The following is a 57,671-nucleotide window of genomic DNA, read 5'->3' as shown; positions in this document are numbered from 1 at the left end:
CCTCGGCATGGTGCTTCAGGGGCATGACAGCACGGTTCCAGTCACCATGCAGGACATGATTTATCATACTCGCTGCGTGGCCCGCGCCAATACGACGAGCCTTGTCATGGCAGATATCCCCTTCATGGCACACGCTACTACCGAGGATTTGCTGCACCACAGTGCACAACTGATGCAGGCAGGGGCACATATGGTCAAGGTAGAAGGAGAAGGCTGGCTCGCCGACGGAATTCAGGCCCTGACACAACGAGGCATACCTGTTTGCGCCCATATGGGCCTGACGCCGCAAAGCGTCAATGCCTTTGGCGGTTACAGGGTTCAGGGACGCAGTGATGAAGCAGCCCACCGAATGATCAGCGATGCCAGACACCTGGTATCGGCCGGAGCAGCCGTCATTTTGCTGGAGTGCGTGCCTCGCCAGGTGGCACTGGCGCTACGCGAGGAAGTCAACGTACCGGTTATCGGCATCGGTGCCGGCCCGGACGTCGATGGGCAGATACTGGTCATGCACGATATGCTGGGCGCCACTACCGGCCGCATGCCACGTTTCGTCAAGAACTTCATGACCGAGGCATCATCCATTCAGGAAGCATTCGAAGCCTATCATCTTGCCGTCACCGAGCGTCGATTTCCCGCCGAGGAGCATTGTTTCTAATGCAACAATTCAATGACATCGCCAGCCTGCGTGAAACGCTTCAACATGCACGACGCCAGGGTCGGCGAATTGCCTTGGTACCGACCATGGGTAATCTGCATGAAGGCCATCTGACCCTGATAGCCGCAGCACGTGCAGAAGCAGACCTGGTGGTTGCTTCCATCTTTGTCAATCCGACACAGTTTGGTCCGGGCGAAGATTTCGATCGCTATCCACGAACCCTTGAAGAAGACTGCCTGAAACTGATGAGTGCCGGTTGTGATGTGGTATTTTCGCCCACGCCTGCCACCATGTATCCCCATGGAACAAAGCATTTGAGCCACGTTCATGTTCCGGCGGTTTCGGAGGGCCTTTGCGGCGCGAGACGTCCCGGCCACTTTGACGGCGTATCCACCGTGGTCAGCCTGCTGCTTCATATCGTACAACCGGATATTGCCTGCTTCGGTGAAAAGGATTACCAACAACTGGCCGTCATTCGAAAAATGGTCATGGACCTTCATATGCCAGTCACGATTGTTGGAGTCCCCATCGTGCGTGAACCCAGTGGACTCGCGTTGTCCTCCCGCAACCAGTATCTGACCGCAGATGAAAGGAAGGTTGCGCCAGGCCTTGCCGCCGTACTACGTGATGTCAAAAGAACACTGGAAAATGGGGGCGACATCTCAACGGCCATCGATCAGGGACAGCAAGCGCTGGTTACCAGAGGATTCCGACCGGACTACCTCGAACTTCGTGAGGCCATCACACTCACACCTGTAACCGACTCAACTCACAACGCCGTACTGCTGGTTGCCGCCTACCTGGGGCAGACACGACTTCTGGATAATACAGCCGTTACCCTGTCCTGAGATTCTCCGTCCTCCGAAGTGGTTTGATTGGAAAATCAAACTATGCTCATAAAAGCGCCGGCAGTCGCCGGCTTTCATGACGCATTACCGTGAGGAGCCTTCCTATGCAAGACGTGGTGATTGTTGCCGCCAAACGAACCGCCGTCGGCGCATTCAATGGGTCGTTGGCTGGCGTATCCGCTGTCGATCTCGGTGCACGAGTCATTCAACAGTTACTGCAGGATACCGGTGTGTCTCCCGAAGCAGTCAGCGAAGTACTGATGGGGCAGGTACTTACAGCCGGCTGTGGCCAGAACCCGGCCAGGCAGGCTGCCATCAAGGGTGGTCTGCCTGTTTCCGTGCCCGCCATGACCATCAACAAGGTATGCGGATCGGGCCTCAAGGCACTTCATCTGGCAACACAGGCCATCCGCTGCGGGGATGCTGACCTTGTGATTGCAGGGGGGCAGGAAAACATGTCCCTTTCTCCGCATATCCTTCCTCATTCGCGCACCGGGCAGCGCATGGGACACTGGTCCGCCATCGATACCATGATTCAGGACGGTCTATGGGATGCCTTCAACGATATTCACATGGGCATCACCGCTGAAAATCTGGCCGAAAAATATGGCATCAGCCGTGAAGACCAGGACGCCTTTGCCTTCGCATCGCAGGAGAAGGCCAAAGAGGCCATCGCCAGTGGCGCTTTCAAGAATGAAATAGTCCCGTTCGAGATCCCTCAACGCAAGGGTGATCCGCTTGTCTTTGACACCGATGAAAACCCCAGAGCAGTAACCCTTGAAAAGCTGGCCGGCATGCGCCCTGCCTTTAAAAAGGACGGCACGGTAACGGCCGGTAACGCATCCGCACTCAATGATGGCGCGGCGGCTGTCATGCTGTGTTCTGAAAGCAAGGCTCGGGAGCTGGGCCTTGAGCCTCTGGCACGCATTGCCGGTTATGCCAACTCAGGGGTGGATCCTGCAACCATGGGCTTTGGACCAGTCCCGGCGACGCAAAAGTGTCTTGAAAAGGCCGGCTGGAATATTGGCGAGCTTGATCTGATCGAGGCCAATGAAGCATTTGCCGCACAAGCCATCAGCGTAAATCGGGCACTTGAGTGGGATACCGGAAAGGTAAACGTTAATGGTGGCGCAATTGCATTGGGCCATCCGATCGGTGCTTCCGGCTGCCGCATTTTCGTGACATTGCTTCACGCCATGCTGAAACGCGACGCCAAAAAGGGGTTGGCAACACTATGCATCGGTGGCGGGCAAGGGGTCGCTCTGGCAATCGAGCGTTGATCTACTTTAACCCTGTCTATGGCTTCAGACATGAAAAAACCCCGCCGAAGCGGGGTTTTTTTAACAGTAAAAGCAATTAGAGAGACGCTTCAAAAGCAGCCTTTTCTTCTGCTTCTACTTCCTTGATGGACAGTTTTACACGTCCACGGTTATCGATATCAAGCACCTTGACGGTAACCTCATCCCCTTCGTTCAGGAAGTCACGCACATCGTTGACGCGCTCCTGTACGATCTGGGAGATATGTACAAGGCCATCCGTGCCCGGCATGAAGTTGACGAACGCACCAAAGTCAGCGATACGAACAACCTTGCCGCGATACAGCTTGTTGATCTCTGCTTCGGCAGTGACTGCGGTTACTGAATCAACCGCCTTTTTCATACCTTCCTTGGTGTCCGCGTAGATCCGTACGGTGCCATCATCATCGATATCAATGGAAGCGCCTGTCTGATCACAGATCTGACGAATGGTCGCCCCACCCTTGCCGATGACATCACGAATCTTTTCAGGATCAATCTTGATCGTCGACATGGCCGGTGCGTTATCGGACAGTTCAGTCCGGCTCTGGGAGATGACGTTATTCATCTCGCCCAGAATATGCTGACGGGCATTGAAAGCCTGCTCAAGAGCGATCTCCATGATCTCCTCATTGATGCCTTCAATCTTGATGTCCATCTGCAGCGCGGTCACGCCCTTCGCTGAACCTGCCACCTTGAAGTCCATGTCACCCAGATGATCTTCATCACCCAGGATATCGGTCAGTACGGCAAACTTGCCATCATCATCCTTTACCAGACCCATTGCTATACCGGCCACCGGTGCCTTGAGCGGAACGCCAGCATCCATCAGAGCCAGTGAAGAACCACAGACGGATGCCATGGAGCTTGAACCATTGGACTCAGTGATCTCGGATACAACACGGATCGCATAAGGGAAGTCTTCGGCGGTCGGCAGCATGGATACCACACCACGCTTGGCCAGACGGCCATGACCGATTTCGCGACGCTTGGGTGATCCCATGAAGCCCGCTTCACCCACGCTGTAGGGAGGGAAGTTGTAATGCAACATGAACCGCTCATGCATTTCACCAGCCAATCCTTCGATCAGCTGTGAATCGCGCGTCGTCCCGAGTGTCGTCGTGACGATGGCCTGGGTTTCACCACGAGTAAAGATTGCCGAACCGTGCGTTCCCGGAAGAAGGCCAACCTGGATATCCAGCGGACGAACCGTCTTGTTGTCACGCCCATCAATACGCGGCTCGCCATCGATGACCCGGCGACGAACCAGTTTTTTCTCTAGTTTGGCAAAGGCGCCGCTGACATCTTCACTGCTGTAGCTGGTCTCGGATTCACCACTGAGTTGCTCAAGTGCACGTGCCTTGAGATCAGCCAGCGCGTCCTGACGCTGCATCTTGTCAGTGATGCGATAGGCCTTGCCAATACCATCGGCAAACCCAAGTTCGATCGCATCCTTGAGAGAATCATTTTCCTTGACCGGCTCCCAGCCCCATGAAGGCTTGCCGGCTTCCCTGGCGAGTTCGTCGATGGCCTGGATAACCGTCTGCATCTCTTCGTGTGCGAAAAGAACGCCACCCAGCATCTGGTCTTCGCTCAGCTCGGACGCCTCGGACTCCACCATCAGCACGGCATTACGCGTACCTGCAACAACCATGTCCAGATCAGATGATGCCAGGTCTTCATTGCTGGGGTTGAGGAAATACCCTTTCTCTTCGGTAAAACCAACACGAGCCGCCCCGATGGGGCCCTTGAACGGCGCACCCGAAATGCTGAGTGCGGCCGAGGTGCCGATCAGCGCTGCAATATCAGGATCGCGGTTCTTCTCGGCAGACAGAACCGTACATACGACCTGCACTTCATTCAAAAAGCCCTTGGGAAACAGCGGACGGATCGGGCGATCGATCAACCGCGATGTCAGTGTCTCCTTTTCGGTAGGACGCCCTTCACGCTTGAAGAAGCCACCCGGGATCTTGCCAACGGAATAGGTTTTTTCCTGATAATGTACGGACAGCGGGAAAAACCCCTGACCCGGCTTGGCTTCCTTCTTGGCAACGACCGTACACAGTACAACCGTTTCACCTACCGTAACGACCACACTGCCAGTGGCCTGACGCGCAATACGCCCTGTTTCCAGGGTGACTTTTGTATCGCCGTATTGAAAACTTTTAGTTACCGGATTCACCATGAATTCCTTCGATGTCGATTTAAATCGCGTTGTCTATTTTCACTTGAATGCTCATGTTCATCTTAAGAGCTAATGATGCACCTGTCACTGATATCCTCAGACAGGTAGCCATCATGTGAAGTTGCGCGATCAGGACAAGATCATGTCCATAAAAAAACAGGCAACCCCAAGGGGTTGCCTGTCTGAAACATGCGCTTCGGAACCGTCTTAACGACGCAGGCCCAAACGCTGGATCAACTGCTGATAGCGGTCAAAGTCCTTGCCTTTCACATAATCAAGCAGCTTGCGACGCTGGTTGACCATGCGAATCAGACCACGGCGGGAATGGTGATCCTGCTTGTGATCCTTGAAGTGACCCTGCAGACCGGCAATGTTGGCGGTCAGCAGCGCTACCTGTACTTCTGAAGAACCGGTGTCATTTTCAGACGCGCCGAATTCCTTGACGATTTCAGCTTTCTGTTCAGCTGTAAGAGCCATGATTACTTCCTCTAATATGCATTTTGCATAAATGTTGGAGACCACGCATATTTGCAGTCTCCCCGTACACGCAGAGCACCTTCAGGTACTTTCTGCCGTGTTTACAAGCCGCTTGGGTGCCAGACGCCCCGTGGGTTCTACCAGCGCAATCCCGAGCAGCCGATGTTCATCATACACGCGAACAGGGTCATCATCGACAACCGAAGTCCGGTTTTGAAGCATGACACCCTGGCCCTGCTGAAAGCGAGCAGACTGATCAGCATCAAGCACCACTCGAGGGAGATGCTCTATCAGCACGTCCATCGGCAGCAGGCAGGCCATTCGCTCGCTGTCAACAAGGCTTTCCAGATGTTCCAACGTAACCATGCCAGAGGCATCGAACGGTCCGGTACGAAGTCTGCGAAGCGCATTCAGGTGCGCACCACATCCGAGAACTTCGCCGATATCCATGGCCAGCGTGCGAACATAGGTACCCTTGCTGCATGTCACATCCAGCGAAAAGCCGGTCGGTCCTGCATCAAAGGGCCTGCTATGATAAACGCTAACCGAGCGGGGTGCACGCTTGATCTCGCGCCCTTCACGAGCAAGCTCATAAAGAGGCCGCCCCTGATACTTAAGGGCTGAAAACATCGGTGGAACCTGCTCGATTTCACCGGTGAATTGCGCTACTGCGGCATCAATGCTGGCCGGCTCAAGCAGGGGAACAGGCCGCTCCTGAATAACCTGCCCTTCAGCATCACCCGTATCGGTACATTGCCCCAGCCTGAGGGAGGCAATATAGCGCTTGTCTGCATCCAGCAAATAGGATGCAAACTTGGTCGCCTCACCCAGCAGGACAGGCAATAGCCCGGTAGCCATCGGATCCAGCGTTCCGGTATGGCCCGCCTTCTGCGCCCCAAACAAACCACGCGCCTTTTGCAGCGCGCGGTTTGAACTCATGCCGGAAGGCTTGTCGAGCAACAGGACACCGTCAATCGGCTTGCCCTTTCGGCGCCGAGCCATTACGGAGATTCTTCCTGTACATCATCGTCATCACGATGGCGATCACGATCAGAAGCCACTGCTTCGTTGATCAGCGATGAAAGCTGCTGACCCCGAGCGATGCTTTCATCGTAATGGAAACGAAGCTCGGGCACATGGCGCAATGACATGCGACGTGCCAGCTGAGAGCGAAGAAAGCCTGCAGCATGCTTAAGAATCTGCATGTTCTCACGAATGACCACAGGATCATCCTGCCCCAGCACCGTGACATATACTTCGGCATACGCCATGTCACGGCTGACACTTGCATTACTGACCGTCACCATGCCCAGCCGAGGGTCTTTCACCTCGCGCTGGATAAGAACAGCCAGTTCCTGCTGAATCTGCTCGGCCACCCGGTCGGTACGACTAAACTCTCGCATCGGTTACTCCCGCGCCTTACAGCGTACGTTCGACCTTGATTTGATCAAAGACCTCGATCTTGTCGCCGACCTGAACGTCGTTATAGTTCTTGACGCCAATGCCGCACTCCATACCGTTACGCACTTCGCTTGCGTCATCCTTGAAGCGGCGCAGAGACTCGAGCTCGCCTTCGTAGATAACCACGTTTTCACGTAGAACGCGGATGCGCTTGTTACGGTACACGCTACCTTCAACCACCATGCAACCGGCCACGGCGCCAATCTTCGGTGCGCGGAAGACATCACGTACTTCTGCGATGCCCACGATCTCTTCCTTCCACTCCGGCGCCAGCATGCCGCTCATGGCCTGCTTGACTTCATCGATCAACTGATAAATGACGCTGTAGTAGCGAAGGTCCAGACCATCACGCTCGACCACGACGCGTGCTGCAGCATCGGCACGGACGTTGAAGCCAACAACGATGGCATCACTGGCAACGGCCAGGTTGGCATCGGTCTCGGTAATACCACCGACACCAGAGGACACAACAGAGACCTTGACCTCATCGGTTGACAGCTCTTCGAGCGCACTGCGAATGGCTTCAAGTGAACCCTGTACGTCAGCCTTGAGAACGATATTGACCTTGGCCACTTCGTCCTGACCCATCTGACTGAACATGTTCTCAAGCTTGGCCTTCTGCTGGCGTGCCAAACGAACATCGCGGTATTTGCCCTGACGGAAGTTGGCGACTTCACGCGCTTTCTTCTCATCGGGAACCACGAGAAATTCATCACCGGCACCTGGCGTACCATCCAGACCCAGTATTTCTACCGGCATGGAAGGGCCGACCTTGTCGACCTGCTTGCCAAGCTCATTGACCAGCGCACGAACACGCCCGTAATGAAGGCCGGCCAGCACGATATCGCCCTTGGACAGGGTACCGTTTTGTACCAGCACGGTGGCTACAGGACCACGGCCACGGTCAAGGCGAGACTCGACCACGACACCCTTGGCAGGTGCATTCGGCACCGCATTGAGCTCGAGCACTTCAGAGACAAGCAGTACGGCTTCCAGCAGCGAGTCGATCCCTTCACCTGTCTTGGCAGAGACATGGACAAACTGCGTATCGCCGCCCCACTCTTCTGAAATGACACCACGCTGCGACAGCTCATTCTTGACGCGATCAGGATCAGCGCCGGGCTTGTCAATCTTGTTGACTGCCACGACCAGAGGCACTTCGGCTGCCTTGGCGTGCTCAATCGCCTCTACTGTCTGCGGCATGACACCATCATCAGCGGCCACAACCAGGATAACGACGTCCGTCGCCTTGGCACCACGTGCACGCATGGCAGTAAATGCCGCGTGTCCGGGAGTATCAAGGAATGTGATATCACCGGAATCATGCTCGACATGATAGGCGCCGATATGCTGAGTGATGCCTCCAGCCTCACCGGTAGCAACCTTGGCACGACGAATATAATCAAGCAGTGACGTCTTGCCGTGATCAACGTGCCCCATCACCGTTACAACCGGTGCGCGGGTCACGGAGTCGCCATCATAGGAAATGGTCTGAATCATTTCCGTTTCAAGCGCATCTTCCTTGACCAGTTTCGGCGTATGGCCCATTTCTTCCACAACAATCGCAGCAGTATCCTGATCGATGGTCTGGTTGATGGTAACCACTGCACCCATGGTGAACATGGTCTTGATGACTTCGTTGGCCTTGATGGCCATCTTGTCAGCCAGTTCAGCCACGCTGATGGACTCGGGAATGGCAACTTCCCTTACAATTGACTGAGTCGGACGCTGGAAGCCATGAGCATTGTCACCACGACCGCCACGGCGGGCACCACGACGCTCTGCACGCTTGACCTTCTTGCCACCGCCACGCTTGCGCTCCTGACGGTCGCCACGATCTTCTTCATCGTCACGACCACCACGACGACTGCCTGTCTTGCGGGCCGTATTATCGTTACGCTTGCGGCGGTCACCACGACCTTCCTTGGGCGGTGCATCTGCACCCCCTTCAGTCGGCGCGGGAGCCTCTTCACCCGAGGCCAGGGCTGCTTCCACATCGACTGGTGCGGAGGTGTCAGCCGGCGCCGTTACAGGCTTGGCCTGCTCGGCTGCTGGTGCTTCAGAAGCCGGTGCGGCAACCTGGGCAGCAGGCGCGGCCTGAGCGGAGGCTGCAGCCGGTGCATCCTGAGCAGGAGTTTCCTCCGGCTGCTCATCTTCGCGTTTGACGTAAGTACGCTTCTTGCGAACCTGTACTTCGATTGTCTTGTTACCACGGCCATCACCAGTACGAATCCGGCTCTTGGTCTTGCGCGTCATCGTGATGCGGTTCTTGCCGCGTCCCGGACTGCCACCGTGGTTTTTTGTCAGATGGTCAAGCAGCTTCTGTTTGTCTTCTTCAGAAACCACATCACCCTCGGATTTATGGGGAAGCCCCGCTTCACCCATCTGTTCAAGCAGACGATCGACCTCACGGCCTACCTTGCCTGCAAATTCCTTAACCGTTGTTTCCGCCATTGCGACCCTCCTGAGCCCGTGTCCTGATTACTCTTCACCTGCGAACCAGGGCGCGCGGGCCGTCATGATCAGTGCTGCTGCGCGCTCTTCGTCAATGCCTTCGATGTCCTTCAGATCATCAATGGCCTGCTCCGCCAAGTCTTCCATCGTGACGATGCCCTTGCTGGCCAGTAAATACGCCAGCGGACGTTCCATGCCTTCCATGTTCAGAAGGTCTTCAGCCGGCTCGGCGCCATCCAGTGCTTCTTCGGAGGCTATCGCCAGATTCAGCAATTCATCCTTGGCGCGAGCACGCAGTTCCTCTACCAGTTCCTGATCGAACTCCTCGATCTCGAGCATTTCCTCGAGTGGGACATAGGCCACTTCTTCAAGTGAAGTGAACCCTTCATCGACCAGAATTCGAGCCATATCCTCATCAAGATTGAGGTGGGATATGAAATATTCAACGTAACTGTCGACTTCCTGGTCACGTTTGCCCTGTGCATCTTCTTCGGTCATCACATTAAGTGACCAGCCGGTAAGTTCGGATGCCAGGCGGACGTTCTGACCGCTGCGCCCGATGGCCTGCGCCAGATTGTCTTCACTGACGGCAACATCCATGGAATGGCTGTCTTCATCAACGATAATGGATGCCACATCGGCAGGAGCCATGGCATTGATAACGAGCTGCGCGGGATTGTCATCCCAGAGAACGATATCAACACGCTCGTTGCGCAGCTCGTTGGATACGGCCTGCACACGTGAGCCACGCATGCCGACGCACGCGCCTACCGGATCAATGCGGCGGTCATTGGTCTTGACCGCAATCTTGGCACGAGAGCCCGGGTCACGCGCGGCACCCTTGATCTCGATCAACTGTTCGGCAATTTCCGGCACTTCGATCTTGAACAGTTCCGTCAGGAATTCGGGGCGGGTACGCGACAGAATAAGCTGCGCACCACGTGCCTCGGCATCCACGCGCCACAGAAGCGAGCGAACACGCTCGTTCATGCGATAGCGCTCACCGGGAATCATCTCATTACGCGGCAGGAAGGCTTCAGCATTCTCGCCAAGATCAATAACAAGACCATCCCGCGTGGTTTTCTTGACAGTGCCGCTGACAAGCTCGCCATCACGCTCGGCATACTGACGTACAATTTCTGCACGCTCGGCTTCACGCACCTTCTGCACGATGACCTGCTTGGCCGTCTGGGCAGCGATACGACCGAAGGCAACAGACTCGATCTGCTCCTCGACATATTCATCCATGTCCAGCGGCTCATCACGCTCCTGGCCGGCTGACCAGGGAATCTGTCGGGCCGAAGTAACATAATCCTCATCTGCTACCACGGTCCAGCGCCGGAACGAGTCATAATCTCCACTCTGGCGATCGATGCGAACACGAACGTCCACATCCTGACCCTCGAAGCGTTTACGGGTAGCACTGGCCAATGCGGCTTCCACAGCCTCAAAAATAACGCTGCGGGACACTCCCTTTTCATTGGAGATCGCATCAACGACCAGCAAAATCTCTTTGCTCATAAGTCTGCCTCGCCAGAAAAGCGGTTCTTAGTCATCGAACCGGGGCACTATCTGCGCCCGATCGATGGTTTCTACAGGAAAGCCGTATTCTTCATCGTCCAGCTGAAGGAGCACTTCATCTCCCTCCACGCCGGCCAGAAGGCCCTTGAACTTGCGCCGCCCCTCAAAGGGAGCAGTCAGACGCACATTAACAGTGTGGCCGACGTAGGCAGCAAACTGCTCGATCGTGAACAGGGGGCGATCCATGCCGGGTGAAGACACTTCAAGATTATATTGGCCGGATATGGGATCTTCGACATCGAGAAGTGCGCTGATCTGGCGACTGACGTCTGCACAGTGGTCAACGGTTATGCCATCAGCATGATCTATATAGATAACAAGACGAGAATGCTGGCCCTGCGCCAGGTAATCAATGCCCCACAGCTCGAACCCCATGGCGGTAATGGTCGGTTCAATGAGCGTCTTGAGCGTGGATTCTTTAGTCGCCAACGATAGTACTCCTAAGCAGCAGTTGCATTCAGGCACCTGGCCAGGAGATCGAAAAAGCGAGGTGGCCGATTGGCACTGGTGCTAACAAAAAGCCCCTTCGCAGGAAGGGGCTTTCGAAAAAAACTTTCCACGCTTTAAAGCGTGGTAGCGGGGGCCGGATTTGAACCGACGACCTTCGGGTTATGAGCCCGACGAGCTACCAGACTGCTCCACCCCGCAACAGGACGCGACGAGTATAGGTGCTTTTGACTTTCAGGTCAAACCTGAACACCCTGTCGCTTTCAAATGGTGCCGAAGGCGGGACTTGAACCCGCACGACCATACGGTCACTACCCCCTCAAGATAGCGTGTCTACCAATTCCACCACTTCGGCACGGGGGCCAGGCGATACTTGCCCGGTTACTACCTTACTGCGTCGTTCCGCTTGCGCTATTACTCTCCGACGCTGGCGCAGCATTATCCTGACTTTGCCCTTCAACGTCAAGGGGTTCACCGGATTGATTTTCATCGGCACCGGCAGAAGGAGCAACAAGGCCATTATCGCCCGATTCGTCGGCGGCGTCACCGGCCTGAGATGCAGGTGCACCGTCATCCAGTGAAGGCACGGCAGATTTCTGCTGCTCAATGACATTGGCATCAGGAATACCGTCATCGCCCCCTTCACCATGATTGACCGTCCAGGCCAATCCCAGTGAAGTCGCAAAAAACAGGGCAGCCAGTATGCCGGTCAATTTCGCCAGGAAGCTGGTGCTTCCCTGGGAACCAAATACAGTCTGAGAGGCGCCCCCACCAAAGGCGGCACCCGCTTCTGCTCCCTTACCCTGCTGAATCAACACCAGCGCAATAAGCGCGATGGCCAGCAGTACATGTACCAACAAAATGGCAACTTGCATTAGTTCAACCTGCAGCGTGACAAATGGCTATAAAGTCTTCCGGTTTCAGGGAAGCTCCCCCGATCAGGCCGCCATCAATATCAGGCTGAGCAAGAAGCTCGTCTGCATTGGATGGTTTCATGCTCCCTCCATAAAGGAGGCGCATGTCATCGGCCAGTGATTCTGAATACGTGCGAAGACGCGCCCTGATGGCCGCGTGCACCTGCTGCGCCTGTTCCGGTGTAGCCGTTCGGCCGGTGCCAATGGCCCATACAGGCTCATAGGCAATAACCAGCTTCTGACGCTCGGCCTCGGTCAATCCATCCAGCACAGCAGCAACCTGGCCCAGAACGATGTCATCGATACGACCGGCATCGCGCTCTTCGAGCGTTTCACCCACGCAAAGTACGGGCGTAATGCCGGCCTCCAGCGCCTGCCTTGTACGTGCAAGCACTGCCGCATCATCTTCACTGAAGAGAGTGCGCCGCTCGGAATGCCCGACCAGAACAAAATGCACACCAAACTCCTTCAGCATGCTCGCGGAAACTTCACCCGTGAACGCACCACTGTTTTCGGAATAAAGTGTTTGAGCACCAATCTGGACCAATGTTCCTTCAAAGGCTTCATCTGCATTGGCCAGATACGGGAAGGGTGGAATGATGACAATCTCGATTGCCTTCGATAAGGATTCCGTACGCGCAAAGGCGTTGCCAAAGTCCTCGAGCAAGGCCAGAGACCCGTTCATCTTCCAGTTACCCGCAATCAGCGGAATACGCATGACTACCCCCTTGAAGGTGGTTGTGGATGGTAATAGAGCAAGTTCAGGAATACAACTTGTTAGCCTAGCCTTCCAGCGCTGCCTTCAGTGCGCTGGCTATACGTTCCGCCATGGAGTTCACATCAAAACGCGGGCGCCCTTCCACCATGACGCGAATCAATGGCTCGGTTCCTGAGGGTCGCAACAGCACTCGCCCTTCATCGCCAAGCTCGTGCTCGACTTCGGCCACGGCACTGGTAACTGCATCAGAGGTCATCAAGACCTCCTTGTCCACACCCGGTACAAGGCGAACATTGACCAGAGCCTGAGGTGTCATTTCAAGGTTCGAGAGCAGCTGCTCCAGCGTCTTGCCACGCTGCTGCATGACAGCCAGTACCTGAAGCGCAGATACCACACCATCACCGGTACTTTGTACATGCCCGCAGATCAGATGGCCGGAAGACTCACCACCCAGTAGCCAGTCGTTGGCCCTCATGCGCTCCAGCACATAGCGATCGCCTACTTTCGCACGCTCGAACGGAACACCCAGCTTTTCGAAGGCAGCTGCCAGACCGAAGTTGGACATCAATGTACCCACAACACCGCCGTTAAGCACCTTGCGGTCAAGACGGTCCTTCGCAATGATGTAAAGCAGCTGGTCCCCATCAACGACCTGACCACGACTATCGACCATGATAAGACGATCACCGTCACCATCGAAGGCGACACCCAGGTCAGCCCCGGTCTCAAGCACCTTGGCCTGCAGGGCGCGAGGATGGGTAGAACCCACATCCTTGTTGATATTCAGGCCGTCCGGAGAAGCACCGATGACCGTAACGTCAGCACCCAGTTCACGAAGGACATTCGGAGCAATGTGGTAGGTAGCGCCGTGCGCGCAATCCACTACGATACTCATGCCATGAAGGCCGAACCGGCCAGGAACAGTTGATTTGCAGAATTCGATATAACGACCTGCCGCATCACCGACGCGAGTTACCTTGCCCAGTTGAGCAGGCCCAACCGTTTCAAGCGGTAACTCAAGCGCCGCCTCGATTTCGCTCTCAACATCGTCCGGCAGCTTGGTTCCCTCGCTCGAGAAGAACTTGATGCCGTTGTCCTGGAAAGGGTTATGAGACGCACTGATAACTACGCCGGCGGCTGCATGGAAGGTACGCGTCAGGTAGGCGATACCCGGCGTAGGCATCGGCCCCAGCAGAAGCACATCAACTCCCGCCGCCGAAAAACCAGCCTCAAGGGCAGACTCGAACATGTATCCCGAAATCCGGGTATCCTTGCCTATGATTACTCTGGAACGTCCCTGCTTGGCAAAAACCCGTCCAGCGGCCCACCCCAGCTTCAATACGAAATCGGCTGTAATCGGTGATTCGCCAACTGTGCCGCGAATGCCATCGGTTCCAAAATATTGTCTAGCCATTAAGCGCCTTCCTTAAGCACGGCCCGAGCCATATTGACGGCGTCAACGGTCGGAGCCACGTCATGTGTTCGTATAATTCCGGCACCCTTCATCACGGCAATACTGGCCAGAGCCAGCCCGCCGGGGAGCCGATCAGTCACTTCCCGCCCAAGTGCCTTGCCAATCATGCTCTTGCGAGAAACCCCAACCAGCAAGGGCAGGGAAAAGTCAGCCAGATAGTCTAATCGATTCATCAGCCGAAGATTATGCTCAATCGTCTTGGCAAAGCCAAACCCGGGATCGAGTATAATACGTTCCCGCGAAATACCCGCCTGCTCACAGGTAGCAATGCGACCTTCAAGAAACCGGGCAACCTCTTCTTCGATAGGCACATCGTAGTCGACATGCTGTTGCATGGTAGAAGGCTCGCCACGCATGTGCATCAGACACACCGGCAATCCGGTGGCAGCAGCGGCCTCAAGTGCTCCCGGACGAGAAAGCGATCGCACATCATTGATCAACGATGCGCCACAGGCCGCGCCCTCCGCCATCACTTCAGACGTACTGGTATCAAGTGACACCAGGCAATCAAACTCGGCTACCAGCCGCTCTACCACGGGAAGAACGCGGTCCATCTCCTCCTGCGTACTGACAACCGCTGCACCAGGACGGGTTGACTCTCCACCAAGGTCGATAATACCGGCACCTTCGGCCAGCATGGCGTCAGCCTGACGCAATGCCCGCTCTACCGTCGTGAACCTTCCACCATCTGAAAAGGAATCAGGCGTGACATTCAGCACCCCCATGATGACCGGCGAAGACATATCAAGGCAGTGGCGACCACACGCCAGAGAAGAAGATGAGCTCATCAATGGTTCCACAGAACAGGAGAATTGAAGGGTAAACGACAAGCAAAAAGGCCGCTCGAGAGCGGCCTTTCGGACTAGTGGCCTGCAGGGCCACCCAGCGGATCCGAGGGACGACGACGAACATCATCGTCATCCTGATCCGGGCTTGCGTCAGGATCACTGTCCGGCAAGCCTCCCGTACTGGAAGGCGTACCACCAGCGGGACCATGATCATTCCAGTCCTTGGGTGGCTGAGGATAGCGCCCCTCCATGATGTCCTTGATCTGCGCAGTATCAATTGTTTCATACTGCACCAGCGCATCAGACATCATATCAAGCTTGTCACGATTGTCTTCCAGCAACTGCTTGGCATGCTTGTAGCAGTCGTCGATGATACGACGTACTTCCTTGTCCAGCCGAGAAGCCGTCTCGGCAGAACTGAAACGACCGCCGGCACCGCCGCCTGGCCCACCCAGGAACTGGTGAGATTCGTCTTCGTCATACATCAGCGGGCCCATTTCGTCCGACAGACCCCACTTGGCAACCATGTTATGAGCCAGCTCGGTTGCACGCTTGATGTCGTTGGACGCACCGGTGGTCACACCGTTGGGCCCAAGCGTCATTTCCTCGGCGATACGACCACCAAAGAGGGAGCAGAGCTGACTGATGATCTGCTGACGCGTGAGACTGTACCGATCCTCACTGGGCAGGAACATGGTGACACCCAGAGCGCGCCCGCGAGGAATGATGGTGACCTTGTAAACAGGGTCATGCTCCGGCATCAGAAGCCCGATGATCGCGTGACCCGCTTCATGGTAGGCCGTATTACGCTTTTCCTTCTCGGACATCACCATGGAACGACGTTCGGCGCCCATCATGATCTTGTCCTTGGCAGACTCAAGCTCTTCCATCGATACCAGACGGCGGTCGCGGCGAGCAGCAAAGAGGGCCGCTTCGTTCACCACGTTGGCGAGATCGGCACCAGAAAACCCTGGCGTCCCTCGCGCGATCAACTCGGGCCTGACATCATCACCCAGCGGCACCTTGCGCAAATGCACATTGAGGATATGCTCACGCCCGCGAATATCCGGAAGCCCTACCGTAACCTGACGATCAAAACGGCCGGGGCGCAACAGTGCAGGGTCCAGTACGTCAGGACGGTTGGTCGCGGCAATCACGATCACACCGTCATTGGGATCAAAACCATCCATCTCGACCAGCAACTGGTTGAGTGTCTGCTCACGCTCATCATGACCACCCCCCATACCGGAGCCACGTGAGCGGCCTACCGCATCGATCTCATCGATGAAAATAATGCATGGAGATTGCTTCTTGGCCTGTTCGAACATGTCCCGCACGCGTGATGCACCAACACCCACGAACATCTCGACGAAATCCGACCCTGAAATGGTAAAGAAAGGTACCTTGGCCTCACCTGCAATGGCCTTGGCCAGCAGTGTCTTGCCCGTTCCCGGAGGACCGGCCATCAGTACACCACGGGGGATCTGACCACCGAGACGCTGAAACTTGGAAGGATCCTTCAGGTAATCGACCAGCTCTTCCACTTCTTCCTTGGCTTCATCGCAGCCAGCGACGTCCTTGAAGGTGGTCTTGATCTGATCCTGAGACAGTAGCTTGGCCTTGGACTTGCCGAAACTCATCGGCCCGCCCTTTCCGGCACCACCACCCTGCATCTGCCGCATGAAAAACAGGAAGATGGCCAGAATGATAAGAATCGGGAAGCTTGCGATCAGCAGCCGCGACCAGATGCTCTGCTCTTCGGGTTTCTTGCCCTGAATGACAACATTATGGCTCAACAGGTCATCGATGAGTTTGGGGTCCTGCACTGCAGGCCGTATGGTCTGGAAGGAAGAACCGTCCTCACGCTCACCACGGATGGTAAATCCATCAATGGTAACCTGCCGGACCTGGTCTTTCTGGACCTGCTCGACGAACTGGGAATAGTTCATCGATTGCGGCGCATTATCGACGCTGAAATTGTTGAACACCGTCAGCAGCACTGCCGCGATGATCAACCATAAAATCAAATTCTTAGCCATATCGTTCAAGGGATCACCCTCATTACGTCATTCCAACGGCTCGATCAACTCAAGCACCCGTCCCTTCAAGGTGAGGGCTAAGGAGTATCGTTGCAAGCCTGGGTACGAAATTCTCTTCCGAGCAGATAAACCTCTCGGGAGCGCGCTCGTGACGCCTTGGGCTTGCGCGTCACCACCTTGGTAAAATGCTTTCTCATTTCCTGCAGATACTGATCAAACCCTTCGCCCTGAAACGCCTTGACGAGAAAGTGTCCGCCGGGAGACAGCACCTGCGTCGCCATGTCCAGCGCCAGCTCGACGAGGTACATGGCCTGAGGCTGATCGACGGCCGCCTGGCCACTCATGTTTGGCGCCATGTCGGACAGGACAAGATCCACAGGCCGACGCCCTATCTCTGCCATGATAGCATCGAAGACGTCACTCTCCGTGAAATCTCCCTTAATGAAGGTTACATCGGCCAGACCGTCCATCTCTAGAATATCGGTGGCAATAACCGTTCCCGACGAACCAACACGCTCGGCGGCGATCTGACTCCAGCTGCCAGGTGCAGCCCCTAGATCCACGACGGTCATCCCCGGCGCCAGCAGCCTGTCCTTTTCATCTACTTCCAACAACTTGTAGCTGGCACGACTACGGTAACCGTCCTGCTGGGAGCGCTGCACATAGGCATCATCAAAATGCTCCTTGAGCCAGCCGGCACTTGACTTGGATCGTTTCACGATTTTTCCTGCATGGGGGTCCTGATGATCACGCCGAACAGGATCATTGGCTAGAGTCCGGGTGACTAGCGTAGAATAGACGCAAAATGCCTATCAACTGACGTTAAATGCGAGTAAAGAAGATATCATGAGCCTGACAGCGGCACAAAAGAAAAGCTTTCGCAGCATCGGCCATCACCTGAACCCGGTCGTTCTGGTCTCCGAGAACGGAGTCAGCGAAGGTGTCCAGGCCGAACTGGATCGCGCCCTTTCCGACCACGAACTGATCAAGATCAAGGTGGCCGTCAATGACCGCGATGCACGTCGCGAGATCCTCGAAAGCCTGAGTAAAACAGCAAAGGCCGAACTGGTGCAAACTATCGGCAAGATGGCATTGCTCTATCGCCGCAATCCCGATGCCAAGCCAAAGCTTTCAAATGTGGTACGCACCAGCGACAAGCGCCGGTAGCAAAAAAGCCCCGTTTACCGGGGCTTTTTTACAGCACGCACTTGCCGATCAGAGATGCTCGACTTCGCTTATCTCATACTCGACGTCACCACCTGGCGTCCGAACATTGACCACATCCCCTTCTTCCTTGCCGATCAACGCACGCGCGATCGGTGAAGTAACGGAAATGCGGCCCTTTTTGATGTCCGCCTCGTCTTCACCCACGATCTGATAACGAACCTCTTCATCAGTATCGAGATTCATCAACCCCACGGTCACACCAAAGATCACCTTGCCGGTGTTGGTAACCTTTTTGACATCAATGACCTGACTCGCCGACAGCTTGGATTCAATCTCCTGAATCCGACCTTCGATAAATCCCTGCTGCTCGCGTGCAGCATGATATTCGGCATTTTCCTTCAGATCGCCGTGCTCACGTGCTTCGGCAATCGCAGCAATTACCGTGGGTCGCTCGACGGACTTCAAATGGTCCAGCTCTTCCCGGAGGGCGCGCTCGCCCTCCACCGTCATGGGAAACCTAGTCATAAACTACTCCTGCATGCAGCTCCTGGAGCCGCCGCACATTAATATCATTGCCGTATTCAAGTGCCATGCAAACAGCGCGCGCCCCGGCCAGCGTAGTGGCATAGGGCACCTTGCGCGCCAGCGCCGTGCGACGAATAACGGAAGAATCGTTGATAGCCTGGCGGCCTTCTGTCGTATTGACGATATAGGCCACTTCATCGTTTTTCAGCATATCGACGATATGCGGCCGGCCTTCAAACACCTTGTTGACAACACCAACCTCGATGCCGGCATCAGACAACGCGCGAGCCGTACCACGCGTTGCTATCAAGCGGAAGCCTAATGTTAGCAAAGAGCGGGCCACATCGATAACACCTTCCTTGTCAGGCTCACGTACGGACAGGAACGCAGTACGGTCGCCTGTCAGTGGCGGCATGGCCTCACCAGCCCCCAACTGCGCCTTGAAGAAGGCCTCGGCGAAAGTTTCACCGCTACCCATGACCTCACCGGTGGACTTCATTTCCGGCGTCAGAATAGGGTCAACCCCTGGAAACTTGTTGAACGGGAAGACCGCTTCCTTGACGCTGTAGAACGTCGGAATACGCTCCCGCGTAAAGTTCTGGGAAGCCAGCGTCTGACCGGCCATGCACCGTGAAGCCACCTGCGCCAGAGAGCGTCCGATGCACTTGGATACGAACGGCACGGTGCGTGACGCGCGCGGGTTGACCTCGATCACGTAGATTTCGCCATCCTGCCAGGCAAGCTGCACGTTCATCAGGCCGATGACATTAAGCTCAAGCGCCATGCGCTTGACCTGGTCACGCATGGCATCCTGAACCTCCGCCGGCAGTGAGTAGGGCGGCAGTGAACAGGCCGAATCACCGGAGTGGACACCTGCCTGCTCGATATGCTGCATGATCCCGCCGATAACAACCTGCCGACCATCGCTGACAGCATCGATATCCACCTCAACAGCCGCATTGAGGAAGTGATCCAGCAGCACCGGGCTATCGTTGGATACCTTGACGGCATTGGTCATGTAGCGCTCAAGCTCTTCAGCCGAGTAAACGATTTCCATCGCTCGCCCACCCAGCACATAGCTTGGGCGCACCACCAGTGGATAGCCGATCGCTTCGGCCTTGGCAAAGGCTTCATCAAAGCTGCGCGCCGTGGCATTTTCCGGCTGCAGAAGACCAAGCTTCTCGATCATGTGCTGGAAGCGTTCACGGTCTTCGGCACGGTCGATGGCATCCGGCGTGGTACCAATAATGGGCACCCCGGCCGCCTCGAGGTCACGCGCAAGCTTGAGTGGCGTCTGGCCACCGAACTGCACGATGACACCTACCGGCTTTTCCTTGACGACGATTTCAAGCACGTCTTCGAGGGTGACCGGCTCGAAATACAGACGATCACTGGTGTCGTAATCCGTGGAGACAGTCTCCGGATTACAATTGACCATGATCGTTTCATAACCGTCTTCGCGCATCGCGAGCGCAGCATGCACGCAGCAATAGTCGAACTCGATTCCCTGACCGATACGGTTTGGACCGCCACCGAGCACCATGATCTTGTCGCGATTGCTCGGGTTGGACTCACACTCGTCTTCATAGGTGGAGTACATGTAAGCAGTGGAAGTGGCGAATTCCGCCGCACAGGTATCAACCCGCTTGTAGGTCGGATGCAGGCCGAGCCGATGACGGAAGTCGCGGAACTCCTTCTCGGACACCCCCATCAGTGAGGCGACACGCGAATCACTGAACCCCTTGCGCTTCCAGCCGAACACGTCCTGGCGGGACAGCTCACTGATACCCTTTCCAGCAATCTCGGACTCAAGTGCCACCAGCTCCTGGATCTGAACAAGGAACCAGCGATCAATGTTGGTATATTCAAATACCTGCTCGAGGCTCAGGCCGGCACGGAAGGCATCCGCCACATAGAAAATCCGGTCGGCGCCCGGACGCTGGAGCTCGCCCTGCAGCTGTGTCATGGCACTTTCGTCATGACGCGTCAGCTTGGGGTCAAGCCCGTCCACATCAATTTCCAGCCCACGCAGGGCCTTCTGCAGGGATTCCTGGAAGGTACGGCCGATGGCCATGACCTCACCCACGGATTTCATCTGCGTCGTCAGACGATCATTGGCCTGAGGAAACTTTTCGAATGTAAAACGGGGGATCTTGGTAACAACGTAATCGATGGAGGGTTCGAAAGAGGCCGGTGTCGCCCCGCCGGTAATATCGTTTTGAAGCTCGTCCAGGGTATAGCCGACCGCCAGCTTGGCTGCGATCTTGGCGATCGGAAATCCGGTAGCCTTGGAGGCCAGCGCCGATGAACGCGATACCCGCGGGTTCATCTCGATGATGACCATGCGGCCGGTGTCAGGATGAATACCGAACTGAACGTTGGACCCACCGGTTTCAACACCGATTTCGCGCAGCACTGCCAGTGATGCATTACGCATCAACTGATATTCCTTGTCCGTCAGCGTCTGGGCCGGAGCCACGGTAATGGAATCCCCTGTATGCACGCCCATCGGATCAAGGTTCTCGATGGCACATACAATGATGCAGTTGTCGCTCTTGTCGCGAACAACTTCCATCTCGTATTCCTTCCAGCCCAGCAGCGATTCGTCGATCAGGAGCTCACGTATCGGAGAAAGCTCGAACCCGCGATTGCAGATTTCCTCGAACTCTTCCTTGTTGTAGGCCACCCCGCCCCCGGAACCACCCATGGTGTAGGACGGGCGAATGATGCAGGGAAAACCCAGTTCGCCCTGAATTTCCCAGGCTTCTGTCATGGAATGAGCGATCTTGGCCTTCGGACATTCCAGATTGATGTTTTTCATGGCCTTGTCGAAAAGGTCGCGATCCTCAGCCTTCTCGATTGCCTTGGCATTGGCTCCGATCAGCTCGACACCGTACTTCTCAAGTACACCGGCACGGTCAAGTTCCAGCGCGCAGTTAAGCGCCGTCTGGCCACCCATCGTCGGCAGCACGACGTCAGGGCGTTCCTTTTCAATAATGCGCGTGACCGCTTCCAGAGTGATCGGCTCGATGTAGGTCGCATCTGCCATGACGGGATCCGTCATGATCGTGGCCGGATTCGAGTTGACCAGAATGACGCGATATCCTTCCTCGCGCAGCGCCTTGCAGGCCTGGGCGCCGGAGTAATCGAACTCACAGGCCTGGCCAATCACAATGGGGCCTGCGCCGATGATCAGAATGCTATTAATGTCTGTACGTTTAGGCATGACAGTGTCCGCGAAAAACCGTGAATAGTAAGGCGAAGGGCGTAATCAGTCCGCTGACCGGCGTTCGATCATGCGCGTCACAAAGCGGTCAAACAGGGGCGCCACATCATGCGGCCCGGGGCTGGCTTCCGGATGTCCCTGAAAGCTGAACGCCGGACAGTCGGTCAGCTCGATGCCCTGCAGCGTCTGATCGAACAGTGACCGATGGGTGGCACGCACATTGTCCGGCAGGCTGTCTTCATCCACCGCAAAGCCATGATTCTGGCTGGTGATCATGACGACACCGCTGTCCAGATCCTGCACCGGGTGGTTGGCACCGTGATGGCCGTGACTCATCTTGATGGTGCGCGCACCACTGGCGAGTGCCAGCAACTGGTGCCCCAGACAGATACCGAACACGGGTATGCGGGCAGCAAGAATGTCGGCGATGGCCTTGATCGCATAATCACAGGGCTCCGGGTCACCAGGCCCATTGGACAGGAATACGCCGTCCGGATTCATGGCAAGCACTTCAGCGGCAGGCGTCTGCGCCGGCACGACCGTAATCCGGCAGCCTCGGCTTGTCAGCATGCGGAAGATATTGAACTTGGTTCCATAATCGTAGGCCACCACGTGCAGGGGACGTTCCAGCCCGGCTGCATCGAGATACCCCTGCCCGAGCGCCCACTCCCCCTGATGCCATTCAAAAGCTTCGGTAATACTGGCCTCCCTGGCCAGATCCATCCCCTTGAGCCCCGGGAATGCCCGGGCAGCTTCCAGCGCACGCTCAACGGCGTCGTCACCTTCTGCCTCACTGCCCGCCAGAATGGCTCCGTTTTGCGAGCCCTTGTCCCTGAGGATACGGGTAAGCTTGCGGGTATCGATGTCGGCAATGCCCTGAATATTCTGGGCACGCAGATAATCATCCAGGCTGCTGACACTTCTGAAGTTACTGGCCAGACGCGGAAGGTCACGAATCACCAGACCGGCAGCACACACGCGGTCGGACTCGACATCTTCATCATTGATACCGGTATTGCCGATATGGGGGTAGGTCAGGGTAACGATCTGTCGGGAGTAGGAGGGGTCGGTCAGTATTTCCTGGTAACCGGTCATCGCCGTATTGAAAACGACTTCACCACTGGTCTGTCCTTCGGCGCCAATGGATATGCCGTGAAATACAGTGCCATCTTCTAATGCCAGTATCGCGGGTTTCAACGCAACATCCTCCCAGGGCTTGATCAGTTGCCCGGGCCCCTCTCAAAGCCAGCGTTCGGCCGTTGCTGGCGATGATGGTGGCGCCGGGCCTGCAGGTCGCAAAAAAGCGGGACGAAATCCAGTAAAGGTTTCATCCCGCTTCTTTTGATTATCACTTGGCTAAACGGGCTTGACCGCAGCCAAATTGGACCGATGATACCGTTTTTATGGCACCAACGCTACCCGACCTTCTCACTTCAGGCCCAGGACATCCTGCATGTCGTAGCGGTCGGCCGGCTGATCAGCCACCCAGCAGGCAGCACGAACCGCACCCTTGCCGAAGGTCATGCGGCTGGATGCCTTGTGGGTCAGCTCGATACGCTCTCCCTCGGTGGCAAACAGCACCGTGTGCTCCCCGACAATATCGCCGGCACGCACGGTTGCAAACCCGATCTCATCGTCTCGACGCGGGCCACACTGCCCCTCCCGCGAGAAAACTCCATGTTCCTTAAGCGTTCGCCCCAGCGGCGCAGCTACCGCCTGCCCCAGCATCAATGCGGTGCCGGACGGGGCATCAACCTTGTGCCGATGATGGGCTTCGATGATTTCGATATCGTACCCGGCCTCGCCCAGCGCCCTTGCAGCGGTTTCAAGCAGATTGACCAACAGATTGACACCCGTGCTCATGTTGGCCGCAAATACCATGGGAACGCGCTCTTTGTAGCCGTCCAGTACCGCCAGCTCATCCTCGCTGAAGCCGGTCGTGCCGATCACGATGGCCTTGCCGTGGTCGGCACAAAAGGCCAGATTATCAAGCGTTAACGCAGGGGTCGTAAAATCGATCAGTACATCGATGTCATCTGCCGCCTGACGCACATCACCGAGAGTCGCCACACCGAGCCGACCAAGGCCGGCCAGCTCGCCGATATCCACACCGATCAATGAACTGTCAGGACGGACAATGGCTGCCGCCAGCTCAGCCTGCTCTTCCTGAGCAACCGCCTGTATCAGCACGCGCCCCATGCGTCCGGCAGCACCCATTATGGCTATACGTGTCATATGCGCTCCCCTTGTCGGTGGTGTATGTTGAAAAGTCGGCACTATACCTTATTCTCATGATCAGGCGGATGCCCATGCCCCCCTACCTGCTTCGCGCAAGTCTTGCCGGCAGTCTGCTGCTGAGTGGCTGTACCCTGGCCGGTCCCGTCAGCATGGGAAACGGCAATGCTGACCCCTCGTCCTCGGTTCACTGGTGCGGGGCACTGAACCTGTCAGACAGTGCCATCAGGGGCATTCGCGTTGGCGGCCTGTCGGACCTGGCCTACGACGACCATACCCATACCCTGTATCTGCTTTCCGATCGCGGCTACCTGTTTCAGGGGCGATTGTCATTTGATGAAAACAATCACCTGACCGGGCTCGATATCGACAGTGCCGTCCCCCTCACCGACACCGATGGCAAGCCCCTGACTACCGAGCAGGCTGATGCCGAAGGCATGGCGCTGGTGGCAAGGCTTCATGGCGGCAGAGCCCTGCTGATTGGTCTGGAGCTCAATGATCGACTACAGCTGTTTTCACTTGAAGGACGCGCTCTCGGGCCACCGATACGCCCGGATGCCCTTGAGGGCACCCGCTACAATGGCGGACTGGAAGCGGTAACCTATCATCCCGATTTCGGTGTGATTTCCGGGTTGGAGCGTCCACCGGCCGGCATGCCGGATCGCACTACGCGACTGTTTGATCTTCAGGGACATCTCTGGCGCTATCAACTGGCCGATATCTCAGGCAGCAGTCTGACCGCTCTGGCGCCGCTGGGGCATGATCTGCTGGCGATCGAGCGCGCCTTCGCTCCTCCGCGGCCACTGGCCATCTCCCTGCGCCGAATTCATCTTGAACAGGATGGCAGCACGACCGTCTCCCCGCTGGCCACCCTGTACTCCAGCGATGGCTGGTTACTGGACAACTTTGAAGGACTGACCCGGATCGGTGAGAATCGCTATCTAATGACGAGTGATGATAACTTCAGTCGATGGCAGGCCAGCCTGCTGACCTGCATGGATATTTCATCGCCATGAAAGACGCCGCCCCTGTGGGCGGCGTCTTGATGATGGCAGACAGCCATCAGATCGGGAATTGAAGGCCTGCCATTTGTGCCAGATCAATCAGCGGTTGTGGGTAAACACCCATGATCAGCACCAGCACTGCCAGCACCAGCACCATCAGTCCCCCGACCTGCTGCGCCCAGTCATGAGGTGCATCACGCCCGGGCTGCTCGGCCGGTGACAGGTACAACGTCACCATGACGCGCAGGTAATAGTAAAGGCCCAGCGCACTGCCCAGCACCACACCCCCGACAAGCCACCAGAGGCTTGACTCGACCCCCACACTGAACACATAAAACTTGCCGATAAACCCGGCCGTCATGGGTATGCCTGCCAGCGAAAGCATCATGACCGTCAGTACGGCCGTCAGGTAAGGGCGGCGCCAGAACAGGCCACGATAGTGGTACAACAGTCCGGCATCGGCACCTCGATACGGGCTTGAAACCAGGGTAATCACTCCGAAGGCCCCCAGCACCGTCGCGACATAGGTCACCAGATACACGGCCGTGGCTTCCAGAGCCAGCCCGTCACTGGCTACCAGCGCAGTCAGCAGATACCCCAGATGGGCAATCGAGGAATACCCGATGATCCGCTTGAGGTTGCTCTGCATGAGGGCCAGAAGGTTACCGACAACCATCGACAGCACTGCCAGTACGGCAATGATGGTATGCAGCCAGCCATCCGCCGTGGCCGGAGCCAGGCTGAACAACCGCATCAGCATTGCAAACACCGCCACCTTGCTGACAGTAGCCAGAAAGGCGGAGACCGGTGCCGGCGCTCCTTCGTATACATCCGGTGTCCACAGGTGAAACGGCGCAATGGACAGCTTGAAGCCCAGCCCGACCACCATCATGCCGACCCCTAGAATGACCCAGTTGCTGGCCAGGCCGCCCGCGCTCAACTGCTGCCCCAGACCAGTAAAGGACAGGGTGCCACTCTCGGCATACAACAGCGCCATACCGAACAGCAGGAAGGCACTGGCCATGGCTGACAGCACCATGTACTTGATGCCCGACTCCAGCGACGTGCGCTCCTTGAAAGCGTATCCGGATAGGCCATACAACGGCACCGACATCAGCTCCAGCCCGATGAACAGCGACGTAAGATGCTGACTGGCCACCAATACCAGAGCACCGGCCACGGAGCATCCAAGCAGCATGTAAAACTCGTCACGCTGATCCGGCAGGGTTTCAAGATAGGCGTAGGCAAGCGTCGTACAGGCCAGAGCCGCGACCAGAATCAATCCCATGTAAAACAGGCTGTAATGATCGACCATCAACAGGGGCGTCACCTGAATCGGCGCCACCTGAGCCGCCGGAATCAGTGCCAGCAGGGCCGCATTGAGTCCGATGACCGTCAACGTGGCACTCATGAAGTGGTTTCGACGCCAGGCCACGGCCAGCATGACGATGACGACCGTTGCGCAAACCAGCATCAGCGGCAAAAGCGCAATCAGATGTGAAGTTGTCAGATTCATGGCGGCCCTACAGTGTTGAAGACAAGGGAGTGGTGGCAGTCGCGACCCAGGTCTGGATCTCGCTCATGGCATGCTCGGTAACGCCCAGCAGCAACTGCGGGAAAAATCCGACAACCACCGTCAGCACAAACAGCAACAGCAGCATCAGATACTCGCGTGTATCCAGTCCCCGATAGGTAGCCTCGCTTTTGGCTGCGCCGAAGTACACACGCTGCATCAGGATCAACGAATAGATCGCGGCCAGCACCAGCCCGATACTTGCGACCACCACCACCCAGGGTTCTACCTCAAAGGCTCCGAACAGAATCAGGAATTCCCCGATGAAGTTGCCCGTTCCCGGCATACCGAGTGTCGCCATCACAAACACCAGTGCAAATCCCGGCAGAGCGCCCAGCTTGCCGAACAGACCGCCCATCTCGCGCATGTCCCGGGTGTGCAGCCGCTCGTACAGTTGACCGCTGATGATGAACAATCCTGCCGAGGAAAAGGCGTGAGCCACCATCAGGGCGATAACGCCCTGCAGGGCCAGCAGGCTATTGGAGAAGATCCCGATCAGAACAAATCCCATGTGTGAAATGCTCGAACAGGCAATCAGGCGCTTGATGTCCGTCTGGGAAAACGCCATGGCCGCACCGTAAAAGATGCCCACCAGCCCCAGCCCCATCGCGATCGGCGCAAACTGCATCGCCGCCTCGGGGAACATGGGCATCAGAAAGCGCAGCATGCCGTAGGCAGCCGTTTTCAAAAGGATTCCGGCCAGATCCACACTGCCGGCCGTAGGCGCCTGGGCATGCGCATCAGGCAGCCAGCCATGCAGTGGCACCACCGGCAGCTTGACGGCAAAGGCAATGAAAAAGCCCAGCATCAACAGCATGGCGGCCGGCTCGGACAGGGTGGTGTCCTTCAGCGCCGCATAATCGAACGTAAATACGTCGGTCTGCAGGTAATGCATGAAGACCAGCCCCAGAATCGACACCAGCATCAACAGGCCCGACGCCTGGGTATAAATAAAGAACTTCATTGCCGCACGGACACGGGAATTCCCCTTCGATCCACTGTGTCCCCACAGCGCGATCAGGAAATACATCGGCACCAGCATCATTTCCCAGAAGAAGAAGAACAAAAATAGATCTACCGACAGGAAGATGCCGACCACAGCCCCGATGATCCACAGCAGGTTCAGGTGAAAAAAACCAACCCGCCGTGTAATTTCAGCCCAGGAACAGGTAACCGCCAGCACGCCCAGAAACCCGGTCAGCATGATCATGATCAGCGACAGGCCATCCAGGGCAAGATGAAAGCTGATGCCGAATCGATCGATCCAGGGCGCATGGAATTCAAGCACCCAGTTCGGAGTATCACCGATGACACCATCGAGCTGGTATTCGCCGTGCCACCACAGGCCAAGCGCAATACCAAGCTCCAGCAGCATGGTAATCAGCGCAATCACGCGGGGCGGTTTTACCCCGAAGCGTTCGGTCTGCCAGCACAGAAAGCCGCCGATAAACGGGATGAGTATGAGCAAAGGCAGGATCATGACGTTCACGTTTCCTTATGTCGTTATCCGAGGACCAGCAGCGCCAGCATGATGGTCGCCCCTGCGGTTATTGAACCGGCGTACCAGCGGATCCGACCGGTCTGACTGGCCGACAGTCCACGGTGAGCCTGCTTTGCAAGCCATGGCCAGATATTGACCAGCGCATTGATCCAATCCACCCGATGCAACCAGGCAATGGCCAGAAAGGGCTTTACAAACAGCATGTTGTAAAGCTGATCAAACGCGAAGGCATTATGAAGGAAATGCCAGCCCGTACGGCCGATGTCCGTTTTGACCAGCGCACTGACCAATCGACGACGTCCCAGAAACAGAGCTGCCGCGATACCCAGCCCCAGAATGGCCACGATGGAAGACACCACTTCCAGCACAAGTTGCAGCCCCTCGGCATCTCCCTCCGGCGATGCCGGCAGTACGCCGGCCAATGGCGGATGAATGAAGGCACCGATAAAGGTCGACAGCACCAGCAATACGACCAGCGGTAGATGATGCGCCAGTCCGTGCGGAGCATGCGCCCTGGTTTTCTCCTCCCCGTGAAACACGATAAAGATCATGCGGAAGGTATAAACCGAGGTCAGGAACGCACCCATCAGGCCAAAGGCCCACAGCACTTCATGTCCGGAAGCGAACGACAGCCAGAGAATTTCATCCTTGGAGTAAAACCCGGCCGTGACCAGAGGCAGTGCCGCCAGCGCCGACCCGCCCACCAGAAAGCAGGCATAGGCCAGCTTGAGTGGTTTTCTCAACCCGCCCATTCTGAACATGTTCTGCTCATGGTGGCAGGCGATGATCACCGACCCGGACGTCAGGAATAAAAGCGCCTTGAAGAAGGCATGAATCATCAGGTGAAAGATGGCCGCATCCCAGGCCTGAACACCCAACGCCAGGAACATGTAGCCGATCTGACTCATGGTCGAGTAGGCCAGAACCCGCTTGATATCGGTCTGCGCCAGAGCGGACAGCCCGGCAATCAGAAGCGTCAGCGCCCCGACAATGCCCACCAGACCCAGCGTCATCGGTGCCAGCTCGAAAATCACGTGCGTCCGGGCAATCAGATAGACCCCGGCCGTCACCATCGTGGCAGCGTGAATCAAGGCCGATACCGGCGTCGGACCGGCCATCGCATCGGCAAGCCAGGTCTGCAGTGGCAACTGGGCCGATTTGCCCACCGCGCCGCCCAGCAGCATCAATGCTGCCAGCTCCGCCATCATGTCGCCCTTGCTCCAGGCCTCCGGCGCCAGAGCCAGCAACGTCTGGATATCCAGCGTCTGGAACCGGGCATACAAGATGAACATGCCGATGGCGAGAAACACATCCCCCACCCGCGTCACGATAAACGCCTTGAACGCCGCCCTGGCATTGTCCAGGTCACGGTAGTAATACCCGATCAGTAGATAGCTGCACAGGCCAACCCCTTCCCAGCCCAGATACAACAGCATCAGATTATCCGCCAGCACCAGCAGCAGCATGCTGAACACGAACAGATTCATGTAGGCAAAGAAGCGGGTATAGAGATAGCCGGTGGCGTCCTTCAGATCTTCGGTCATGTACCAGGACGCAAACAAATGAATCAGAAAGCCGACGCCGGTAATCACACCCAGCATCGTAATCGTCAGACCGTCGACATAGAGGGAAAAACGCGGCGTGAAATCGCCAACGGAGATCCACTGCCAGAGCGTCACGGTGACCGGCGTGTGATCACCCCCAAGGTACGTCACGGCGATAACGGCGACAGACAGTGCAGACAGGGCAATGGAGCCCACACCAATCAGCGCCGCCAGACGCTGGGGCATGCCCCGCAGAAATGCCAGCAGCAGCGCCCCCACCAGCGGACAGATAAAGACCAGAGGAAGTAACGTCATCCTTTCATCTCGCTTACCTGGTCAATATCCAGGGTCCTGAAGCGGCGGTATAGTTGAATCAGCAGGGCAAGACCGATGCTGGCTTCAGCGGCAGCCAGCGTAATCACCATGATGAACATGATCTGGCCGTCCGGCTGCTGCCAGCGCGTGCCACCGACAATAAACGCCAGCGCGGCGGCATTCATCATGATCTCCAGGCACATCAACACAAACAGCATGTTGCGACGGACCATAAGACCGGCCAAACCGATTACAAACAGGATCGAGGCCAGCACAAGGCCATGTTCGACGGGTAATCCGTTCATCGTGTCCCCCGGTGATCATGTGAAAGGCGCTGTTTGGGCTCATTCATCTCGCGGGTCGGCCGCATCGAGTCATCCCGGCCCAGATGATAGGCCGTAATTACACCAGCCAGCAGCAGCATGGAGGCCAGCTCGACCATCAGTACATATGGGCCATAAAGCGCCTTGCCCACCATCTTGGCGTCAATCAGCTCACCGGTAATCATGCCTGTTCCCGGACTTTCAAACAGCGCCACCAGCATCACGATCAACATCACGGCCACCATCACCGAGGGCCCAACCCACATCCTGGGATTGAACCAGCTCTTTTCCTGTTCAACGGATGCCTGCCCCAGATTGAGCATCATCACGACAAAGACAAAAAGCACCATGATGGCACCGGCATAAACGATGATTTCAAGCACGCCGGCGAAGGGGGCTCCCAGAGCAAAGAACACCATGGCGACCGCAATCAGCGAGACGATCAGATACAAAAGCGCATGCACGGCATTGATACTGGTGACGACCCTGAGTGTCGACAGCACCGCTACGGCCGCCGCAATATAAAAGGCATATTCCACGGGCTAGTTTCCTTGGTCTGTGATCACGGCAACAATGATTTGACGTCAATGGGCTCAGCCTCGTTTTGCGCCTCACCCTTGCCCTTGCCGGCAATTTCCATCCCGGCAACCCGGTAGAAATTATAGTTATGATCCTTGCCGGGCCCTGATATCAGCAGATCTTCCTTCTCGTAGACCAGCTCCTGACGGTTGTACTCACCCAACTCGAAATCAGGCGTCAACTGGATCGCCGAGGTAGGGCAGGCCTCCTCGCACAGACCACAGAAAATGCAGCGCGAGAAATTGATGCGGAAAAACTCGGGGTACCACCGCCCATCCTCCTTCTCTCCCTTCTGCAGGGAAATACAGCCTACCGGGCAGGCTACCGCGCACAGGTTGCAGGCAACGCAGCGCTCCTCACCGTCCGGGTCACGGGTCAGTACGATACGCCCACGGTAACGAGGGGGCAGATACACCGGCTCTTCCGGGTACTGAAGCGTTTCGCGCTTGCGAAACCCGTGCATAAAGACCATGCCGAGCGTGCGCAGCTGCGACCAGGTCCCGGCAAGTACTTTCATGATCATGCCGTGTCCCCCCTTACGATGTGGCCGGGGCGTTGAGAAGAATCACCGCTCCGGTCACGAGTAGATTGATCAACGTCAGTGGCAGGCAGAATTTCCAGCCAAAGCTCATGACACGGTCATAACGCGGACGCGGCAGCGCGGCCCTGAACAGGACAAACAACATGATGAAAAAGCCGGTCTTGAGCAAAAACCACACGATGGGCGGCAACCACGGCCCTGTCCAGCCACCGAAGAACAGCGTGGCGATCAGCGCCGAAATCAGCACCACACCGATGTATTCCCCGACGAAAAACATGCCCCATTTCATGCCGGAGTATTCGATGTGATACCCATCGGACAGCTCCTGCTCGGCTTCCGGCTGGTCAAACGGAGAGCGGTGCGTGACTGCCACACCGGCAATCAGAAAGGTACAAAATCCGAAGAACTGAGGGATGATATTCCACATGTCCGCCTGAGCGGTGACGATATCGCGCATGTTGAAAGTACCGGCCATGGCCACTACCCCCATCAATGAAAGCCCCATGAACACTTCATAGGACAGCGTCTGCGCCGATGCACGCAAGGCACCCAGCAGGGCGTACTTGTTGGCGCTGGCATAACCGGCGAACAGCACTGCATATACGTTCACCCCGGCCATGGCAAAAAAGAACAGCAGGCCCACATTCAGGTCAGCGACGCCCCAGCCCGGCGTAATCGGAATAATCATGAACGACAACAGAAGCGATGCCATCGCGATAACCGGCGCCAGCGTAAAGATTTTCCTGTCGGCAAAGACTGGGATCCAGTCTTCCTTGAAGAACATCTTCAGCATATCGGCAGCCAGCTGCAGGGAGCCGAAAGGGCCAACCCGGTTCGGGCCATATCGGTCCTGCCACCACCCAAGCAGCCGGCGCTCGACAAAACTCAACAGCGCCCCGGATACCACCGCCGCCAACAGGATGACGATGGCCTGAACAACAGCAATGACGGTATCGATCACCGTAGGCGTCAGCCAGCTCATGCGCGGCCCTCCTGCGTCAGCGTTACGCGCGTGGCAAAGTCGATCCCGGCCGGTACGCCGGGCAGTCCGACCGGCAGGCCGGCGACACCATCGGGCAGGTCACGGCTGACGCGTACCGGCAGCGAAAAGCGCACACTGTCCAGCTGAACCGTCATCAAACTGCCCTGCTCGACCGCCAGATCCCTGAGGCCGGCGGCATTGACCGCCACAAACGCCTCCACCATACGCTCCTGAATGGGTTCGGCCCGTGCCGACATCGGATCACTGCCGAACAGCTGGTGCAGGGGCGTCAACTGCCATTCCCCTGCCTCACACCGGCGCGCCGGTGCAGCCGGCGTAAAATATGCGAGCCCGGCATCAGGCTGGTGCGTAATGAGCCGAATCCCCGGATCCCCAGCGGTCAGATGGCCGCCCACCTCGTCCTGAAACTTGTTCCAGGCCTGAGGAGAGTTCCAGCCCGGCGCCCAGGCAAAGGGGACTTCGCCACGCGGCTCGGCATACCCGCTATACCCCTCCATCGAGAAAGCCAGGGCCGTATCTCTATCCTGGGGCGTGCGCGGTTCATGCACACTGATATTGGCGCGCATGGCCGTACGGCCGCTGGAGCGATGAGGCATCCGGGCAATCTTCTGCCCCTTGATCCGAAACGAAGCGCTGGGGGCTGCGCTTTCAATGCCCTCAAACTGAGGCAACGCCTTCGCACAGTGCAGGGTGACCTCATCGAGCTGAGTCCAGTCCACATCACGCCGTTCACGCGTGGTATGCAACGCATGCAGCCAGCGCCAGCTTTCATGGGTCAGATCGCCCGGACGGTAATAATCCGGCTGGTATACCTGGAAGAAGCGCTGGGCGCGGCCTTCATGGTTGACGAGGGTGCCGTCGGCTTCTGCAAAGGAGGCTGCCGGCAGGCCGATATCTGCGCGCTCAAAGGTCTCGGTGCGCTGGTGATCCATCACCACCAGGGTGGCCGCCTGACCCAGCGCCTGATCAACAGCAGCTCGCGGCAACCGCTGGTAGAGGTCATTCTCGACCACGATCAGCGTGGTATCGCCGTCAACGCTGGCCAGCGCGTCTTCAAGCGACAACCCACCCATCATTGCCAGGCCTGTGCTGTTGGCTTCACCGCTGATCAGTCGAAGTGATGCCTGCTTGTCACGATGTCGAAGGGCGCGGGCCAGGTTGGCTGTGGCCTCAAGAACGGCCACGGATTCAAGGCTACCCCCCGACACAAGCAGGGGCCGTCTGGACTGGTCGATGACATCCACCAACTGCGAGATCAGTGCCTGTTCGGCCTCCGTGAGAGAGTCGACCGCTGGTGCATTACCATCCAGTCCGTGAGCGAGGGCACATCCCAGCCGCGCAATCTGGTCTGCCGTGCCGCGGAAGGTCTGGACCGCAATATCATCCAGCCTGGTTTCAGCAGGTGTGGCCACAAATACCGGCAACTTGCGCCCCTGAGCCAGGGTTTCAGCGGCGTTGTAATTCCATTCGGGGATCTTGTTGGCATGCGCAAGCTCCGTACGCTTGCCATTGGCCACCTGACGCACGGCCAGCGCCTCACGGGCTGCTGTCTGGGTCAGGTCTTCCCCCAGAATGATAACGGCGTCGTGCTCTTCGATCTCGCGAAGCGAGGGCGTCGGAAGTGCCCCCTCCTTCAGAATGCGGTACATCAGCTGCTGCCGTTCGAGCTCGGCACGCGGCATACCCACGGAAAAGTGTTCGGCACCCACCAGCTCACGAAGCGCGTAATTACTTTCGAGGCTGGCTCGTGGCGAACCAATACCGATGGTACGCGAGGACTGCCGAAGCCGGTCAGCACCGGTATCAAGGGCATGATCCACTGACACCTGACGGACGGCACTACTATCCCGCACTTCAGGCTGGCGAGGACGGTCTTCCCGGTTGACATAGCCATACCCGAACCGGCCGCGATCACACAGAAAGTAGTGGTTAACGTCGCCGTTGTACCGGTTTTCTATCCGCCGCACTTCACCATAGCGCTCTCCCGGGCTGATATTGCAGCCGCTCGAGCACTGGTGGCAGATGCTTGGCGCAAACTGCATGTCCCATTTACGGGTGTAGTGATCAGAGTGAGTGCGATCGGTAAACACGCCTGTCGGGCATACTTCCGTCAGATTGCCGGCAAACTCGCTTTCAAGCACCCCTTCGGTGGTTCGTCCGAAGTAGATATTATTGTGCGCCCCGAAGGCCCCCAGATCCTCGCCGCCGGCGTAATCCTGATAAAACCGGACGCAGCGATAGCATGTGATGCACCGGTTCATCTCATGGGCAATGAACGGCCCAAGATACTGGTTCTTGTGGGTACGCTTGGTGAAGCGATAACGACGGGTATCGTGACCGGTCATGACCGTCATGTCCTGGAGGTGGCAATGCCCCCCCTCCTCGCATACCGGACAGTCATGCGGGTGGTTGGCCATCAGCCACTCCACCACACTGGCACGAAACTCCCTTGCCTCGTCATCCTCGATCGAGATGTAGCTGTCGTCCGAAATCGGCGCCATGCAGGACATTACCAGCGTGCCCCGCGTGTCGTCGGCATCCTTGTACTGCTTGACGGCGCACTGGCGGCATGCCCCGACGCTGCCAAGCGCGGGATGCCAGCAGAAATAGGGGATATCAAGCCCCAGCGAGAGACAGGCGTGCAGCAGGTTATCGCTGCCGTCTACCTCATACTTCTTGCCGTCGACATGAATGGTTGCCATGGCGTGTTATTCCCATCCTCATGCCCGGCGTACCGGGCGGCTCAAGTCAAAAAACGGTCTGCCCTTGCGGGCGGCATAACCGGCTTATACGGATCCCACCGGAATCGGCTCACCGTGCGCTTCCCGCTTCGGGTGGTTGATGCCTTGTTCGAATTCGTCACGGAAATACTGAATGGCACTGCCCAGCGGCTCGATGGCCCCCGGTGCGTGCGCGCAGAAGGTTTTTCCCGGCCCCAGCTTGCCGGTCAGCTCCTCGAGTATCTCGATATCGCCCTGCTCACCCTCGCCACGCTCCAGCGAGCGCAGGATGCGAACGGTCCAGGGCAGACCATCACGGCATGGGGTGCACCAGCCACAGGACTCGCGGGCAAAGAACTCTTCCATGTTTCTGAGCAGTGACACCATGCTGACGGTGTGATCGATCGCCAGGGAAAGCCCCGTTCCCATCCGCGTACCGACTTCACCGATGCCGTTGGAGCACATTTGCGCCGACAGATGTTCCGGCAGCAAGAAGCCGGTGCCGGCACCGCCGGGTTGCCAGGCCTTCAACTGATAACCGGACTTCATGCCCTGGGCGTAGTCTTCGAAAATCTCACGGGCCGTCGTGCCCAGCGGCAGTTCCCAGAGCCCCGGGTTATTGACCTGCCCCGTGAAGCCGAACAGTTTGGTACCGCCGTCATCACTGCCTTCAAGCGCCAGGCCCAGATACCAGTCCTTGCCGTTGGCAAGAATCGAGGGCGCATTGCACAGGGTTTCAACGTTATTGACGACCGTGGGCTTGCCCCAGGCCCCACTCTGGCCGGGAAAGGGCGGCTTGGAACGCGGATTGGCACGCCGACCTTCCAGAGAATTGATCAGCGCGGTTTCCTCGCCACAGATATAGCGACCGGCGCCGGTATGCAGAAAGATATCAAAGTCAAAGTCGCTGCCCAGCACGTGAGTGCCCAGAATCCCGGCCTCACGCGCCTCGACCAGCGCCTCCTCCAGACTTCTGGCGGCATCGACATATTCACCGCGCAGGAAGATGTACCCTCGGAAGGAGTTGTTGGCGAGCGCCGAGATGATCATGCCCTCGATCAGCAGATGGGGCAGCTGCTCCATCAACATGCGATCCTTGTAGGTGTTGGGCTCCATTTCATCGGCGTTGCAGACCACATAGCCCCGGGGCATTTCTTCGCCCCTGGCCGTCAGGCTCCATTTAACCCCGGCAGGAAAGCCGGCGCCGCCGCGCCCCTTGAGGCCTGCTTCCTTGACCAGTCCGGCAATATCATCAGCCTTCATGTCGAGCGCCTTGCGCGCGCCCTCGTAACCATCCTTGTTTCGGTATTCATCCAGGCCGACCACGGCACCGTCATCACGCAAACGCCAGGTCAGCGGATGGGTTTCAGCTGCACGTGGCATGGCATTGATGGTGCCGAATGAGGCAAAGGGGCTCGCACTCATGAGTATTCCTCCAGCAGGCGCATGACGTTGTCCGGGCTGACCGGGCCATGGATGTGCTCATCAACCATCATGGCCGGGCCCTTGTCGCAGTTGCCCAGACAGCACACCGGCAACAGCGTGAAACGCCCGTCGGCAGTGGTTTGGCCAGGGGAAATACCCAAAGCGTCCTTCAGGGTTTCGCGCACCGATTCGTAACCGTTGATGTAGCAGGTCATGCTGTCGCACAGCAAAATCACGTGGCGCCCCACTGGTTGACGGAAAATCAGGCTGTAAAAGGTCGCCACCCCTTCAACGTCGCTGGACGAGATTCCCAGCACATCGCTGATGGCATAGATGGCCCCGTCGGGCACCCAGCCATGACGCTTCTGCACGATCTTGAGTGCACCGATCGAGGCCGCACGCGGATTCTCGTAATGCGACATTTCGTGCTCGATGGCGTGACGATCATCGTCATGCAGCACAAAGTCGCTGCCGGGCCGGTCGGTAAATATCAGGCTGTCTTTGTTCATTGGCTGGTCCATGACTTAACGATCCACATCCGCCATCACGAAATCGATGCTGCCCAGATGCGCAATCAAATCCGGGACAAAGCCCCCCCGCATGACCGCCGGGATCTGCTGAAGGTGCGGGTAACTGGGGGTTCTGATTCGAGTGCGATAGCTCATGGTGCTGCCATCGCTGGTAAGGTAATAACTATTGATCCCCTTGGTGGCCTCGATCATTTGCATGGATTCGTTGGGCTTGAGTACCGGCCCCCAGGAAACCTGCAGAAAGTGGGTAATCAGCGTCTCGATATGCTGCAGCATCTTTTCGCGCGGCGGCGGCGTTGTCAGCGGATGGTCCGCCTTGTAGGCACCGGCAGGCATATGCTCCATGCACTGACGAATGATGCGAAGGCTCTGGCGCATCTCCTCGATCCGCAACATGCCACGATCAAAGACATCACCATTGCTGGCCAGGGGCACATCGAAGTCGAATTTTTCGTAACCACTATAGGGGCGCTTCTTGCGCAGATCGAAATCCACTCCGGTCGCTCGCAGGTTCGGACCGGTCACACCCCACTCAAAGGCTTCCCTTGAGGTATAGGCGGCCACATCCCGGGTGCGTTCGCGCACGATGGCGTTATCCATCATGGCCCGCTCATATTCATCGAGCCGGGCCGGCATCCAGTCGATAAAGCCACGGATCAGACGATCCCAGCCATTGGGCAGGTCATGAGCTACGCCACCGATACGGTACCAGGCCGGGTGCATGCGAAACCCGGTAATGGCCTCGATGACCTCATAGGCCTTCTGACGATCGGTAAAGGCGTAGAAGACAGGCGACATGGCCCCCAGATCCTGCAGGAATGTTCCCAGAAACAGCAGGTGAGAGTTGATGCGGAACATCTCGGCCATCATGACCCGAATAAACTCGGCCCGGGGCGTTACGGTAATGCCGGCCAGCTTTTCGACCGCCAGCACATAGGGCAGGTTATTCATGACCCCACCGGTATAATCGATGCGGTCGGTATAAGGAATAAAGCTGTGCCAGGACTGACGCTCGGCCATTTTCTCGGCGCCGCGGTGGTGATACCCGATATCCGGCACGCAATCGAGAATTTCCTCGCCATCCAGCTGCAGTACGATACGGAAAGCCCCGTGAGCTGAAGGGTGGTTCGGCCCCAGATTCAGAAACATGAAATCGGCATCGTCAGTACGACGTTTCATGCCCCAGGCTTCCGGATCGAATTTCAGGGCTTCCTGCGCCTGATCCTGCCCCTCCATCGTCATGCTGTAGGGGTCGAATTCAGTCGCTCTGGCCGGATAATCCTTTCTCAGCGGATGGCCGTTCCAGGTCGACGGCATCAGGATGCGGGTCATGTGCGGATGCCCGCTGAAATCAATGCCGAACATGTCAAACACTTCCCGCTCGTACCAGTTGGCATTGGGGTAGTGCCTGACGATGCTGGGAATTACCAGATCCCGCTCCGACAATGCCACCTTGACCATGATGTCGCTGTTGCGCTCCAGCGACATCAACTGGTAGAACACGGTGAAATCCGCATCCGGCAGCCCGTCACGGTGAGTACGAAGACGCTCGTCCACACCGTGCAGGTCATACAGCATCACGTAGGGCTGACGCACGCCCTTGAGAAACTGCATCACCTCTTCGAGCCGCTCACGCGCCACCCACACTACCGGCATGGCTGTTCGAGTCACCTGAAAGGTCAGGGCATCCGGCCCAAAAAAGGCCAGTAGTTCTTCTTCAATCGCCCAGGACGACTGAGCGCCGGCGGGCTGTGCATTTTCCACGGTCATGAGCGGTCCGTTATCAAGAGCAGTCAGGGTTAAATCTGGTCAGGGGTGCGAAGTTCCGTCACGGCGATGCGCTCGGCACGATGCTTTTCTCGCTGCGACGGCATTTCGGCGCGATACACGCCCTGGTCTCCTACCACCCACGACAATGGGCGGCGCTCTTCCTGGATCGAATCCTGTAACAGCTGAAGCCCCTGCAGAAAGGCTTCGGGACGTGGCGGACAGCCGGGGATATAGACATCCACCGGCAGGAACTTGTCTACGCCCTGCACGACAGAGTAGATGTCGTACATTCCGCCGGAGTTGGCGCAGGACCCCATGGAAATGACCCATTTGGGCTCCAGCATCTGGTCATAGAGCTGCTGGATTACCGGAGCCATCTTGATGAAGCAGGTGCCGGCAATCACCATGAAATCAGCCTGACGCGGAGAAGCGCGAATGACTTCGGCACCAAACCGGGCAACATCATGAGGTGCCGTAAAGGCAGTCGTCATCTCGACATAACAGCACGACAACCCGAAATTGTAGGGCCACAGCGAGTTCTTTCGTCCCCAGTTGACCGCGGAGTGCATCACATCCTCAAGCTTGCCCATGAAGACATTCTTGTGAACCTGCTGCTTCATGGGGTCATCGACGATGCGACGTTCCCCGGCCGGATACTGGGTTGTTTCGGGCGCGTTCGGATCGATACGCGTCAGTTTGTATTGCATGGAGAAACCTCAGGACGAGGTCTTGATCTCCTTGGCGCGTTTGATGGGCGCCCAATCAAGCGCACCCACACGACTCAGGTAGATCAGACCGGCCAATAACACAACGATGAAAATGAAGGCTTCGACAAAGCCGGTCCAGCCGCTTTCACGCACGGTGACCGCCCAGGCGAATAGAAAGAGGGCTTCGACGTCGAAGATGACGAACAGCATCGCAACCATGTAGAACTTGACGGAAAAGCGCTGGTGCGCGCTTCCCACCGGTACGATACCGGATTCAAAGGGTGTGTTTTTCTGATGCCCCCAGGCGCGCCCGCCAAGGAGACTGGCCAGTCCGACCATGAAGGCACACAGCCCGAAAACAGCGACGACAAAAATCGCTACCGACCAATGCTGTGCAATCTGCTCCATGCCTGTTCTCACTCATCAATGAAGGTGTGGGGCGCGGCGGTCAGGCCGTGCGGACTAGTCACAATGTATTTATTATGTGCGCTTTTTCGCTGGCAAGCGCCCTGGTACCTTCAAGGTAGACGATTACCGCACAGTCATGCCAAGCCCGTTTCCGGAATTGAAAAAACCTGGTTAAATCTTAACGCGCTGAATATTCGGTCATACTAAACGACGCGGCATATCAAAATCCACAATTGGGCGAATTCCTTCCTGAAGGGGCCTGCCAGACAGCCAGTACAAAAAAGGAACATAGTGATCGTGGCCATTCCCAGACTCCTGTCCATCGCAGGCACGGACCCAAGCGGCGGCGCCGGTATGCACGCTGACATGAAAACCTTTTCGGCCCTGGGCGGCTACGCCACCAGCGCCATCACCTCCATCGTGGCCCAGAATACCTGCGGTGTACGCGAGGTATATCCCCTGCCCCTGGCGGCTCTGGAAGCGCAGCTTCGTGCCGTGTTTGATGATATCGAGATCGACGCCGTCAAGATCGGGATGGTGGCTGACCGGGATACGGCCCAGTGCATTCGGCGCCTGATACTGGAGTACGCTCCACGCCATGTCGTGCTGGACCCGGTCATGGTAGCCAAAAGCGGTGACCGGCTGGTCGACGCCGGCGCCGTGGCAGCAGTATGCGAACTGCTGGTGCCCCTGGCAGATATTGTTACCCCCAACCTGCCGGAAGCCGCTGAACTGCTCGGTACGAACATCCCCGATTCACGCGATGCCATGATGGCCATGTGCGATGACCTGCGCGGCCTGCAGTCTTCCCACGTTCTCCTCAAGGGAGGCTTTCTGGCTGACAGCACCTGTGCCGATCTGCTTATTTCCGCGCAGGACACCGAGTGGCTGGAAGCACCGCGCATCGCAACACGCCACCTGCACGGTACCGGGTGTACGCTCTCGTCAGCCATTGCGGCATTGCTGCCCCAACACGCCACCCTGCCGGCAGCCGTCAGGGCTGCCAAGGTCTACATGACCCGAAGTCTGGAAGAAGCCGATCGTCTGGGGGTAGGAAAGGGACAGGGGCCGGTACATCATTTTCATGCCTGGTGGTAAAACGAAGTCCCCAATTCATCCACGGGGCTGTTGAATATTCATCCCGCCCAGCCATACTGAGCACACCTGCCACCCTTCCTCTTCTGGAGGCTCGTCATGACACAAACGCTGCTGCTTGCGACGGACCTGTCCAACGAGTGTCGCGCAGCGTTTTCCCGCGCGGTACTGCTGGCCAATGAGCACCACGCCCGGCTTAACATTCTGCATGTACTTGACCCCTTTCTTCCCAGAGCGGCGCTGCGCGAGCTGGAAAAGGCGGTCAGTCGTGAAATCGAACAACTGCTGATAGATACCTGTGAATCGCTGGGCTCGCCAAGACCCAATACCATGATTCAGGTAGTAACCGGCACGCCCTACGCCGAGATCATTCGCGAGGTCTACGAGCAAAAGGCCGATCTGGCCATTCTTGGCAGCCACCGCAAGCATCATCAGCAGGATCTCGTGACGGGCACGACGGTATCCCGCGTCATGCGCCGTGCACCCTGCCCGGTACTGAGCATTTCTCACAGCACCAAACGCAACTGGCAGGACGTACTGGTCCCCATCGACTTCTCGCTGGCATCGCGTCACACCCTCAAGGAAGTCCTGCTGCGCTTTCCCGACATTCGGCTGACCCTGTTGCACGTCTGGGACATGCCTGCCTCCAGAGAACTGGCAAGTGACCCCGGCTATGCACGCTGGCGCAATGAGGAACGCACCAAACTGCGCCAGCAGCTGGAGTTTGAAACCGAACGTTTCATGGCCGATATCGACGATGTACCGGACCTTGAACTGGTGCTTGAGCAGGGGGATCCGACGGAAGTGCTGATCCAGCGAGTACGCGACCAGCCACCCGACCTGCTGGCGCTGGGGAGTCATGGACGCATCGGCATCGGCCGCCGCACGGCGGGCAGCCTGCTGGAGCGACTGCTGTCTGAAACCCGCTGCGACATCATGCTGTGCCGCACCTGGTAAGATGCCCACTGGTTTCACACCACAAGGATGATGAATGAAAGCCCTGATTCAACGGGTCAGTCATGCCGCAGTGCATATCGATGGCACCTGTGTCGGCGATATCGGCCCGGGGCTGCTGGCGCTGATCGGCATCGAGCGTGACGATACCCCAGAGCGCGCCGAGCGGTTACTGAACAAGCTGCTGGGGTATCGCATTTTCAACGATGATGATGGCCGCATGAATCTCGGCCTTGGGGCGACCGGTGGCGGGCTGCTGCTGGTCTCCCAGTTCACGCTGGTGGCCGATACGCGCAAGGGCCTGCGTCCCGGCTTCTCATCCGGCGCCTCCCCGGCGGTGGGCGAAGAACTGTTTAATACCCTGGTTACCCTGGCTCGCGAACGACACGCGCCGGTCGAGACCGGACGGTTTGGTGCCGACATGCAGATATCACTGACCAATGACGGCCCGGTCACCTTTTTGCTGGAGGCCTGACCCCCGTTTTTATATTGCACCGCAACATAAACTTTCCTAGGCTGGAATAAAATCACGTTCACCCCGCAGCGCCACAGTGTGCTGCGTTCGGGAGGGTCTGATGTCGCGGGCAATGAATATCCTGTTGTTGCAGGGCGGAGGCGCTCTGGGGGCCTATCAGGTAGGTGTTTACGAGGCGCTGAACCGGGCAGGCATACGACCTGACTGGGTCGTGGGTACCTCGGTGGGCGCGCTGAATGGGGCACTGATTGCCGGTGGCGACACCGAACACAGCCTGCAGCGTCTGGAAGCCTTCTGGGAAGAGATTGCCCAGCCCGGCCACAGCTTCGGCCCGCAGAGCGACAGAATGGAGAGTCAGGCCGCACGCTATATGGCACTGACCCGCGGCGTACCGAACTTTTTCACGCCTCGCCGCCCCTGGTCGATTCCACTGTTACACCCCAACGGCACATTGCCCGGGTTCTATGACACCTCGGCCCTGCGGGCCACCCTGAATCGGCTGGTGGATTTCGATGCCCTGGGCACTCGCAACTTTCATGATGGCATCCGATTGAGTGTCGGCGCCGTCAATGTTGGCAAGGGGGAACTGACCTACTTCGATAGCCACCATCACCCCCTGAATGCCGAACACATCATGGCCAGCGGTGCACTTCCTCCCGGCTTTCCGCCGGTAGAGGTTGACGGCGAGCTCTACTGGGATGGCGGGCTCGTCTCCAACACACCGCTTGATTATGTACTGGAAGAAGAGCCGCCCGGCAGCAACCTGCCCGTCAACTGCTACGTGGTGGATCTCTGGCACGCCGCCGGACCGGCGCCCTCGACCATCATGGAAGCCATCAATCGGGAAAAGGACATTCAGTACGCCACCCGTGCAGGTCAGAACGTACACTTCCTGAAGCGTATTCATGCCCTGAAGGCCGCCATTCGCACCCTGTCCCACCATCTGCCCGAAGAAGTACGTCACACCTCCCAGATCAGTGAAATCCTGAAACTGGGCCTTCAGCAGCCGGTCAATATCGTGCGATTGCTGGCACCGGTACGAGAACAGGAAACCGCGCAGAAGGACATCGACTTTTCCTGGTCAAGCATCGTCGCGCGCCGACAGGCAGGCCACGATGACATGACCCAGGCCCTCGACATCTGCCCCTGTCACAAGGACCCGGTCAGCGATGACATCGGCGCCCGCGTCTGCAGTTTTCGCAGCAACAGGGATGGCCAGCTGGTTGAAGAATCCTGAGCACCGGCCAGTGGGCCCCTGCCCGACCGGATCACGAAACACAGGAGCATGTCATGAAAAAAACCCCTTCCCTGCCCGAGCACAGCGTTGCCATGCCCTGGGACTGCCCCTCCTATCCACCGGGCCCCTATCGGTTCGTGAACCGGGAGTTTTTCAACATCACCTACCGCACCGATGCCCAGGCCCTCCGGCGAGTACTGCCGGAGCCACTGACCTTCGATGAGCCGCTGGTGAAATTTGAATTCATCAACATGCCGGATTCCACCGGTTTCGGGCAGTACGTCGAGTCCGGCCAGGTCATTCCCTGCCTCCTTGAAGGAAAGGCCTACGGCTATCAGCGCGCCATGTATCTGGACGACCACGCGCCCATTGCCGGGGGCCGGGAACTGTGGGGGTTCCCCAAGAAGCTGGCCACCCCGCGGCTTTCGATCATGCATGACACCCTCACCGGCACGCTTGAATACGCCGGCATGCCGGTAGCTCAGGCCACCATGGGGTTCAAGCACCGTGCTCTGGATACGAACAGGGTGCGCCAGGATATGCTGGACACGCCCACCCTGCTGTACAAGCTGATTCCCCATGTCGATGGCAGCCCGCGCATTGCTGAACTGGTGGAAGTGGGCCTGGAGGATCTGGTGATCAAGGGCGCGTGGGAAGGCCCGGGGCGCCTGCAGCTGTATGAACACGTCTTCGCCCCGGTCGCGGATCTGCCGGTGCGGGACATTGTCAGCGTTCAGCACCTCCTGACTGACCTCACCCTGCCCTACGGCCGGGTAGTACACGACTATTTAGCCTAACCTGATATTCTCGAAACGGTGCCGGGATGCCCCGCGCGGTTTCATTCCAGTACGGGCACGACGCGCCCGACCATCGCCAAGGAGAGCCATATGTCAGCCTACCCCGCGCAGGACCGCCTCAAGGACAAGGTCGCCCTGATCACCGGCGCCGCCAGCGGCATCGGCAAGCAGATTGCTGTTTTATTTGCGGAACAGGGCGCAAGGGTCGTGATTCTCGACATGGACAAGGACGCCGCCGACAAGGCAGCGGAGGATATCGGACGCGCGGGCGGCACCGCGCTGGGCGTTGCAGCCAACGTGACGGATGAACAGGAAGTAGAAGATGCCTTCAAGGCCGCCATCGACCAGTTCGGCCGGCTGGATATCATGATTGCCAATGCCGGCGCCCAGCATGTCGAACCGATCCACAAGCTTTCCTACGCCAACTGGAAGAAGGTGACCGATGTCCAGCTGGATGGCAGCTTCCTGTGCACCCGAGCGGCGTTTCGCCAGATGATGACTCAGAAGGAAGGCGGCTGCCTGCTGTACATGGGCTCGGCCCACTCCCATGAGGCCTCGGCCATGAAGTCACCCTACGTTACGGCCAAGCACGGCCTGCTGGGTCTGTGCCGCACCATGGCCAAGGAAGGTGCCCAGTACGGTATCCGTTCAAACACCATCTGCCCGGGGTATGTAAAAACACCGCTGGTGGAAAAACAGATCCCCGATCAGGCGCGCGAGCACAACATGACCGAAGATGAAGTCGTCGAGAAGATCTTCCTGAAGGACACCGTGGATCAGACGTTCACCACCGTCGAGGACGTGGCAGAAACAGCGCTGTACCTGGTGACCTTCCCGTCCAACGCGCTGACAGGCCAGTCCATTCTGGTAAGCCATGGCTGGTACATGCAGTAAGTCAGGGCCTGATACGACAGGGGCGCCCCATGGGCGCCCCTGTACGGTGATCACGGGACATGTGACTTACCGCCGCAGACGGGATGATGTCAGTGCCATGCCACAGACGCTCTAGCGTCCGGTCTGCTCAAGCCCCTGATACTGGAACGTGATGGCCCTGTTGGCTACGAACTGCGCCTGTATCGATCGCCTGCGGTCACCCCATACACAATTGGAAAACCCCATGGCACCAGTACATTTTTCACCCTCACCCAGCACAGCCTCCACCTCGGCACGGGTCATGCCCGGGCTTAACCGCTCATAGTTGCTCATCGTCAGGGTGTCATTGGCGCAACCGGCCAGCAGAACCAGCACGCCTGCCAGCCACCACGTCCCTCGGCTTCTTGTCATCATGGTTCCTTCTCCCTGTCTCAGGAGGCATCCAGCGTATCAGCATAGGCCTCAAGCGCCTCTTCGGCATCAAGCCAGGCCTGCTCACTGGCGTCCAGTTGTGTCTTGAGCTCCCCCTGCCGAGTCAGCAGCCGGTTCAGCTCATCCTTGCGGCGGCTATCGGTATAAAGCGTGTCATCTCCCAGCGACTGCTCCAGCGCATCAAGGTCCTTCTGCAGCGCGACCATGGTCTTTTCAGCCTTGTCGCGAGTGTTCCTGAGCGGGCGCATCCTTTCACGCAGCTCGGCTGCGGCCTTGCGAGCCGCCTTCTTATCCACCCGCGGCTCGGCAGCGCCGGAAGACGCATCAGCGGTACTGCGCGTCATTTCACGCTGCTTGAGCCATTGACGGTAGTCTTCCAGGTTTCCGTCAAAGGCCGTGACTCGCCCATCCGCCACGCACCAGAACTCGTCAACGCTGGCGTTCAACAGATGTCGGTCGTGCGAGACGATCACGACAGCGCCCTCGAACGCTGCCAGCGCCTCGGTCAGGGCCTCACGCATGTCCAGATCAAGGTGGTTGGTCGGCTCATCGAGCAACAGCAGGTTGGGCCGTTGCCAGGCAATCAGTGAAAGGGCCAGGCGCGCCTTCTCGCCACCGGAAAACTTGCCCACTTCACTGAAGATATCGTCCCCCTTGAACCCGAAGCCCCCGAGGAAATTGCGGATATCCTGATCACTGGCGCCAGGCGAAAGCCGCTGAATGTGCATGAACGGGCTGGCCTTGATATCCAGGGCTTCCAGCTGATGCTGTGCGAAATACCCCAGCACCAGGTGTTCGCCTTCCACCCGCTTGCCATTGATCAAGGCCTGATCACCGGTCAACGACTTGATCAACGTCGACTTGCCCGCTCCGTTGGGGCCCAGCAGACCAATGCGCTGCCCAGGCGCCAGCGTCAGACGTACCTGCGACAGAATTGCCGTATCAGCATATCCCAGCTCGGCATGATCCAGCGCCAGCAGGGGATGAGAGGTCTTGTCGGCACAGGGCAGGGTGAACTGGAACGGAGAATCGGCACGGGTCGCGGCAATATCTTCCATTCGCTCGAGCATCTTGAGTCGACTCTGCGCCTGACGAGCCTTGGTGGCCTTGGCCTTGAACCGTGCAACAAACTGCTCGATCTCGGCCCGACGCGCCTCCTGTTTGACCCGCTGCGCCTCGCGCTGGGCAATCTGTTCGGCACGCGTGCGCTCGAACGTGGAATAGCCACCGCGATAGAGCACCAGGGTACCATGATCAAAATGCAGAATATGGTTGCAGACCGCATCCAGAAAGTCGCGGTCATGAGAGATCAGCAGCAGCGTGCCCTCATAACGGACAAGCCACTGTTCCAGCCACAGCAGGGCATCCAGATCCAGGTGGTTGGTCGGCTCGTCCAGCAGCATCAGGTCCGAGGGCATGAACAGGGTCTTGGCGAGATTGACACGCATCCGCCAGCCACCGGAAAAATCGCTGAGCGGAGCCCGAAGCTGAGGCTGGGTAAACCCGAGCCCCATCAACAGCTGTTCGGCCCTGGAGCGGGCGGTATACCCGTCCAGCGCGTCAAAGTGGCCGTGCAGTTCGGCTTCCCGGTGGTTGTCACCGGCCTCACGGGCCACTTCAAGCGAGCGCTCGACCTCTCTCAGTGCCGGGTCGCCGTCCATGACCACTTCAACGATCGGCCGATCCAGGGCATCAAGCTCCTGGGCCATGTGGGCCATGCGCAATCCGTTGGTATAGTCGATACTGCCCTGATCAGGCGTCAACTCGCCAAGCAGCAGCTTGAACAGGCTCGATTTGCCGGCTCCGTTGGGGCCGACAATACCTACTCGGCTGCCATCGTTGATGCGAACATCGGCACTGGTAATCAGCGGCGTCCCACCGCGTTGCAGCGCCAGTTGTCGAAATGCAATCATGTTCTCTCCACGGCGTTCATACGTTCCACGCCCCGAAAGGCGGGGGCGGGACTATTCTGAGGCGATAAATGACCGACCATTCTACGCAATTGTGGCACTACGCGCTGCGCTTGTACGCGAAAGACGGTGTTCAGGCCCTGTGTCTGGATCTTCAGGAGAATGCCGGCCTTGATGTCTGCGAACTACTGTGGCTTTGCTGGCTGGACCAGCAGGGTCTGACCCTGAACAACGACTGGGAAGCGGCACTGGCGGGCGTACGACGCTGGCAGCATGACATGACCCTGCCACTGAGGCGCTGTCGCCAGGCCCTCAAGGGCACGGCAGCTCACTCGCCACTGGCCCATGGAATACGTGAACAGCTCAAGGTGGATGAGCTCGACAGTGAGCGCGAGGCCCTGACCCGGCTGGACGCCCTCAAGGCGCAGGAAAATGCCGTCCGCCGGAAGGCACATGGCGAGTCACTGGAAACCTCACTGGCCCGCTGGGCTCCAGGCCTGTCGCTGGACAGCCGCAGACTGGTTGCCCGAACACTGGCGCAAATTCAGCCTCATGCGGAACCAGGAACATCCTGATACAGTCACATCACACATAAATACCAGTATTCCGTACTGGTCTGGTTGCATCAACGAGGACGTTTCATGAAAAAACTGGCAGGCGCGTTACTTATCGGCACACTGGCAAGCACCACGGTATGGGCGGCAGATACCCCGTCATCCCTGACAGACGATCAGGCAAAACTGAGCTATAGCGTAGGCGTTACCCTGTCTCGCAGCCTCAAGCAGGACATGGACAAGGTAGATGTAGATGCCCTGACCCAGGCCATCAAGGACGTCTATTCAGGCAATGACCTGAAAATGTCCGATGAGCAGATTACTCAGACGCTGACCAGCTATCAGAAGAAACAGATTGCTCAGCAAAAGGCCGAGCAGGAGAAGGACGCCACACAGAACAAGCAGGCCGGTGAAGCCTTCCTGAAGGAAAATGCAGACAAGGAAGGCGTAAAAACCACCGATTCAGGCCTTCAGTACAAGGTGATCAAGAAAGGAACCGGGCCACAGCCTACCGCGGATGACACCGTCAAGGTCGATTACGAAGGCACCCTGATCGATGGCACCGTCTTCGACAGCTCCTACAAGCGCGGCGAACCCGTCAGCTTCCAGGTCAACCAGGTGATCCCGGGCTGGCAGGAAGCTCTCAAGAACATGCATGAAGGTGCCACCTGGATGCTGTATGTTCCCGCCGATCTGGCTTATGGCAGCGCAGGTACCGGTGGCTCGATCGGGCCGAATGAAACCCTGATCTTCAAGGTTGAGCTGCACAAGGTCACGCCGGCCGACCAGGCACAGTAACCGAGTTATCAACCGGTGGCGGTCATGCCGCCACCGGCCTTCTCCATCCTGTGGATAACTTTGTGAGCAACCCGTAATAATCACGACAGGTCAGTGAATTTCGCCCTGCCGGTTTGCTGAACACATGGTCAACATCCCTACCCCATTACTGCCACTTTAAGCTTAAGCACCTGTAATCGTTGTGATTTTTTGACGCACCTCTTGACAGGCCATCTTGACAACTACCAGCATGAGCCAATTAACTGCCAGAACAGACTTTTTTTGCTGTCAAGGGCTCTTGTGGATAGTTTGGTGAACTAAATTTATTGACAACCTCGCTGGAGAGCAGTTCACCGTAGGGAAGTCCCACATAGTTTTCAGCAATGGAAGCAAGTCCCGCGACCGAATCGAGCATGTAACTCAACTCGATATCCTTCATCCGCTGCGCAAAACCATCGTCTTCCGGAAAGGAATGCAGTGTATTGGTCATCCACCATGAAAAACGCACCGCCTTCCAGACACGATCAAGGCAGGTAGGCGAGTAGGAAGGCACCAGATCCTTTCGCCCATGGTGATAGACCTGTACCAGTATCCGGTAGAGCACCGACACGTCGCTGGCAGCGAGGTTAAGCCCCTTTGCCCCGGTAGGCGGTACAATATGCGCCGCATCCCCGACCAGAAACAGACGGCCATACTGCATCGGTTCCGTGACCTGGCTTCTAAGCGGTGCGATGCTTTTTTCGATGGAGGGTCCGGTAACAAGCGCCTCTCCCACCTCGGCAGGCAACCGGTGTGACAGCGTGCTCCAGAAACGGTCATCCGACCAGTCTTCGACCTTCTCATCGGCATTGACCTGAACGTAATACCGGCTGCGGGTGGAAGAACGCATGCTGCACAAGGCAAAGCCATCTGCATGACGCGCGTAAATCAGCTCCTCATGCACAGGGGGAGTATCCGACATCAGCCCCAGCCATCCGAAGGGATAGACCTTTTCAAACAGTGACAGCCTGTCCTGCGGTATAGACCGGCGCGACACGCCATGCGCGCCATCACAGCCGGCAATGTAGTCACACTCGATGTGCAGTGTCTCCCCCTGATGGACAAGCGTAACGGATGGAGCATCACTATCGATATCGTGAAGCCTGACCTCGGAAGCCTCATAAAGGCTCAGGGCGCCACTGGCCCGACGTGCCTCCATGAGATCCCGCGTTACCTCGGTCTGGCCATACACCGTCACGTGGCGCCCCTGAGTATAGTGAGCCACATCCACCCGGCGCAGCTGATCGTGATGCGCAATGGCAAACCCGCCGTGCACCATCCCCTCGTCCATCAGACGCTGGCCGACCCCGGCCTCCTTCAAAAGTGACGTCATCCCGTCTTCAAGTACACCGGCGCGAATTCGTGACAGCACGTGGGCTTCGCTTCGGTGCTCCACAATGACGGCATCAATGCCCTGTCGATCAAGCAGTTGACCCAGCAACAGCCCGGAGGGACCTGCTCCGATAATGACAATCTGTGTTCGCATATGACATTCTCCCTGTAATTACTTGCATTTTTCAGGGATAAAGAGGGTAAATTAAGAGCCTTTTTCGCTATTAACCAGCACATATCGCGGATCTGCAGTCCACTTTAGTGGCAGTCCGTCGGGAGGAAGATGAATCGCCCCGATGAGGTACCCGTTTTTTCACTGTACGGTGAACGGCTACAGTGGCCGGTCGACGATCTGCTTCACTGTGAATCGATCTTCGCCCGCAGCCGTCTGCACGATTTCAATATTCGTGCCCATCGCCACATGGACTTGATGCATGTGTTACTGCTGGACAGTGGTCCGGTCTCGCTGGGCATCGATCAACGACGTCATCAGCATGACGGCCCGCTATTGATCCGCGTCCCGCCGCTGGCGGTACATCATTTCAGGTTCAGTGCCGAGACCCGAGGCCATATTCTGACGCTGTCAGCCCCGATGATCGCCAGGCTGCGACAGCGCCTCCCCGAGGCGGCAGGCTGGCTGGATGAAGGAGGCTGGACCGCGCTGTCACCGTCATCGCCGGTTCTTGAGCTGCGCGACGAGATCCGGCGGGAATTTGAAGGGCGCGCCCACGGGCGCGAAACCATGATGGATACCTGGCTGTGTGCCCTGATCGGCAAGGCCTGGCGACTCGACATGCCCCGCCGGCAGGCCCGGCGTCAGCCGGCAAGCCGAGCCGAACAGCATCTGGCGCAGTTCCAGCACCTGATTGACGCCCGCTTCCGAGCCCGCCCTACCATTACGGTGCTGGCACAGGAGATGGGCATCAGCGCATCACACCTGAATGCCCTGTGCATAAAACATACCGGTCGGAGTGCGCTGGCCCTGCTCAATGAACGCACCCTTCTGGAAGCCCGGCGCGAGCTGACCTACACCAGCATGAGCATTACGTTGATTGCCGAACAGCTGGGATTCGACGAGCCCGGTTATTTCGCCCGCTTTTTCAAGCGTTATACCGGCACCTCGCCGTCCCGGTTTCGTCAGCGAGGCTGATGCTTCGCCGCTTAAAAATCAAAGAAGACCGTTTCCCCCTCGCCCTGAAGACAAATATCCAGCCGATAACAGGGCACTCCATGCCGCTCCCCGTCCCGACGGGCAATCATTGTCTGACGACGCTGCGGTGACTCCACGGCGTTCAGCACCGGACAGGAGGCATTGGCCTGTGCTTCATCCTCGAAATAAAGTCGTGTATGCAAGGCCAGATTGATGCCCCGGGCAAACAGGCTCAGCGCCACGTGAGGCGCCATCCACTGGCCGCGACTGTCCTTCACGCATCCGGGCTTGATCGTATCAAAGGACCACTCCCCGTCACTCAGAACATCCGGCGCGGCACGGCCAAAGCCGTTAAAGGCGTTGGTCGGGGAATATTCGTCACAGTACTCACCGCGGGCATTCGCCTGCCACGCCTCGACAAAGATGTCCCTGACGACATCACCATTGCCGTCAATGACCGTCCCGACCAGAGCGATACGCTCCCCCTCGGCCTCCTCCGTCGCCAGTTGATTCCATATTTCCATATCACGCTGCGGCAGCCCGGCGACCGACAGGGCAAGACCGATATGCACATACGGCCCGGCCGTCTGGGACGGCGTTTCACGAAACATCAAATCCCCGGCACGGGCGATGGCAGAGAGTGGTTTGAGCTGACTCATGGCTTATCCCTGTGATTCAAAAAACGTTTGAAATTCGCCGCGCGTCACAATATCGAAACGGTAAGCCAGTGCATCCATGGGCCGGCTACGCTCCAGATCCAGACGCGCGGTAAGGCTTTCTACCGCCTCGCGGTCATTCAGGGTCTGCACGATAGGGCAACGGGGAATCAGCGGATCACCCTCGAAATAAAGCTGCGTAATCAGACGCGTCGACAGTGAAGACCCCATGATGGAGACGTGAATGTGTGCCGGTCGCCAGTGATTGACACCATTGGGCCACGGATAGGGACCCGGGCGGATGGTGCGGAAACGATACCAGCCCTGCTCATCGGTCAGGGTGCGCCCCACGCCACCAAAGTTCGGGTCCAGCGGAGCCAGATACTGATCCTTCTTGTGGCGATAGCGGCCGCCGGCATTGGCCTGCCACATCTCGACCAGCGTGTGCGGCACCGGTTTTGCGAACTGATCCACGACCCGTCCGAAAATGATGATCCGCTCCCCGATCGGCAGCCCATCCTGCGGCGTACCTTCTCGATAATTCAGCAGTAGATCGTTGTCGTGAGGGCCCAGATCAGCCCGGGAAAATGTCGGCCCGCGCAGCTCGGTAGCCGTCGGATGCTGCAGGCTGACCAGCGACTGCCGGGGTGAACGCGCCACCGAGGTCTTGTAGTCTGGTGCGAAGGCAGGCGGATGCCAGCGGCGATTTCGCTCGACGAAGCGACGTGAAGGGTCAAACGACATGACAGACTCCGGAATCGATGAAGGCGCCTGGCGCCATGGTCATCCTCCATTGTGCCTGCCCGCCCTCCCCCGACAATTGAATTCATCGCCGGGGGTTATAACCGGTGGGCTATATTCGTCAAAGGTCCAGGGCGGAGGTGTCATCCGTGTCCGCCAGCGCCTGCTGGCAGAGAAACCGGCGTAACGCTTCGGCACCCGCCGTCAGCGGCAAGGAACTATTGATGCATAGCCCGACCGAACCTCCCCGGGACTCAAGGGTCACTGGCAGCCGACACAGGGGTGTCGCCCCCGGCGCAGGAGAAATGGCATCCAGCGGCGCCAGCCACAGGGCATCACTGTCCAGGCAGTAACGGCGACTGAGTGGCAGCGACAGGGTCTCCAGCATGATGCGGGCCGGGGCGGCGCCCTGCTCGACCCAGAACTGCTCGACGCGTTCACGCAGGGTGGTGCCCACCGGCGGCACGACCCATGGAAAGTCATTCAATACCGTGGCGGTCAGCTCCGCCTCCGCCATCCCCACCAGTGGATGTCCGGGCCGCACCACCATGACCAGCGGCTCGTAATACAGGTGTTCAAAGCTCAGATCCCGTATTTCGCGGGCATCACTCATTCGGCCGACCACAAGGTCCAGCTCTCCCTGCCGCAATCGTGACAACAGGAAGGCACTCGGCCCGGTGGTGACCTGAAGACGCAGTTCAGGCCATGCCCGGTGAAGGGCCACCAGGGCACGAGGAAGGAAGCCCGCTTCCACCGATGACAGCGCCCCCAGCCGGACCACGCGCCCACGGGCAATCTGCCCAACGGCCTTCACGCCCTCCTCCAGGCTCGACAGGGCCGGCCCGGCGTAACGCAATAGTGCAAGCCCGGCCGAGGTCAGCGCCATGCCCTGTGGGCTGCGCTCAAACAGGGAGGTGTCGAGGATCTCCTCCAGCTCACGAATGGTCTTGGACAGCGCTGGCTGGCTGATCGACAACGCGTGAGCCGCCTTGACCAGGCTGCGCCGGCGGGCCACCTCCTGAAAGGCGCTCAAATGGCGCAGCTTGATACGCGACGACATCATGGGAATGTTCCTTTCAAGAATTCAACTGCAACGCGGTGAAGCAGCAATATAACCCTGCCAGGTCGCGCTCATTGTGCTGACCGACAGCAAAAAGCCCGCCAGAACAGGCGGGCTTCATGACGTCAGTCATGACACGCCGGGCCAGAAGATCATGCTTCCGGCACACCGGCGCTCACATCAGCCGAGGGTATCAGAAAGTGGCCGCGTTTATATCTGTTCGCCCCAGCCGTGCTCCTTCGCCATTTTAAAGGCGTGATTGGCCGCCGGAACTCCTGCATATACGGCCACATGCGTCAGCGCCTGACGCAGCTCCGCTTCAGTTACTCCAATACGGTGAGCGGTATCAAGGTGCAGTGCCAGCTCGCCATCACGTCCAAGGGCTGCCAGCACAGCGAGGGTAATCAGACTACGATCACGGTGGGACAGGTCGGTATTGCCCCACAGCTCCCCCCAGGCCAGACGCGTAATCATCTGCTGAAAGGGCTGATCCAGGCTCGTGGCATTATGTGACGCACGCTCGACGTGAGCCTCTCCCAGCACCTGCCGACGAGTCGCCAGACCCGTGTCGTAATCCACCCAGCCGGATCCGATGTCGGCCCCGGAAGGCAGTAACCAGGCCGTCAGCCAGTCGACAAAACGATCGGGGCACTCTACCGATGGAACATGTGCAATCCCCTCAAAGGTCTCCAGGGGTGCACCGCCCAGTGCCTCGGAAAGGCCTTTCAGGGTTGCCGGGGGCGTGGACAGGTCATTGTCTCCGGCCAGCAGCGCCACCGGTGTCTCATGACCCGACAACGCCTTCGAAAAGTCGGTATCGCCCAGCATCAGGCTCAGCTGCGCATAGCTCTCCGCATCCGTCCTGGCCAGTTGAACCTGCCAGCCCGCCAGAGTGGCTGTCTGGTTGCGGCGGAAGGAGTCCGAGAACCACCGGGCCGTAATTTCCGGTGCCATGGCATGAAGGCCTTCTTCCCGTACGCGCCGTGCACGGGTCTGCCAATTGGCCGGCGTGCCGATCACGGCACCGGTATTGGTCAGGGCCACCCGGTCAAGCCGCTCGGGGGCGTCACACAGCAATGCCTGCCCGATCACCCCGCCAATCGATGTTCCCGCGTAATGGTATTTCGGAACATCAAGATGATTCAGGAGCGCCCGCACATCGGCGGCCAGCTCGGAGGGCGTTATTTCTCCTGTCACCGGACTGCTGCCCCCGTGCCCCGGCAGGTCCCAGGTAATCAAACGAAATCGGCGGGACAGGCGAGGAATCACCTCATCCCAGACGGCCTGGCTCATCCCCAGCGGATGGCCCAGGACCAGTGTCGGCAAGGTGGTGCCGCCACTGTCCCGGTAGGCAACCGTACGGCCCTGATACCCGAAAAAAGACATGTCTGCTCCCTGTGTCAGTCAATGTGCCGGTTCTGAATCCACCGTGCCCCCCGAGGCTATACCCGTTCAAGCACGACGGCGATGCCCTGACCAACACCAATGCACATGGTGCACAGTGCGTAGCGCCCGCCGGTGCGAGTCAACTCATGCGCCGCCGCCGATACAATCCGTGCACCGGACATGCCCAGTGGATGGCCCAGTGCGATGGCACCTCCGTTCGGGTTGACCCGTGGGTCATCTGCGTCGATCCCCAGCTGCTGCATACAGGCCAGTGCCTGGGAGGCAAAGGCCTCGTTGAGTTCAATGACATCCATCTGATCGATACTCAGCCCCAGCCGTCTGAGTACGCGCTGGCTGGCCGGCACGGGCCCCATGCCCATGATCCGCGGTTCGACACCGGCCGTGGCCATGCCCAGCACTTTTACCATGGGCGTGAGGTGGTAACGGGAAAGCGCGGCCTCCCCGGCAACAATCATGGCCGCCGCACCATCATTGACGCCGGAGGCATTGCCGGCCGTCACGGTGCCCCCCTCGCGAAACGGCGTCGGCAGCTGACCGAGCCGTTCAAGCGTCGTTTCCGGACGGGGATGCTCATCCCTGTCGATGACCAGGGCCTGCTGACGACGCCTGGGCACCTCGATCGGCACGATGTCCTGTCCAAGCCGACCACTTTCCAGCGCCGACCGGGTCTTTTGCTGTGATCGGAAGGCAAACAGATCCTGGTCTTCGCGAGAGATGCGAAACTGTGCGGCCACGTTTTCGCCGGTTTCAGGCATCGACTCGGTGCCATAGAGCGCTTCCATCACCGGGTTGATAAACCGCCAGCCAATCGTGGTGTCTTCCAGTTGCTGGCCCCGCGTAAAGGCGCTGTCGGCCTTGCCCATGACATAGGGCGCCCGGGACATCGACTCCACGCCACCGGCCAGCATCAGCTCGGCCTCACCGGCACGAACAGCCCGTGCCGCAGTGCCGATGGCGTCCATGCCGGAACCGCACAGCCGATTGACGGTACCGCCCGGAATCGTGGTGGGCAGACCGGCCAGCAGCAGTGCCATGCGGGCAACACTGCGGTTGTCTTCCCCCGCCTGGTTGGCGCACCCTAGGATCACATCATCGATCGCCGCCGGATCAAGGTCAGGACAGCGTGCCACTACCGCCTTCAACAGATGCGCCGCCAGATCATCCGGCCGCACCGTGGACAGACCGCCACCAAACCGCCCTACCGGTGAGCGCAGTGGCGAACACAGAAAGACATCGTTCATGATCAGGTTCCTTGTATCAGCGCCAGCACTCAGACGGTATCGCCGGCATGGTGGCGTTCGGTACGCACCTTGAGTGACCGCAACACCTCGATTTCTTCAGCAGTCGGTATGGCCGTGGTCTCCAGGGTGTCGGCAAAGCGGATGTCCCAGCCCGTGGCATCGATCACCTGATCACGGGTCACTCCCGGATGCAGCGCAGTCACCACCAGCTCATGGTCCACCGGATCAGGACGCATCACACACAGATCCGTAATGACGCGTGTCGGACCACGGCCCATGTGACGGGCGGTCTCCGGGTGCATATTGTCCCGAGCGGTACCATCCCGACCAAAGCCGACCGTGGTAATGAAATCGACGTCCTTCACGAACGTGCGCCGGGACTGTTTGACCATCACGAAGACTTCCTTCGAGTTGGTCGCTATTTCCGGGGCACCCCCGCCTCCTGGCAGACGGACCTTCGGCTCGCGATAATCACCGACCAGGGTTGTATTGAGGTTGGCGTAGCGGTC

53 protein-coding genes and 2 tRNA genes (2 of these 55 running past the window's edge) are annotated in these 57,671 nt (G+C 58.0%); 14 read left to right on the top strand and 41 right to left on the bottom strand.

Going from position 1 to position 57,671, the window contains the following annotated elements; all coding sequences use genetic code 11:
- The 3 genes from panB to NAT21_RS11980 form a co-directional block, all read left to right on the top strand.
- On the top strand, positions 1-655 hold the 3' portion of the coding sequence (gene panB, locus NAT21_RS11990; RefSeq protein WP_250938724.1) for a 3-methyl-2-oxobutanoate hydroxymethyltransferase. It extends 137 nt beyond the left edge of the window; 655 of the gene's 792 nt are visible here — the last part of the coding sequence; the start codon falls outside the window, past its left edge; it ends in the stop codon at positions 653-655.
- The gene (gene panC, locus NAT21_RS11985) at positions 655-1,503 is read left to right on the top strand and encodes a pantoate--beta-alanine ligase (protein ID WP_250938722.1); all 849 of its coding nucleotides are present in this window, start codon (positions 655-657) and stop codon (positions 1,501-1,503) included. The genes panB and panC overlap by 1 nt, the downstream gene beginning before the upstream one ends.
- 104 nt (positions 1,504-1,607) lie before the next feature.
- Positions 1,608-2,783, top strand: coding sequence for an acetyl-CoA C-acetyltransferase (locus tag NAT21_RS11980; RefSeq protein ID WP_250938719.1), 1,176 nt, complete (start codon positions 1,608-1,610; stop codon positions 2,781-2,783).
- A 76-nt stretch (positions 2,784-2,859) separates the two neighbouring features.
- On the opposite strand, the gene pnp is transcribed toward NAT21_RS11980, so the two are convergent.
- The 15 genes from pnp to rlmE all read right to left on the bottom strand — a co-directional run bounded on the left by pnp (position 2,860) and on the right by rlmE (position 18,055).
- Entirely contained in the window at positions 2,860-4,980 is a 2,121-nt protein-coding gene (gene pnp, locus NAT21_RS11975) for a polyribonucleotide nucleotidyltransferase (RefSeq protein ID WP_250938770.1), read from the bottom strand.
- A gap of 210 nt (positions 4,981-5,190) precedes the next feature.
- On the bottom strand, positions 5,191-5,460 hold the full coding sequence (gene rpsO, locus NAT21_RS11970) for a 30S ribosomal protein S15 (RefSeq protein ID WP_250938717.1): 270 nt from the start codon (positions 5,458-5,460) through the stop codon (positions 5,191-5,193).
- Between the two features lie 81 nt (positions 5,461-5,541).
- Entirely contained in the window at positions 5,542-6,462 is a 921-nt protein-coding gene (truB, locus tag NAT21_RS11965) for a tRNA pseudouridine(55) synthase TruB (RefSeq protein ID WP_250938715.1), read from the bottom strand.
- Complete coding sequence (rbfA, locus tag NAT21_RS11960; RefSeq protein ID WP_250938713.1) at positions 6,462-6,863, bottom strand: 30S ribosome-binding factor RbfA; 402 nt, start codon at positions 6,861-6,863, stop codon at positions 6,462-6,464. The genes truB and rbfA overlap by 1 nt, the downstream gene beginning before the upstream one ends.
- 16 nt (positions 6,864-6,879) lie before the next feature.
- The gene (infB, locus tag NAT21_RS11955; RefSeq protein ID WP_250938711.1) at positions 6,880-9,375 is read right to left on the bottom strand and encodes a translation initiation factor IF-2; all 2,496 of its coding nucleotides are present in this window, start codon (positions 9,373-9,375) and stop codon (positions 6,880-6,882) included.
- Between the two features lie 27 nt (positions 9,376-9,402).
- Entirely contained in the window at positions 9,403-10,896 is a 1,494-nt protein-coding gene (gene nusA, locus NAT21_RS11950; protein WP_250938709.1) for a transcription termination factor NusA, read from the bottom strand.
- A 27-nt stretch (positions 10,897-10,923) separates the two neighbouring features.
- Positions 10,924-11,385: a ribosome maturation factor RimP gene (gene rimP, locus NAT21_RS11945; protein WP_250938707.1), complete on the bottom strand. Its 462-nt coding sequence runs from the start codon at positions 11,383-11,385 to the stop codon at positions 10,924-10,926.
- A gap of 142 nt (positions 11,386-11,527) precedes the next feature.
- Positions 11,528-11,604, bottom strand: a tRNA-Met gene (locus tag NAT21_RS11940).
- A gap of 67 nt (positions 11,605-11,671) precedes the next feature.
- Positions 11,672-11,758 (bottom strand) — tRNA-Leu (locus tag NAT21_RS11935).
- A gap of 34 nt (positions 11,759-11,792) precedes the next feature.
- Positions 11,793-12,278, bottom strand: coding sequence for a preprotein translocase subunit SecG (gene secG, locus NAT21_RS11930; protein WP_250938705.1), 486 nt, complete (start codon positions 12,276-12,278; stop codon positions 11,793-11,795).
- A 4-nt stretch (positions 12,279-12,282) separates the two neighbouring features.
- Complete coding sequence (tpiA, locus tag NAT21_RS11925; protein ID WP_250938704.1) at positions 12,283-13,035, bottom strand: triose-phosphate isomerase; 753 nt, start codon at positions 13,033-13,035, stop codon at positions 12,283-12,285.
- A 64-nt stretch (positions 13,036-13,099) separates the two neighbouring features.
- Positions 13,100-14,449, bottom strand: a complete 1,350-nt coding sequence (glmM, locus tag NAT21_RS11920) for a phosphoglucosamine mutase (RefSeq protein ID WP_250938703.1) — start codon at positions 14,447-14,449, stop codon at positions 13,100-13,102.
- On the bottom strand, positions 14,449-15,297 hold the full coding sequence (gene folP / locus NAT21_RS11915) for a dihydropteroate synthase (RefSeq protein ID WP_250938702.1): 849 nt from the start codon (positions 15,295-15,297) through the stop codon (positions 14,449-14,451). Before folP ends, glmM begins: the two co-directional genes overlap by 1 nt.
- Positions 15,298-15,371: 74 nt before the next feature.
- A complete protein-coding gene (gene ftsH, locus NAT21_RS11910) occupies positions 15,372-17,345 on the bottom strand; it encodes an ATP-dependent zinc metalloprotease FtsH (protein WP_250938701.1) in 1,974 nt (657 codons plus the stop codon).
- A 68-nt stretch (positions 17,346-17,413) separates the two neighbouring features.
- Positions 17,414-18,055, bottom strand: a complete 642-nt coding sequence (rlmE, locus tag NAT21_RS11905; protein ID WP_250938700.1) for a 23S rRNA (uridine(2552)-2'-O)-methyltransferase RlmE — start codon at positions 18,053-18,055, stop codon at positions 17,414-17,416.
- A 127-nt stretch (positions 18,056-18,182) separates the two neighbouring features.
- On the opposite strand from rlmE, the gene yhbY reads away from it, so the two are divergent.
- Positions 18,183-18,503, top strand: coding sequence for a ribosome assembly RNA-binding protein YhbY (gene yhbY, locus NAT21_RS11900; protein WP_250938699.1), 321 nt, complete (start codon positions 18,183-18,185; stop codon positions 18,501-18,503).
- A 48-nt stretch (positions 18,504-18,551) separates the two neighbouring features.
- Here the strand turns inward: yhbY and greA are convergent, their stop codons facing one another.
- The 4 genes from greA to dapB form a co-directional block, all read right to left on the bottom strand.
- Positions 18,552-19,028, bottom strand: a complete 477-nt coding sequence (gene greA / locus NAT21_RS11895; RefSeq protein ID WP_250938698.1) for a transcription elongation factor GreA — start codon at positions 19,026-19,028, stop codon at positions 18,552-18,554.
- Positions 19,021-22,254, bottom strand: a complete 3,234-nt coding sequence (carB, locus tag NAT21_RS11890; protein ID WP_250938696.1) for a carbamoyl-phosphate synthase large subunit — start codon at positions 22,252-22,254, stop codon at positions 19,021-19,023. The genes greA and carB overlap by 8 nt, the downstream gene beginning before the upstream one ends.
- Before the next feature lie 45 nt (positions 22,255-22,299).
- A complete protein-coding gene (carA, locus tag NAT21_RS11885; RefSeq protein WP_250938694.1) occupies positions 22,300-23,451 on the bottom strand; it encodes a glutamine-hydrolyzing carbamoyl-phosphate synthase small subunit in 1,152 nt (383 codons plus the stop codon).
- 231 nt (positions 23,452-23,682) lie between these two features.
- A complete protein-coding gene (dapB, locus tag NAT21_RS11880) occupies positions 23,683-24,489 on the bottom strand; it encodes a 4-hydroxy-tetrahydrodipicolinate reductase (RefSeq protein WP_250938692.1) in 807 nt (268 codons plus the stop codon).
- 74 nt (positions 24,490-24,563) lie between these two features.
- On the opposite strand from dapB, the gene NAT21_RS11875 reads away from it, so the two are divergent.
- Positions 24,564-25,505, top strand: coding sequence for an esterase-like activity of phytase family protein (locus NAT21_RS11875; protein WP_250938691.1), 942 nt, complete (start codon positions 24,564-24,566; stop codon positions 25,503-25,505).
- Positions 25,506-25,551: 46 nt separating this feature from the next.
- Here the strand turns inward: NAT21_RS11875 and nuoN are convergent, their stop codons facing one another.
- From nuoN to NAT21_RS11810, 13 genes are all read right to left on the bottom strand, one after another.
- Positions 25,552-27,009, bottom strand: coding sequence for an NADH-quinone oxidoreductase subunit NuoN (nuoN, locus tag NAT21_RS11870; RefSeq protein WP_250938689.1), 1,458 nt, complete (start codon positions 27,007-27,009; stop codon positions 25,552-25,554).
- A 7-nt stretch (positions 27,010-27,016) separates the two neighbouring features.
- The gene (gene nuoM / locus NAT21_RS11865; RefSeq protein ID WP_250938686.1) at positions 27,017-28,546 is read right to left on the bottom strand and encodes an NADH-quinone oxidoreductase subunit M; all 1,530 of its coding nucleotides are present in this window, start codon (positions 28,544-28,546) and stop codon (positions 27,017-27,019) included.
- 23 nt (positions 28,547-28,569) lie between these two features.
- Positions 28,570-30,426 (bottom strand): NADH-quinone oxidoreductase subunit L, encoded by a 1,857-nt coding sequence (gene nuoL, locus NAT21_RS11860; RefSeq protein ID WP_250938684.1) that lies wholly within the window; start codon positions 30,424-30,426, stop codon positions 28,570-28,572.
- Entirely contained in the window at positions 30,423-30,731 is a 309-nt protein-coding gene (gene nuoK, locus NAT21_RS11855) for an NADH-quinone oxidoreductase subunit NuoK (protein WP_250938682.1), read from the bottom strand. The genes nuoL and nuoK overlap by 4 nt, the downstream gene beginning before the upstream one ends.
- Complete coding sequence (gene nuoJ, locus NAT21_RS11850; protein ID WP_250938680.1) at positions 30,728-31,288, bottom strand: NADH-quinone oxidoreductase subunit J; 561 nt, start codon at positions 31,286-31,288, stop codon at positions 30,728-30,730. Before nuoJ ends, nuoK begins: the two co-directional genes overlap by 4 nt.
- Before the next feature lie 23 nt (positions 31,289-31,311).
- Positions 31,312-31,851: an NADH-quinone oxidoreductase subunit NuoI gene (gene nuoI / locus NAT21_RS11845; RefSeq protein WP_250938677.1), complete on the bottom strand. Its 540-nt coding sequence runs from the start codon at positions 31,849-31,851 to the stop codon at positions 31,312-31,314.
- Between the two features lie 13 nt (positions 31,852-31,864).
- Positions 31,865-32,851 carry an NADH-quinone oxidoreductase subunit NuoH gene (gene nuoH, locus NAT21_RS11840; protein ID WP_250938675.1) on the bottom strand — a complete coding sequence of 329 codons (987 nt, stop codon included), beginning with the start codon at positions 32,849-32,851 and terminating at the stop codon, positions 31,865-31,867.
- Positions 32,848-35,574: an NADH-quinone oxidoreductase subunit NuoG gene (nuoG, locus tag NAT21_RS11835; protein WP_250938673.1), complete on the bottom strand. Its 2,727-nt coding sequence runs from the start codon at positions 35,572-35,574 to the stop codon at positions 32,848-32,850. The genes nuoH and nuoG overlap by 4 nt, the downstream gene beginning before the upstream one ends.
- An 84-nt stretch (positions 35,575-35,658) precedes the next feature.
- The gene (nuoF, locus tag NAT21_RS11830; RefSeq protein ID WP_250938671.1) at positions 35,659-37,017 is read right to left on the bottom strand and encodes an NADH-quinone oxidoreductase subunit NuoF; all 1,359 of its coding nucleotides are present in this window, start codon (positions 37,015-37,017) and stop codon (positions 35,659-35,661) included.
- On the bottom strand, positions 37,014-37,526 hold the full coding sequence (nuoE, locus tag NAT21_RS11825) for an NADH-quinone oxidoreductase subunit NuoE (protein ID WP_250938669.1): 513 nt from the start codon (positions 37,524-37,526) through the stop codon (positions 37,014-37,016). The genes nuoF and nuoE overlap by 4 nt, the downstream gene beginning before the upstream one ends.
- 15 nt (positions 37,527-37,541) lie before the next feature.
- Entirely contained in the window at positions 37,542-39,317 is a 1,776-nt protein-coding gene (gene nuoC / locus NAT21_RS11820) for an NADH-quinone oxidoreductase subunit C/D (protein WP_250938666.1), read from the bottom strand.
- Between the two features lie 29 nt (positions 39,318-39,346).
- On the bottom strand, positions 39,347-40,024 hold the full coding sequence (locus tag NAT21_RS11815; RefSeq protein WP_250938664.1) for a NuoB/complex I 20 kDa subunit family protein: 678 nt from the start codon (positions 40,022-40,024) through the stop codon (positions 39,347-39,349).
- 9 nt (positions 40,025-40,033) lie between these two features.
- Positions 40,034-40,432 carry an NADH-quinone oxidoreductase subunit A gene (locus NAT21_RS11810; protein WP_250938662.1) on the bottom strand — a complete coding sequence of 133 codons (399 nt, stop codon included), beginning with the start codon at positions 40,430-40,432 and terminating at the stop codon, positions 40,034-40,036.
- A gap of 294 nt (positions 40,433-40,726) precedes the next feature.
- On the opposite strand from NAT21_RS11810, the gene thiD reads away from it, so the two are divergent.
- From thiD to NAT21_RS11780, 6 genes are all read left to right on the top strand, one after another.
- Positions 40,727-41,530 carry a bifunctional hydroxymethylpyrimidine kinase/phosphomethylpyrimidine kinase gene (thiD, locus tag NAT21_RS11805; RefSeq protein ID WP_250938768.1) on the top strand — a complete coding sequence of 268 codons (804 nt, stop codon included), beginning with the start codon at positions 40,727-40,729 and terminating at the stop codon, positions 41,528-41,530.
- Positions 41,531-41,626: 96 nt separating this feature from the next.
- Positions 41,627-42,484, top strand: a complete 858-nt coding sequence (locus tag NAT21_RS11800) for a universal stress protein (protein ID WP_250938660.1) — start codon at positions 41,627-41,629, stop codon at positions 42,482-42,484.
- 34 nt (positions 42,485-42,518) lie between these two features.
- On the top strand, positions 42,519-42,956 hold the full coding sequence (gene dtd, locus NAT21_RS11795) for a D-aminoacyl-tRNA deacylase (RefSeq protein ID WP_250938657.1): 438 nt from the start codon (positions 42,519-42,521) through the stop codon (positions 42,954-42,956).
- A 100-nt stretch (positions 42,957-43,056) separates the two neighbouring features.
- Entirely contained in the window at positions 43,057-44,193 is a 1,137-nt protein-coding gene (locus NAT21_RS11790) for a patatin-like phospholipase family protein (RefSeq protein ID WP_250938655.1), read from the top strand.
- A 53-nt stretch (positions 44,194-44,246) separates the two neighbouring features.
- Positions 44,247-44,990 (top strand): acetoacetate decarboxylase, encoded by a 744-nt coding sequence (locus NAT21_RS11785; protein WP_250938653.1) that lies wholly within the window; start codon positions 44,247-44,249, stop codon positions 44,988-44,990.
- 90 nt (positions 44,991-45,080) lie between these two features.
- Positions 45,081-45,884, top strand: coding sequence for a 3-hydroxybutyrate dehydrogenase (locus tag NAT21_RS11780; RefSeq protein ID WP_250938651.1), 804 nt, complete (start codon positions 45,081-45,083; stop codon positions 45,882-45,884).
- 111 nt (positions 45,885-45,995) lie between these two features.
- Here the strand turns inward: NAT21_RS11780 and NAT21_RS11775 are convergent, their stop codons facing one another.
- Positions 45,996-46,277 (bottom strand): hypothetical protein, encoded by a 282-nt coding sequence (locus NAT21_RS11775; protein ID WP_250938649.1) that lies wholly within the window; start codon positions 46,275-46,277, stop codon positions 45,996-45,998.
- A 17-nt stretch (positions 46,278-46,294) separates the two neighbouring features.
- On the bottom strand, positions 46,295-48,208 hold the full coding sequence (locus NAT21_RS11770) for an ABC-F family ATP-binding cassette domain-containing protein (RefSeq protein WP_250938648.1): 1,914 nt from the start codon (positions 48,206-48,208) through the stop codon (positions 46,295-46,297).
- A 68-nt stretch (positions 48,209-48,276) separates the two neighbouring features.
- On the opposite strand from NAT21_RS11770, the gene NAT21_RS11765 reads away from it, so the two are divergent.
- Entirely contained in the window at positions 48,277-48,780 is a 504-nt protein-coding gene (locus NAT21_RS11765; protein ID WP_250938647.1) for a TIGR02444 family protein, read from the top strand.
- A 66-nt stretch (positions 48,781-48,846) separates the two neighbouring features.
- Positions 48,847-49,557 carry a BamJ family beta-barrel-assembly machinery protein gene (bamJ, locus tag NAT21_RS11760; protein ID WP_250938646.1) on the top strand — a complete coding sequence of 237 codons (711 nt, stop codon included), beginning with the start codon at positions 48,847-48,849 and terminating at the stop codon, positions 49,555-49,557.
- A 238-nt stretch (positions 49,558-49,795) separates the two neighbouring features.
- Here the strand turns inward: bamJ and pobA are convergent, their stop codons facing one another.
- Positions 49,796-51,061 (bottom strand): 4-hydroxybenzoate 3-monooxygenase, encoded by a 1,266-nt coding sequence (pobA, locus tag NAT21_RS11755; RefSeq protein ID WP_250938645.1) that lies wholly within the window; start codon positions 51,059-51,061, stop codon positions 49,796-49,798.
- Between the two features lie 129 nt (positions 51,062-51,190).
- Between pobA and NAT21_RS11750 the strand changes: the two genes are divergently transcribed.
- Positions 51,191-52,057 (top strand): helix-turn-helix domain-containing protein, encoded by an 867-nt coding sequence (locus NAT21_RS11750; RefSeq protein WP_250938644.1) that lies wholly within the window; start codon positions 51,191-51,193, stop codon positions 52,055-52,057.
- An 11-nt stretch (positions 52,058-52,068) separates the two neighbouring features.
- Here NAT21_RS11750 and pcaG read toward each other — a convergent pair whose 3' ends face one another.
- From pcaG to NAT21_RS11720, 6 genes are all read right to left on the bottom strand, one after another.
- A complete protein-coding gene (pcaG, locus tag NAT21_RS11745) occupies positions 52,069-52,716 on the bottom strand; it encodes a protocatechuate 3,4-dioxygenase subunit alpha (protein ID WP_250938643.1) in 648 nt (215 codons plus the stop codon).
- Positions 52,717-52,719: 3 nt separating this feature from the next.
- A complete protein-coding gene (gene pcaH, locus NAT21_RS11740) occupies positions 52,720-53,457 on the bottom strand; it encodes a protocatechuate 3,4-dioxygenase subunit beta (RefSeq protein ID WP_250938642.1) in 738 nt (245 codons plus the stop codon).
- 118 nt (positions 53,458-53,575) lie between these two features.
- The gene (gene pcaQ, locus NAT21_RS11735) at positions 53,576-54,517 is read right to left on the bottom strand and encodes a pca operon transcription factor PcaQ (RefSeq protein ID WP_250938641.1); all 942 of its coding nucleotides are present in this window, start codon (positions 54,515-54,517) and stop codon (positions 53,576-53,578) included.
- A 207-nt stretch (positions 54,518-54,724) separates the two neighbouring features.
- Positions 54,725-55,900 (bottom strand): bifunctional 3-oxoadipate enol-lactonase/4-carboxymuconolactone decarboxylase PcaDC, encoded by a 1,176-nt coding sequence (pcaDC, locus tag NAT21_RS11730; protein ID WP_250938639.1) that lies wholly within the window; start codon positions 55,898-55,900, stop codon positions 54,725-54,727.
- A 56-nt stretch (positions 55,901-55,956) separates the two neighbouring features.
- A complete protein-coding gene (gene pcaF / locus NAT21_RS11725) occupies positions 55,957-57,162 on the bottom strand; it encodes a 3-oxoadipyl-CoA thiolase (protein WP_250938637.1) in 1,206 nt (401 codons plus the stop codon).
- Between the two features lie 29 nt (positions 57,163-57,191).
- Positions 57,192-57,671, bottom strand: the 3' portion of a protein-coding gene (locus NAT21_RS11720; RefSeq protein WP_250938635.1) for a CoA-transferase subunit beta. Its footprint extends 324 nt past the window's final position; 480 of the gene's 804 nt are visible here — the last part of the coding sequence; the start codon falls outside the window, past its right edge; the stop codon is at positions 57,192-57,194.

Source organism: Larsenimonas rhizosphaerae (assembly GCF_023700005.1).
Classification (GTDB): Bacteria; Pseudomonadota; Gammaproteobacteria; order Pseudomonadales; family Halomonadaceae; genus Larsenimonas; species Larsenimonas rhizosphaerae.
This window is presented reverse-complemented; position numbering and strand designations above follow the sequence as displayed.

Excerpts from the sequence above, each read along its gene's own strand:
- panC (WP_250938722.1), top strand. The coding sequence starts at position 655 with ATGCAACAATTCAATGACATCGCCAGCCTGCGTGAAACGCTTCAACAT.
- NAT21_RS11980 (WP_250938719.1), top strand. The coding sequence starts at position 1,608 with ATGCAAGACGTGGTGATTGTTGCCGCCAAACGAACCGCCGTCGGCGCA.
- rpsO (WP_250938717.1), bottom strand. The coding sequence starts at position 5,460 with ATGGCTCTTACAGCTGAACAGAAAGCTGAAATCGTCAAGGAATTCGGC.
- truB (WP_250938715.1), bottom strand. The coding sequence starts at position 6,462 with ATGGCTCGGCGCCGAAAGGGCAAGCCGATTGACGGTGTCCTGTTGCTC.
- rbfA (WP_250938713.1), bottom strand. The coding sequence starts at position 6,863 with ATGCGAGAGTTTAGTCGTACCGACCGGGTGGCCGAGCAGATTCAGCAG.
- infB (WP_250938711.1), bottom strand. The coding sequence starts at position 9,375 with ATGGCGGAAACAACGGTTAAGGAATTTGCAGGCAAGGTAGGCCGTGAG.
- nusA (WP_250938709.1), bottom strand. The coding sequence starts at position 10,896 with ATGAGCAAAGAGATTTTGCTGGTCGTTGATGCGATCTCCAATGAAAAG.
- secG (WP_250938705.1), bottom strand. The coding sequence starts at position 12,278 with ATGCAAGTTGCCATTTTGTTGGTACATGTACTGCTGGCCATCGCGCTT.
- tpiA (WP_250938704.1), bottom strand. The coding sequence starts at position 13,035 with ATGCGTATTCCGCTGATTGCGGGTAACTGGAAGATGAACGGGTCTCTG.
- glmM (WP_250938703.1), bottom strand. The coding sequence starts at position 14,449 with ATGGCTAGACAATATTTTGGAACCGATGGCATTCGCGGCACAGTTGGC.
- folP (WP_250938702.1), bottom strand. The coding sequence starts at position 15,297 with ATGAGCTCATCTTCTTCTCTGGCGTGTGGTCGCCACTGCCTTGATATG.
- yhbY (WP_250938699.1), top strand. The coding sequence starts at position 18,183 with ATGAGCCTGACAGCGGCACAAAAGAAAAGCTTTCGCAGCATCGGCCAT.
- greA (WP_250938698.1), bottom strand. The coding sequence starts at position 19,028 with ATGACTAGGTTTCCCATGACGGTGGAGGGCGAGCGCGCCCTCCGGGAA.
- carB (WP_250938696.1), bottom strand. The coding sequence starts at position 22,254 with ATGCCTAAACGTACAGACATTAATAGCATTCTGATCATCGGCGCAGGC.
- dapB (WP_250938692.1), bottom strand. The coding sequence starts at position 24,489 with ATGACACGTATAGCCATAATGGGTGCTGCCGGACGCATGGGGCGCGTG.
- NAT21_RS11875 (WP_250938691.1), top strand. The coding sequence starts at position 24,564 with ATGCCCCCCTACCTGCTTCGCGCAAGTCTTGCCGGCAGTCTGCTGCTG.
- nuoN (WP_250938689.1), bottom strand. The coding sequence starts at position 27,009 with ATGAATCTGACAACTTCACATCTGATTGCGCTTTTGCCGCTGATGCTG.
- nuoM (WP_250938686.1), bottom strand. The coding sequence starts at position 28,546 with ATGATCCTGCCTTTGCTCATACTCATCCCGTTTATCGGCGGCTTTCTG.
- nuoL (WP_250938684.1), bottom strand. The coding sequence starts at position 30,426 with ATGACGTTACTTCCTCTGGTCTTTATCTGTCCGCTGGTGGGGGCGCTG.
- nuoK (WP_250938682.1), bottom strand. The coding sequence starts at position 30,731 with ATGAACGGATTACCCGTCGAACATGGCCTTGTGCTGGCCTCGATCCTG.
- nuoI (WP_250938677.1), bottom strand. The coding sequence starts at position 31,851 with ATGATCATGAAAGTACTTGCCGGGACCTGGTCGCAGCTGCGCACGCTC.
- nuoH (WP_250938675.1), bottom strand. The coding sequence starts at position 32,851 with ATGAGCTGGCTGACGCCTACGGTGATCGATACCGTCATTGCTGTTGTT.
- nuoG (WP_250938673.1), bottom strand. The coding sequence starts at position 35,574 with ATGGCAACCATTCATGTCGACGGCAAGAAGTATGAGGTAGACGGCAGC.
- nuoF (WP_250938671.1), bottom strand. The coding sequence starts at position 37,017 with ATGAGTGCGAGCCCCTTTGCCTCATTCGGCACCATCAATGCCATGCCA.
- nuoE (WP_250938669.1), bottom strand. The coding sequence starts at position 37,526 with ATGAACAAAGACAGCCTGATATTTACCGACCGGCCCGGCAGCGACTTT.
- nuoC (WP_250938666.1), bottom strand. The coding sequence starts at position 39,317 with ATGACCGTGGAAAATGCACAGCCCGCCGGCGCTCAGTCGTCCTGGGCG.
- NAT21_RS11815 (WP_250938664.1), bottom strand. The coding sequence starts at position 40,024 with ATGCAATACAAACTGACGCGTATCGATCCGAACGCGCCCGAAACAACC.
- NAT21_RS11810 (WP_250938662.1), bottom strand. The coding sequence starts at position 40,432 with ATGGAGCAGATTGCACAGCATTGGTCGGTAGCGATTTTTGTCGTCGCT.
- NAT21_RS11800 (WP_250938660.1), top strand. The coding sequence starts at position 41,627 with ATGACACAAACGCTGCTGCTTGCGACGGACCTGTCCAACGAGTGTCGC.
- dtd (WP_250938657.1), top strand. The coding sequence starts at position 42,519 with ATGAAAGCCCTGATTCAACGGGTCAGTCATGCCGCAGTGCATATCGAT.
- NAT21_RS11790 (WP_250938655.1), top strand. The coding sequence starts at position 43,057 with ATGTCGCGGGCAATGAATATCCTGTTGTTGCAGGGCGGAGGCGCTCTG.
- NAT21_RS11785 (WP_250938653.1), top strand. The coding sequence starts at position 44,247 with ATGAAAAAAACCCCTTCCCTGCCCGAGCACAGCGTTGCCATGCCCTGG.
- NAT21_RS11780 (WP_250938651.1), top strand. The coding sequence starts at position 45,081 with ATGTCAGCCTACCCCGCGCAGGACCGCCTCAAGGACAAGGTCGCCCTG.
- NAT21_RS11775 (WP_250938649.1), bottom strand. The coding sequence starts at position 46,277 with ATGATGACAAGAAGCCGAGGGACGTGGTGGCTGGCAGGCGTGCTGGTT.
- NAT21_RS11770 (WP_250938648.1), bottom strand. The coding sequence starts at position 48,208 with ATGATTGCATTTCGACAACTGGCGCTGCAACGCGGTGGGACGCCGCTG.
- NAT21_RS11765 (WP_250938647.1), top strand. The coding sequence starts at position 48,277 with ATGACCGACCATTCTACGCAATTGTGGCACTACGCGCTGCGCTTGTAC.
- bamJ (WP_250938646.1), top strand. The coding sequence starts at position 48,847 with ATGAAAAAACTGGCAGGCGCGTTACTTATCGGCACACTGGCAAGCACC.
- pobA (WP_250938645.1), bottom strand. The coding sequence starts at position 51,061 with ATGCGAACACAGATTGTCATTATCGGAGCAGGTCCCTCCGGGCTGTTG.
- NAT21_RS11750 (WP_250938644.1), top strand. The coding sequence starts at position 51,191 with ATGAATCGCCCCGATGAGGTACCCGTTTTTTCACTGTACGGTGAACGG.
- pcaG (WP_250938643.1), bottom strand. The coding sequence starts at position 52,716 with ATGAGTCAGCTCAAACCACTCTCTGCCATCGCCCGTGCCGGGGATTTG.
- pcaH (WP_250938642.1), bottom strand. The coding sequence starts at position 53,457 with ATGTCGTTTGACCCTTCACGTCGCTTCGTCGAGCGAAATCGCCGCTGG.
- pcaQ (WP_250938641.1), bottom strand. The coding sequence starts at position 54,517 with ATGATGTCGTCGCGTATCAAGCTGCGCCATTTGAGCGCCTTTCAGGAG.
- pcaDC (WP_250938639.1), bottom strand. The coding sequence starts at position 55,900 with ATGTCTTTTTTCGGGTATCAGGGCCGTACGGTTGCCTACCGGGACAGT.
- pcaF (WP_250938637.1), bottom strand. The coding sequence starts at position 57,162 with ATGAACGATGTCTTTCTGTGTTCGCCACTGCGCTCACCGGTAGGGCGG.